Genomic DNA, 54226 nt, shown 5'->3' on the forward strand with positions numbered 1-54226 from the left:
GGTGGCGCCTGCGCCCCAGAACAGCGTGGTCACGGCCAGCGAAATCTGCCCGAGTTTATCGCGCCAGAGGAGGACCAGGCAGTGGTTGAATTCGTGCAGCAGGTAGAGCGGGTTCTTTTTCAGCGGCTTGTGATCGACCCCGGTGTCCGGGACGTACAAGTTGAAAATGGCAGCCAGCAGGTAGAGCAGGCCGATTACGGTCAGGGCCATTTCACCGATGCTGTCGATCGGAGTGTCGAAAAGCGGGAAATCAAAGCTCAGGATCGAACCGCCGATGTCGGGCCGGATCAGGAGTCCGCCGATGACCACCCCGAGAATGATCGCGCCGACGGTGAGACCCTCGATCCAGCCATTGGCGACAACCAGCAGGCGGTGCGGCAGGTATTCGGTGAGGATTCCGTACTTGGCCGGGGAGTAGGCTGCCGCGCCGAGGCCGACGACGGCGTAGGCCAGCAGCGGGTGAACGCCGAAGAACATCAGGCTGCAGCCAAAAATCTTGATCCCGTTGCTGATGAACATCACCCTGCCTTTCGGCATCGAGTCGGCAAAGGCTCCGACAAAGGCAGCGAGAGCGACGTAGGAGACAGTGAAGAAGGTCTTCAGCAGTGGCTCGTATTCGGGCGGCGCCTGCATTTCGCGCAGCGCCGCAATCGCGGCAATCAACAAGGCGTTGTCGGCCAGCGCGGAAAAGAACTGCGCAGCCATGATGATGTAAAAGCCAAAGGGCACTTGATAGATTCTCGCGGAAGTGTTGTGTCTTATAGAACTCCAGACTCCGGGCTGGGTTTATACCCGCGCTTGCAGTCGGGCGCAAGGCTTGCGGCAAAGGCTGAATTGTGCCCGGTTTGCCTGCGGATATGATTGAATAATGCCGGTTCCGGGAATCGGTGAGAAAAGTAATGGCGGATCGGCGTTTGCAGGTATTTCATGCGGTGGCAAGGCATCTCAGCTTTACCCGCGCGGCCGAAGCGTTGTTCATGACCCAGCCGGCAGTCACCTTCCAGATCCGGCAGCTTGAGGAGCAGTACCGGGCTCGCCTGTTCGAGCGTCGCCATGGCGGTATTTCTCTGACCCCGGCGGGGGAACTCGTGCTTTCGTACGCTGAAAGGATTCTAGCCCTTGGCGACGAACTGGAAGTTCGCCTGGCCGAAATGACTGACGAGATGCAGGGACCCTTGCTGCTCGGCGCCAGTGCAAGCATTGGCGAATACATGCTGCCGCGCCTGCTGGGTGAGTTCAATGCCCTTTATCCCCGGGTACGGGTGACCCTGATGGTCGCCAATTCCGAAAACCTCGAACAACGCGTGGCTGAGCGCAGCGTCGATCTTGCTCTGGTCGAGCTGGCTCCCCGGCTCCCCGGGGTGGCCGGGCGCAGTTGCCGTGCCGATGAACTGGCGATGGTTTGTGCGCCGGATCATCCGCTGGCCGGGCTGGCGACGGTCCGTGCCCGCGAACTGGTGGATTATGAGTATGTCGGGCGTGAAACCGGCTCGGCGACGCGGCAGCTGATCGAACATTATTTCAGTGAGCAAGGCATCGCTGCCCGGGGGCTCAAGACACTGATGGAGCTGGGCAGTCCCGAGGCACTGAAGGCGGCGGTTGCAGGAGGGCTGGGTTTTGCCATTCTTTCCCGCTTGGCGGTTGAACGGGAATGCCGGTTGGGAGAATTGCGGGCAATTGCACTGCAGCCGCCACTCCGCCGCGAACTCTACCTGATTCATCCGCAGGAGCGTTTCCAGTCGCGGGTGGTGAGTTCATTCATTGATTTTGTCGTTCGGCAATTGCACGAGGCGGGGTGATCGCGGAGAAAGCGAGCCGGTTTGCCAGGGAGGGCGATTTGCTGCTGCAATCTCGCGCCTGGGCCGATGGAGCGAATACAATCCGCACTCCGGGTTTTCTCCGTCGGTGCCCGGCATCGAGTTGCCCGACCTTTATTTTTTGCTGATTCATGAATACTTCCCGTCCGATCCGTGCCCGCATCCTACCCGCCGCCATTCTTCACAATTACCGTCTGGCCAAGGCGCGAGCGCCGCGCAGCAAGGCCTGGGCAGTAATCAAGGCGAATGCCTACGGACATGGCCAATGGCGAACGGTGGAGGCCCTGCGGGCTGAGGCCGATGGCTTTGCGCTGCTCGAATGCGAAAATGCGCTTGCCTTGCGCGAGGCCGGCATTGCCCAACCGCTGCTGTTGCTCGAAGGGGTTTTCAGTAGCCGCGATGCGCGGGCGGTGGTTGCGCATGACATCGTTTCCACGGTCCACTGCCGCGAACAGCTGGAAATGCTGCTGGCTTCCCTGCCAGCAGGGAAACCCCTGGCAATCTGTCTCAAATTGAATACCGGAATGAACCGGCTGGGCCTGGTGTCCACCGATTTGCCGGCGGTCTGGGCCAGCCTTGCTGCGCGGCCGGAGGTCAGGGTGACGCTGATGACCCACTTTGCCGAGGCCGACGGCGAGCGTGGGGTGGCCGGACAACTGCAACGTCTGCACGAGTTGGTGCCGAATTGGATGGGGCCGCTGACCCTGGCCAATTCGGCGGCGCTGCTCGACCATCCGCAGACGCATGGGGACTGGGTACGGCCGGGGATCATGCTTTACGGCGGTAGTCCGTTTGCCGGGCGCAGCGCCGAACAACTCGGGCTGCAGCCGGCAATGGCGCTGGAAAGCGCAATCATCGGCGTACAGCAGTTGCAGCCGGGCGACCGGGTCGGCTATGGCGGAACTTTCGTGGCCGAGCGGCCGATGCGGATCGGTATCGTCGCCTGTGGCTATGCCGACGGTTATCCCCGGCATGCGCCAAGCGGCACGCCGATTGCGGTGGCCGGACGGCGGACGCGTACAGTCGGGCGGGTATCGATGGACATGCTAGCCTGTGACCTGAGTGAAATTCCCGAGGCCGGTCTTGATGCCCCTGTGACCCTGTGGGGGCCGGGGCAGGGGGGGCTGGTGCCGGCCGACGAGGTGGCGGCGGCAGCCGGCACGATTTCCTATGAACTGTTTTGTGCCTTGGCTCCGCGCGTGCCACTGGCGCTCGGCTGAGCCGGCGCCGGTCGTTTCAGTCGCCGTAACGACCGACGACGAAAGCCTCATCCATCGTCCGCAGGCGGCGGCTCAAGGTACGGGCGATGTTGTGAAAGATTTTGGCGCTGGCGACCGGTTCGTTCCAGCAGGCCTTTTCGTTGATCCGGATCAGCACGCAGGGCGATAGCGCAATCACCGAGGCCGAGCGGCTGTCACGGTCGACCAGTGACATTTCGCCAAAACAGTCGCCGGCATTCAGGCGCGCCAGTTCTTTCGGAGGGTGCTTGCCGTCAGCCGGGCTGGGGGCCTTGAGCACGGCGACAGAGCCCTCGATCAGAACATAGAGGAAGGCGCCGGTGCTGCCTTGGCGAACGATCGCCTCGCCTGCTTCGAAGGTGCATTTTTCGGCGCTTTCGAGCAGTTTCTGGACTTCCTTGTGGGTCAGTCCTTGCAAAAAGCTGACCTTTTCAATCAGCCGCGACATCAGCCGCTGAATATCGTTGAAATCGAGTTTTTCCTTGGTCCAGTGATTCATTTTCAGTATGGCGACGTCGATGATGGCGGGGCCCCAAGGGCTCTGCGGATGTCCGGCGATGCTTGCCGGGAACGGCTGCTAGTGTATCCTCCCGCCGATCATGGCTAAAAGCAAAACCGTTTATTACTGCGGCGAATGTGGTGCCAGCAGTCCCAAGTGGCAGGGCCAGTGTCCGGCCTGCAGCGCCTGGAATACCCTGGTCGAAGGCGTGGCCGAAAAGGCTGCCGGCAACCATCGTTTCGATTCGCTGGCTCCTTCCGCGCGCCTGCAGAACCTGTCCGAAATTGAAGCCCGCGAGGCCGAGCGGATTCCTACCGGGATCGGCGAGTTCGACCGCGCCCTCGGCGGCGGTCTGGTGGCCGGCGGCGTGGTGCTGATCGGCGGCGACCCGGGGATCGGCAAAAGTACCTTGCTGTTGCAGGCGCTGGCCAGGCTGTCGCAGGCGCACCCGGTGCTTTACGTCAGCGGCGAGGAGTCGGGCGAGCAGGTTGCGCTGCGGGCGCGGCGGCTGACGCTGGATGCCGAGCGGGTGCGCTTGATGGCCGAGATCAACCTTGAACGCATCGTTTCCGCCTTGCAAAGCGAAAAGCCGCAGGTAGCGGTGATCGACTCGATCCAGACCCTGTGGTCGGATCAGTTGTCGAGTGCCCCCGGCTCGGTGGCGCAGGTGCGCGAATGCGCGGCGCAGTTGACGCGGCTGGCCAAACAGTCGGGGACGACGGTGATCCTGGTCGGGCACGTGACCAAGGAAGGTGCGCTGGCCGGCCCGCGCGTGCTTGAGCACATTGTCGATACCGTGCTCTATTTTGAGGGCGATACGCATTCGAGCTTTCGCCTGATCCGCGCTTTCAAGAACCGTTTTGGCGCGGTCAATGAGCTCGGTGTGTTTGCGATGACCGAAACCGGGCTCAAGGGGGTGAACAACCCGTCGGCGCTGTTTTTGTCGCAGCACGGCCAGGAAGTTGCAGGGTCCTGCGTGATGGTGACGCAGGAAGGGACGCGGCCGTTGCTGGTCGAAATCCAGGCGCTGGTCGATACCGCGCACGGCAATCCCCGCCGGCTGACCGTCGGCCTCGATGCGCAGCGGCTGGCGATGTTGCTGGCGGTGCTGCACCGCCATGCCGGGATCGGCTGCTTTGACCAGGATGTGTTCGTCAATGCGGTGGGCGGGGTCAAGATCAGCGAGCCGGCCGCCGACCTGGCGGTCTTGATGTCGATTGCCTCGTCGCTCAAGAACAAGCCCTTGCCGAGCAAGCTGGTGGTGTTCGGCGAGGTCGGTCTGGCCGGCGAGATTCGCCCGGCGCCGCGCGGTCAGGAGCGCCTTAAGGAGGCGGCCAAGCTGGGCTTTACCCGGGCGCTGGTCCCCGAGGCCAATCTGCCGCGCCAGCCGATTCCCGGGATCGAGGTGATTGCGGTACGGCGGATCGACGAGGCCGTGATGCGCATCCGCGAACTGGACTGAACGATGCTGCGGCTGGCCTGGCGGTTTTTTTGCCGCGAATTGCGCGGTCGCGAATTGCGTCTGCTGTTGCTGGCATTGGCGCTGGCCGTGGCTGCGACCACCGCAGTCGGTCTGCTCGATCAGCGGGTGCGTCACGCCTTGGCGACGGAAGGCAGCCGCCTGCTCGGCGCCGACCTGTTGCTGGTTGGCGACCAGGCCTGGTCGGCTGAGTACCATGCTGCCGTTGCCTCGCATGGTTTGCGCAGCGCAACGACCCAGATTTTTCCCAGCATGGTGCTGGCTGGCGACCGTAGCCAGTTGGCCGAGATCAAGGCGGTCAGTGCCGCTTATCCTCTGCGCGGCGAGTTGACAGTTGCCGGGCAGCCAGCAGGCGCGCCTCCGGCCGGCTCGGTCTGGCTTGACGAGCGACTGGCCGCTGCGTTGCAGGTGGTGGCCGGGAATCAGATTCAGGTGGGACGCTTGGCTTTGCGAGTGGGGGGGGTACTGACCGGCGAGCCGGACCGCGGTTTCGGTTTTTTCAGTCTCGCACCACGCCTGATGTTGGCGCAGGAAGATCTGGCTGCGACCGGTCTGACTGGTTTCGGTGCCCGGATTCGCCACCGTCTGCTGGTGGCTGGCGAGGCGTCCGCCGTTGCGGCCTTCGCTGCCTGGGCCAAACCGCGCCTGGGGCGCGGGCAGCGCCTGGAAAGTCTGGATAATGCCCGGCCCGAAATGCGTAGCGCACTCGATCGGATCGAGCGCTTTTTGGGGTTGGCAGCGATGTTGACCGTGGTTCTGGCGGCCGTCGCTGTGGCGCTGGCAGCGCGCCGCTACACCCAGCGTCACCTGGATGCCTGTGCCTTGTTGCGCTGCCTCGGTCTGACCCAGCAGCAACTGTTGTCCCTGCATGCCTTGCAGTTTCTGGTGGTGGTCGGGGCTGCGAGCGGCCTTGGGGTGTTGCTTGGCTATCTTGGCTATCGTCTCCTGCTCGACGGCGTCGGGCAGGCACTGGCGCTGGCCTTGCCGCCGCTGCCGGACTTGCTGTGGCAGTTGCCGTCGGTGCTGCTCAAGGGCGGGCTGCTCGCTGCGGTATTGCTGTTCGGATTTGCCTGGCCGCCGCTGGTCCAGTTGGCTCGGGTGCCCAGCTTGCGTGTACTGCGGCGCGAACTCGGCAGCCTTTCGCACGCGACCTGGTTCAGTGTCTTGGTCGGGGCACTCGCGCTGGCTGGCCTGGTGCTGTATTTTGCCGGTGACCTTAGGCTGGGGGGACTGGTTCTGGGTGGCTTCACTCTGGCCGTGGCGCTGTTCTGGCTGCTGGCGCAGGCAGGGATTGCCCTGGCCGCCGGTCTGCGCGGTGCTGCGGGCGTCCTGCTCGGTGCGGCTGGCTGGCGCCAGGGGCTGGCCAATCTGGTCCGCCACCGGCACAGCAACAGCGTGCAGATTGTTGCTTTGGCGCTGGGGATGATGGCCTTGCTATTGCTCAGCGTGACCAGCCTGCAGCTACTGCAGGCCTGGCAGCAAGCCACTCCGGCGGACGCACCCAACCATTTCCTGATCAACATCCAGCCCGAGCAGCGCGGTGCCGTGCAGGCGGCTCTGGCCAAGCAGGGGGTGGTTGCCGAACTGGCGCCGATGGTAAGGGCCAGGCTGCTGCAGATTGCCGGGCGACCGGTGAGTGCGGCAGCCTATCCTGACGACGAGCGGGCGCAACGGCTGGTCGAACGTGAGTTCAACCTCTCCTGGCGGGCCGAGCTGCCGACGGGCAACCGGATAACCGCCGGCCGCTGGTTTGCTCCGGCAGATGTTGGCCAGCCGGTAGCTTCAGTCGAAGCCGGATTGGCCCAAACCCTGGGAATCAAGCTGGGTGACGAGCTTTGTTTCAGCATTGACGGGCAGGACCGTTGTTTTCGGGTGGTCGCTCTGCGCCAATTGGCCTGGGATTCGTTACGGGTGAATTTCTTCGTGCTGACCCCGCCCGGGGTGCTCGAATCGGCGCCGGCCAGCGATATCACCAGCTTTCATCTGCAGCCGCAGCAGTTTGCTACGGTCAACGCGCTGCTGGCGGAATTTCCCAATCTGACCCTGATTGACGTCGAGGCCATGCTGGGCCAGTTCGAGCGGCTGATGACTCAGCTGGCGGTGACGATTCGGGTGGTGTTCATCTTTGCCCTGCTGGCCGGGGTGCTGGTCTTGCATGCGGCCCTGCTTGCAGCATTTGCCGAGCGTCAGCAGGAATTAGCCTTGTTGCGTGCCCTGGGGGCGACCCGGCGTCAGTTGCGTCTGGCGCTGCTGGTTGAACTGGCCGCAGTGGGTGGGCTGGCTGGCACGCTGGCCGGCGGTGCCGCCTCCTTGCTGGGGATGCTGGTGGCCGAGCAGGTGCTGCGGATTGCCGGCGGCGGATCCTGGTTCTTGGTCCCGCTGGCCGCACTGGCTGGGATGCTATTGACCTTGCTGAGTGCGGCCGGGAGCATTCGCCACCTGCTACGAACTCCACCGGGGCGGGTATTGCGCGAGATGGTCTGATTTTTTCGGGATGGGTCCCAGGAGTCCTGGAACCCGGTGCACGGTCCTGGTCATGCAGATCCATGCAGGTTGCTCAGGCGCCCGTGGCTTGCTTGATCACCTCTCGATGGGTATTTCCCGGTCAAACTGGCTGCAAGCGAAACCGCCACTTTCCGAGTGTCCGCCGAAGGACAGTCGCTTTCAGGGGGGGGGCGCGTGTCGGCAGGCTTGTCGTTGATGAGAATCCTCCACGGTTGCACTCTGTCGCCGGAAAAAATACTCCTGGCAGCCTTCCTTGCAAAGTGAGGGCAAAACGGCGGAGAAAAAACAATGGGCAGCCGAAGCTGCCCATTGGTTGTGGCATTTGCTGCCGAGGGCTTACTTGGTGCGGCCCTTGTACTCGTCGGTACGGGTGTCGATTTCGATCTTGTCACCGATTTCAACGAAAGCCGGCACCGGCAGTTCGAAACCGGTCGGCTTGATGCGGGCCGGCTTCATCACCTTGCCCGAGGTATCGCCCTTGACGGCCGGCTCGGTGTATTCGACTTCGCGGACCAGGGTGGTCGGCAGTTCAACCGAGATGGCCTTGCCGTTGTAGAACACCACTTCGCAAGCCATGCCGTCGTCGAGGTACTTGAGCGCATCGGTCATGTTCTCGGCTTCGACTTCGTACTGGTTGTACTCGGCGTCCATGAACACGTACATCGGATCGGCGAAGTAGGAGTAGGTCACTTCCTTCTTGTCGAGGATGACGACTTCGAATTTGTCGTCGGCCTTGTAGACCGCTTCCGACGGGTTGCCGGAGAGCAGGTTCTTCATCTTCATCTTGACGACGGCGGCGTTGCGGCCGGACTTGTTGTATTCAGTCTTCTGCACCACGAGCGGCTCGGTGCCGACCATGATCACGTTACCGGAGCGGAGTTCCTGTGCGGTCTTCATGAGGGAAATTCCAAAATGTCTTTAAAAGGAAAACGTTAGATTATACCTTGCCGGCCACGAATTTGACGAGGCGTGTCGCCAGATCGTCCTTTTGGCTGAGGTCGGCAGCCCACTTTCGGGCGTGTTCGCGCAATTCAGGCCAGTGCTGCAAATAGTCTGGCCAGATTTCGCACGGCAGTTGTTCGCCATTCCAGGCCAGATGCAGGGCGCGCGTTGCGGCAGCGGCGGCGGGCGACAGCCCGGCGGTATAGCGATCGAGAAAGGCGGTGAGCTTGTCGAGGTGGGCGTTCTCGGCCTGCGCGTAAATGTGCCAGAGCAGCGGCCGGGCGGCCCACTGGGCGCGGACAAAGGAGTCTTCGCCGCGAATGCAGTTGAGATCGCAGCGCCAGAGCAGCGCGTCGTAATCGGCCTGCGCCAGAAAAGGGAGAGGAATCAGTTCGAGCGGCCCCCACGACCAGGGGCCGGGATCGTCGGCAGCCTTGCCGAGCAGGGTGCGGAGGGCAGTTTGCGGCTTGCCGGCGGCAACGTGGATGCGGGTCGGTTGCCCGGCAGCGGCGAGGGCCTGCAGCCAGTCGGAGAGCGGTGCGTGTTCGTAGCAGAAAAGGCTGATTTCCAGCGGTCGACCGTGTGCGTCCTCGCTCAAGCCGGCTTGCATCGCGTCACGCCGCGCCAGCAGGTTGCCTTCGCGTAGCAGCCCGCCGCTGCGTTCGCCAAAGCCGGGGAAGAAAAAGTGCTTGGTCAGGGCCAGGCTGGGGTGTGGCGAAGCCAGGCCGTGGCAGTCTTCGGTCCAGCTTTCGGCGCTCAGGTATTCGAGGTTGATCCAGGCCGGTGGCCGTGAACGTTTGGCCATCGCGGCGACGAAGGCAGGTGGCAGTTCGCAGGCGAAGGCTTCGATCACCACGTCGCCAACCGCATCTGGCGCCGCTGCGTCCCAATGGGAGGTGAACTCGTCGGCCCACTGGCGAATTTCGACTCCATGCAGCAATTGCGCGCGGCTGGCGGGGTCGCTGGCCGGCAGCAGCGGCTGCAGGCTGCGCAGGTCGTCCACCCACAGGCGCACCGGAGTGCGATGTTCCTCGGCGAGCTGGCGGGCAAGGCGCCAGCAGACGCCAATGTCGCCGTAGTTGTCGATGACGCGGCAGAATAGGTCGAAACGCATGGAGGCTTGCTTGGAGTGGGGGAGGGCGGGCGCATGCTAACATTCCACTGATGTCTACGCTGCAAACTTCCCCCGCTTTTGCCGACCCCGCGCTGGCCGGGCCGGTCGGTTGTACCGATTGTCCGCGCCTCGCCGAACATCTGGCCATGATCCGCGCCCGCGACCCGCACTGGCACGCCCGGCCGGTGCCGGCTTTCGGTCCTCTCGACGCACGCCTGCTGGTGCTTGGCCTGGGGCCGGGCGAGCGCGGTGCCAACCGCACTGGGCGACCGTTTACCGGCGACGTCGCCGGCGAACTGCTCTACCCGGCGCTGCACCGTTTCGGCTTTGCCAGTGCTGCCGAGCCGCTCGGCCCGGATCAATGGGCCAACCCCGCAATGCAGCTGCACGATTGCCGGATCACCAACGCGGTGCGCTGCCTGCCGCCGGCCAACAAGCCGACCCCGGCCGAAATCCGTCAGTGCAACGGCCATCTCCGTGTCGAACTGGCCGCGATGCCGCAGTTGCGGGTGATCGTTGCCCTCGGTCTGGTTGCGCATCAAGCCCTGCTGCGGGCCTATGGCGAAAAGCCGACGCATTACACCTTTGGCCACCATGTTCGTCATGCCTTGCCGGACGGGCGCATTTTGCTCGATAGCTACCATTGCAGCGGCTACAACTGGCGCACCGGGCGGCTCAGCCGCGAGAGTTTCGAGGCGGTGTTTGCCGAGGTGCGGACGCTGCTCGACGCCCCCCTGGCTGGATAAAAACTCCTTTTTCCACGGTTGACCGTGACATTTGACGCAAAAGCCTTTCTCGCGACGCTGACCGAACTCCCTGGCGTCTATCGCATGCTCGCCGCCGATGGCGAAGTGCTTTACGTCGGTAAGGCCAAAAACCTGAAGCGCCGGGTTGCGTCTTACTTTCGCGACCATCTGCCGAGTCCGCGCATTGCGCACATGGTTACGCGCATTGCCAGCATCGAAACCACGGTGACCCGGACCGAGGCCGAGGCGCTGCTGCTTGAAAACAACCTGATCAAGTCGCTGGCGCCGCGCTACAACATCCTCTTTCGCGACGACAAGTCTTATCCCTACATTGTCCTGACCCGTGGAGACTATCCCAAGCTGGGTTTCTTTCGTGGCAACCCGGACCGCAAAGCCGATTATTTCGGCCCCTATCCGTCGGCCTGGGCGGTGCGCGACACGACGCACCTGCTGCAGAAAATGTTCCGCCTGCGCACTTGCGAGGACAGCGTCTTCGCCAATCGCTCGCGGCCCTGTTTGCTGGCGCAGATCAAGCGCTGCAGTGGTCCCTGCGTCGGCTTGATTTCGCCCGAGGATTACGCCGCCGATGTGCAGATGGCGTCGATGTTCCTGCTCGGCAAGCAGCAGGAGGTGATCCGCCGGCTCAGCGAGGCGATGGAAAAGGCGGCCGAAAATCTAGCCTTCGAGCAGGCGGCGGTCTATCGCGACCAGATCCAGTCGCTGCATCAGGTGCAGGAAAAGCAGTTCATCTCCAGCAGCAAGGGCGAGGACGTCGATATCGTCGTCGCCGTGCATGAGGCAGGACAACTCTGTGTCAATCTGGCGATGGTGCGCGGCGGTCGTCACCTCGGAGACCGGCCGCTGTTTCCCAATCACGGCGGTGGTTTTGCCGAAGGTGGCGCCAGCAGCGAGGCCGAGGCGCTGGCCGCCTTCATTCGCCAGCACTATGCCGCGCATCCGGCGCCGGCCAGATTGCTGCTGGCGCCGCTGCCGGCTGAGGTTGAACCCGTCGAGGCGGCTGAAGAGGGCGGTGGCGAGGCTGCGGGCGGCGAATCGGCAGTGCGCAATCCGCAGGCCGAACTGGCTGAGGAGCTGGCGGCGCTGGCCGGCCGGCCGGTGCCGATCTTTGCCGCGCGCACGTTGGCGCACAAGGCCTGGGTCGAAATGGCGCGGCAGAACGCGCAGCTGGCGATCCTCGCCCGCAACCAGGCGACGCAGCAGCAGGAAGTGCGGCAGCAGGCGCTGCAGGAGGTCTTGCAGCTGGCCGAACTGCCGCAGCGGATCGAGTGCTTCGACATCAGCCACACCCAGGGCGAGGCGACGGTGGCTTCCTGCGTCGTCTATGACGGCAATGGGATGAAAAAATCCGACTATCGCCGCTTCAATATCCGCGACATCCAGCCCGGCGATGACTACGCCGCGATGCGTCAGGCGGTGTTCCGCCGTTACGACGCGCTCGCCGGCGGCGAGGGCAAGGCGCCCGACCTGATCCTGATCGACGGCGGTAAAGGTCAGGTCGGGTCGGCGTTTGCCGCGTTGAGCGACCTCGGGCTGGCGCATCTGCCGATGATCGGCGTGGCCAAGGGCGAAGAACGCAAGCCCGGTCTGGAAACACTGATCTTTGCCGATGGCCGCGAACCGCTCAATCTGGCGACCACGCACCCGGCATTGCATCTGATCCAGGAGGTACGCGACGAGGCGCATCGCTTTGCGATCACCGGCCACCGTGCGCGGCGCGCCAAGCCGCGCAAGACGTCAACTTTGGAAAGCCTGCCTGGCGTTGGTCCGGCCCGGCGCAAGGCGCTGGTCGCGCGTTTTGGCGGCTTGCCCGGGGTCAAGGCGGCAAGCGTCGAACAACTGGCTTCGGTGTCCGGGATCGGCCCGGAGCTAGCCCAGAAAATCCACGATGCTTTACACTGACGCATGCCTTTCAATTTACCGATTTTCCTGACCTGGCTGCGCATCGTCGCGATTCCGCTGCTGATTACTGTCTATTTTCTGCCTGCGGCGTGGTTGACCGTGGAAGAGCGCAACCTGGCCGCGACGGTGATCTTCATTGCCGCCGCGATCACCGATTGGGCTGACGGCTACCTGGCGCGGCGCCTGAACCAGACCTCGGCCTTCGGGGCCTTCCTCGATCCGGTGGCTGACAAACTGATGGTGGCGGCGGCCTTGATTGTGCTGGTCCAGCTCGGGCGTACCGATGCAATCATTGCCAGCATCATCATTGGCCGCGAAATCACCATTTCGGCATTGCGCGAATGGATGGCCAAGATCGGTGCCTCCAAGAGCGTTGCCGTGTCGATGCTGGGCAAGATCAAGACCACGGCCCAGATGGTGGCAATCCCGATGCTGCTGTTCCAGTCGCCGCTGGCCGGGGTCGATATGCAGCAGGCTGGCAGTCTGCTGATGTGGGTTGCAGCACTGTTGACCTTGTGGTCGATGGGCTATTACCTGCGCATGGCCTGGCCCGAAATTGCCCGCAGGAGCAAGAAAATCGACGAAGGGTATTGACACGGCCATCTGGTCGTCTATAATGCGCGCTCAGTTCAGCGCGGCAGTAGCTCAGTTGGTAGAGCGATACCTTGCCAAGGTATAGGTCGAGAGTTCGAGACTCTTCTGCCGCTCCAGAATTTTTCCGAGAAGTCGCTGACTTCTTCTGTAGTAAAAGCAGGTTTGAGGCATGGCGCGATAGCAAAGCGGTTATGCACCGGATTGCAAATCCGTGTAGGTCGGTTCGACTCCGGCTCGCGCCTCCAAAAAACATGCGGCAGTAGCTCAGTTGGTAGAGCGATACCTTGCCAAGGTATAGGTCGAGAGTTCGAGACTCTTCTGCCGCTCCAGTTGGAAGAGGGAAAGTGCCTGGCGCTTTCCCTCTTTTGCTTTGGGCTGTATCTCGCCAGAGTTGCAACCCTGCCCGGGTGGTGAAATCGGTAGACACAAGAGACTTAAAATCTCTCGCTCTTTGAGTGTACGGGTTCAAGTCCCGTCCCGGGCACCACAACTACTTTGTCGCATGATCATCTACGACCTTTGCTGCGCTCAGGATCACCGCTTTGAGGGCTGGTTCCGCGATGCGGCCGACTTTGATCGGCAATTGCAGGAAGGTTTGCTGCTTTGTCCGCATTGTGCCGAGCGCAGTGTGCGGCGGGTTCCTTCGGCGGTTGCCATCGGTTCGTCACCGCGTGCCGTTGTTCCGCCGGCTGACCGTGCAGATCAGCGGACTACCACCCACTCCTCGATCCCGCCAAGTCTCAGTGAGTTGAAAGCAGCCTACCGTCAGGTCATGCAGCAAATGCTGGCTGGCAGCGAAGATCTGGGACGCGGTTTTGCCGCTGAAGCACGGCGGATTCATTATCACGAGGCTCCGGAACGTCCGATTCATGGGCAGGCGAGTGCCGATGAGTGTGCTGCTTTGCACGACGAAGGGATTGCGGTTCTGCCGTTGCCTGCGCTTGATCCGAACGAGCTGAACTGAACCGCGACTGGCGCCGGTAGGAAATTTTCCGGGTCGACGGCGATGCCGGCAGGTCGGGTGCTTGCCTTTGATGGGCGAGATATATTACTTTGGTGATAAATATCCTGCTGCAGCAGTAGCGGGCTCATCCCTTCCCATTTCTTGCTCCCTCGTTCGATGATCCGTCTTGCTGCTTTTCCCGTGTTGCCGAGCCTGTTTGCCTTCGTTCTTGGTGCGATGGCGAGCGTGGCGGTGGGGCAGTTGGATGCCGAGCGTCTGGCTTCTGAGGCACGCAACAAGGTGATTGTCGAGTTGGCGCTGGTACGAGCCCGGATTGAAGGGAGTCTCAAGGCAACCTTCAATTCTACCGACGGGCTGGTGCATCTGATCTCGCTGCAGGGGGGGATCGACGGGCCGCTGTTCAATGAGATGGCGCGTCTGGCAATAGGCAAGAATCCTCATGTGCGCAACATCACCGTGGCACCTGACGATGTCGTCCATCATGTCTATCCGCTGGCTGGCAATGAACGGGTTCTGGGCTTTGCTTTTGCCACGCGTCCGGAGCAAATGCGCACGGTGCAATTGGCCCGTGAGCGGCGCGAGCCGTTGCTGGCCGGGCCGGTCGAGTTGGTTCAGGGGGGGCGTGCCTTGATTCAGCGGACCCCGGTCTTTGTCCGCCGGCCCGCAGGCGAAGCCTACTGGGGCGCCGTGTCGATCGTGGCCTATATCGATGGCCTGCTGCAGCCCGAGGGCGAGGCTTTGCCAACCTCGTTGCAGGTTGCAATTCGCGGTCGCGACGGGCTCGGTGCGGCCGGTGCGATGGTCGATGGCGACCCGGAGGTTTTTGCCCGGCAGCCGGTCCTGATGGATGTGGCGGTCCCCGGCGGCAGCTGGCAGGTGGCGGCAGTGCCGGTAGGTGGCTGGGAGTCTCGTCGTTTTTACGCTTCGCCCTATTTCCAGGGGGGAATTCTGATCAGTTTGCTGCTAGCGCTGATCATTGGCTTGCGTTCCCGTCATCTGCGACTGTTTGCCGAGCGCAATGCCATTCTCGAACAGCAGGTACGTGAGCGAGAACGGGCTGAGGCCAGCCTGCGCGATGAGGAAGAGCGTTTCCGGGTGCTGTTCGAACTGTCGCCCGATCCTGCCTGGATCGTCGAGGGGAATGAGTGCGTGGCTTGGAATGAGGTGGCACGCCAGGTTTTCGGAATTTCCTCCGCCACCAAAACTCTGCATCCGGCGCAGATTTCGCCGGAATTTCAGCCCGACGGCGAATCTTCCCTGCTCAAGTCGGAGCGGATGATTGCCGAGGCCAGGCGATGCGGTGTTATGCGTTTCGAATGGATGCACTTGCGTGCCGACGGCCAGCCGTTTACTGCCGAGGTTACGCTGCTTGCCGTGAATATGCGCGAACAGCAGATCGTCTATGCCGAGGTGCGCGATATTTCCGAGCGCAAGCGTGCCGAGCAGGAACTGCAAGCCAGTCGCAATTTGTTGCAGGCGTTGGTTGAAAGTGCCGGCGCGGTGATTTATGTCTTCGATCCGCAGGCGCGTTTGTTGTTGTGCAACCAGCAGTTCGAGGAAGTGCTCGGGCAGCCGCGGCAGCAGATGCTGGGCAAAAGCCGGCACGAGTTCATGCCGGCGGAAGTCGCGGCACAGCATGAAGGCAACGATCTGGCGGTGATCGCCTCGCGCAAGCGGACCAGTTTTGAGGAAATCAACCTCGAAGCCGATGGTTTGCATCATTACCTGACCATCAAGTGTCCGGTTTTTGCCGATGGGGAGATTCGCGGTGTGGTCGGAATTTCGACTGACATCACCGAGCGCAAGCGGGACGAGGAGCAGTTGAAGCTGGCCGCAGCCATTCTGGCGTCAACCTCCGAAGGGGTGATCATTACCGACGTCAGCGGGGTCATTGTCGCGGTCAACCGGGCTTTTAGCGAAATTACCGGCTATAGCGAGGCCGAGGCTTTGGGCCAGAAGCCGAGCATGCTGCGTTCGGAGCGCCAGCCGCCGGATTTTTATCGGGCGATGTGGGCTGCGATCAACGAAAACGGAACCTGGCAGGGGGAAATCTGGAACCGCCGCAAATCCGGGGAGGCCTACCCCGAGTGGCTGTCGATCAGTACCATCCGCGACCGCCAGCAGCAAGTGACGCACTACGTCGGGGTGTTTTCCGATATATCCTCGTTGAAGCTTTCGCAGGAGCGTCTTGAGCATCTTGCCCACTTTGACCCGCTGACCGATCTTCCCAACCGGGTCTTGTTCCAGGATCGTCTGGCGCATGCGATCGATCGTGCTGCCCGCTACCAGCACGGGATTGCCGTTCTGCTGCTTGACCTGGATGGGTTCAAGCACATCAACGACAGCTTGGGCCACCCGGTCGGCGACCAGTTGCTGACGCAGGTGGCAGGCCGTCTCAGCCATTGTGTGCGGGTCGAGGATACCGTCGCACGTCTTGGGGGGGACGAGTTTGCGGTGATCCTGGCCAATATGCGGGATGCCAGCGATGCGATCGAGGTGGTGCGCAAGATTTTGCTCAGTATCGAGCGGCCGTTCGATCTCGATGGGACCGGTGCCATGGTCAGCGCCAGCATCGGCATTGCGGTTTATCCCGCCGATGGCAGCAGCGCGATCGAACTGGTGCGCAATGCCGATGCCGCGATGTACGGTGCCAAGGAGGCCGGGCGCAATACCTATTGTTTTTACCAGAGCGGGATGACGGAGAAGGCGCAGGAGCGTTTGCGCCTCGAAGCGGCATTGAAGCGAGCAATCGAACGCAATGAATTCGAAGTCTGGTTCCAGCCGCAAATCAGCCTGCACAGCGGCCGCTTGACCGGGGCCGAAGCCTTGTTGCGCTGGCGCGATCCGGAGCGCGGGCTGGTGCCTCCGGCCGAGTTCATTCCGCTGGCTGAACGCACGGGCCTGATCTTGCCGATTGGCGAACTGGTGGTTGCCGAGGTGGTCGAGCGAGCCCGGGCATGGCGTGATGGCGGCCTCGAGTTCGGTCGCCTGGCGATCAACGTGGCAACGCCGCAACTTGAGCGTAGCGATTTTCCGGGGCTTTTGCAGCGGACCCTTGCGGCCGTTGGTGTGCCACCCGAGGTGCTCGAAATCGAGATTACCGAAAGCTTCATCATGAGCAACGCGGCCACTGCTCGCGAGTCCTTGCTGGCCATCCAGGCGCTGGGCGTGACCACGGCCGTTGACGATTTCGGGACGGGTTACTCATCGCTCGCCTACCTCAAGGATCTGCCGATCGACAGCCTCAAGATCGACCGTGCTTTCGTGCGCGATCTGCCCGATAGCTGCCACGATGCGGCAATCAACCGGGCGATCATCGCGATGGCCCATAGCCTGGGGTTCAAGGTCATTGCGGAAGGCATCGAAAATCCGGAGCAGCAGGCCTGGCTGGCGGCAGAAGGCTGCGATGAGGCGCAGGGGTATGCGATTGCCCGGCCGATGCCGGCCACTGAGTTTGCTGCCTGGCTGCGCAGCCGCTGAGCCAGGCCAGGGCTCAGGTGCCCATGTAGCGCCCGGATTTGTGATTCACCGCCAGGACCAGATTCAGTGCCAGCGCGCCGACCACCGAGAGCAGCACGCTCCACGGGTCGCGCATCAGCAGGCCGCCGACCAGGATCAGCAGGTCGGCCGCCATCTGGACCTTGCCCGCCGGCCAGCCGCGGGTGTTTTGCCAGTACAGCGCCAGCACTCCGATGCCGCCAAGGCTGGCCTTGTGCCGGACAATCATCAGCAGGCCGACGCCGACCATGAAGCCGCCCATGATGGCGGCAAACAGGCGATCGACCCGGGTGAACTCGATCCACTGCGGTAGCCAGGCTGCATATAGTGAGAGCAGGGCGACGGTGCAGAAAGTCTTGATCGTGAAGGTCCAGCCCATCGCCCGCAGGGCAAAGAGGTAAAAAGGCAGGTTGACCGAGAACAGCAGCCAGGGCAGCGGCCAGTCAAGCAGGTAGTGCAACAGGAAGGCAAGGCCGACCGCGCCGCCGGAGAGCAGGCCGGCCTGCTGGAACAGGGCAACGCCAAGGGCAACGAACAATGGTGCCACCAGCAGGGCCTGGGCATCCTCGAACAGGGTGTGGGGTAGGTGTACGGATTTAGGCATGCCGTATTTTGCCGTTTTGCTGCGCTGATGTGCTCACAGGCAGGGTTTTCCCTGATCCGGGTGAGAGAAAATGGCTTTTTCACGGTCGACCGTGAGAAAGGCATTTTTTTTCATTTCTGGCATTTTCCGGATGATAAAAATCAACGATTGCAGTAGGCTGGCGGCCTTAAACTTGCGTTCACCATGACCATGGGGCGCGAACGGGCCATGAGTCCGGGTCAGGGTGTTTCTGAGGAGGGGGTTTTCGTGAAATTGCGTCACAAACTATTGCTGCTGGTGCTGATTCCGCTGATTTGCATGCTCGCTTTTGCGTTAACCGCAGCCAGCGCACGCCTCAAGCAGACCCGCGAAATGTCCGCGCTGGTCGAGTTGTCCCGGATTTCGGTCGGGATTGGCGCGGTGGTTCATGAAATGCAGAAGGAGCGGGGGATGAGTTCCGGCTTCATTGGCAGCAAAGGAGCCAAGTTTGCGGCGGAACTGACAGCGCAGCGGCAGGAGGTCGATAAGCGGCAGGCTGAACTGAACGCGCTGCTTGCCGGATTCGATACCACAGCCTATGGCGATGAATTCCGCAGCAAGCTCAACGACTTCACGCTGCGCAGCCAGCAACTGGCAAGCAAGCGCCAGGAGGTCAGCGGGCTGAAGATTACCGCCGGGGAGGCGGTAGCTTATTACACCGGCAGCATTACCAACCTGCTGGCCTTGGTTGGCCAGTCGGCAGTGCTTTCAAGCGATGCCGGGATCACCCGGCTGGCGACCGCCTACGGTGCCTTCCTGCAGAGCAAGGAATTCGCTGGTATCGAACGGGCAACCTTGTCCAATATCATCGGTGCCGACCGGTTCACGCCGGACACCCTGGGCCGCCTGCTGGCAATTTCCTCGGCGCAGGATACCTGGCAAAAGGTTTTCCTGACTTACGCCTTACCGGCACAGCGCGAGATGCTGCAGCAAAAGCTGACGGCTCCGGTGGTCGCCGAGGTGGCGGCAATCAAGCAGGCTGCCCTGGATAAAATGCAGGCGCCGTCGCTGGAGATGGATGCCGTCCAGTGGTTTGCCAAGTCTACCCAGCGTATTGAACTACTCAAGCAGGTTGAGGACCGCCTGGCCGGCGACCTGACCGAAGCAGCCGTCCAAGGCCGCGATGAGGCCCAGCGCTGGCTGCTGATCAATGGCGTACTCAGCCTGGCTGCCTTCGTGCTGACTTTCTTTGTTGCTCAGCGCTTGATTGCCAATATTCTCGGGCAGATCGGCGGCGAGCCGGAAGAGGCTGTCCGGATTGCCCAGGCGATTGCCGAAGGCAAACTGGATAATTCGATTCCGGTACAGGCCGGCGATGAGACCAGCCTGTTTGCCGACATGCAGAAAATGCAGCGGCAATTGAAGGAGCGGATCGAGGCCGATCGGGTGATCGCCGAAACCAATCAGCGCATCCGCATCGCACTCGATAACGTCAGTACCGGGGTGATGATCGCCAATAGCGAACGCGAAATCATCTACGTCAACAAGTCGGTACAGCGCATCCTCAAGGGGGCAGAAGCCGGAATTCGCAAACAGTTGCCAAATTTCAATGCCGATCAGTTGCTGGGGACCAATATCGACAGCTTCCACCGGGTTCCGGCACATCAGGCCGGCTTGCTGGCCAATCTGCAGGGGTCACATGTTGCCCAGCTGGTGGTTGGCGACAGCCATCTCACCGTCACCGCCAATCCGGTGATCAGCGACCGGGGTGAGCGTCTGGGAACGATTGCCGAGTGGATCGACCGTACCGGTGAAGTGATGGTCGAGCGCGAAATCGAGGGCATTGTCGGGGCGGCGGCGCAAGGAGATTTGCTGGCACGGATCGACACCGCGAACAAGCAGGGCTTCTTTGCAACCTTGGGCACGAGTACCAATCAGTTGCTGGAAACCACCAGCGACGCGCTCGAAGCGACGCTGGGCGTGCTCGACAAGCTGGCGCACGGAGATCTGACCACGACCATCGACCGGGACTATGCTGGGGTTTTCGGACAGTTGCGTCACGACACCAACCTGACGGTTGAAAACCTGCGCGAGGTGGTCGGCCGGATCAAGGAGGCCAGCGACGCGATCAATACCGCCGCGCACGAAATTGCCGCCGGCAACCAGGATCTCTCCGGACGTACCGAGGAGCAGGCCAGCAGCCTGGAGGAAACGGCCAGCTCAATGGAAGAGTTGAGCGCCACGGTCAAACAGAATGCCGACAATGCGCAGAAGGCGGCGCAACTGGCCGAGCGCTCCAACCAGATTGCCACTCGTGGCGGCGAACTGGTGCGTCAGGTGGTGGACCGGATGAGTTCGATCGAGGCCAGCTCGCACAAGATTTCCGACATCATCGGGGTGATCGACAGCATCGCCTTCCAGACCAATATCCTGGCGCTCAACGCCGCCGTTGAGGCAGCGCGGGCCGGCGAACAGGGTCGTGGCTTCGCCGTGGTCGCCACCGAAGTGCGCAACCTGGCGCAACGCAGTGCGACTGCGGCCAAGGAAATCAAGGCGCTGATCGTAGACTCGGTGACCGAAATCGAACAGGGGAACCACCTGGTGACCCAGGCCGGTTCGACCATGGACGAAATTGTTTCGAGTTTTGAACAGGTGACCCGCCTGGTCTCCGGAATCAGCAGCGCCAGCAGCGAACAGAGTCGCGGCCTGGAGCAGGTGGCGCAGGCAGTGGGTCAGATGGACGAAGTGACGCAGCAGAACGCGGCCCTGGTCGAGCAGGCCGCCGCCGCTGCCGAGAGCCTGGAAGAGCAGGCGCGGGCCTTGATGGATGCGGTCGACGGCTTCCGTTTGCCGGGGCAGGCTTCCCGTCCGGTACTGGCAGCACCACGGCATTACTGAGCCACAGCCAAAAAAAACGCCCCGTTCGGGGCGTTTTTTTTCGATTGTTTGCCGGGCGCTCTGGTCAGGTCGTTTCGCTCTTGGGTAGCATGAAATTGAGCAGGACCGCGAGTACGCCACACAGGCTGATGCCCTGCAGCGAGAAGCTGCCGATATGCACGCCCAGACCGCCGATGCCGGTCACCAGCGTGACCGAGACAATGCACAGATTGCGCGGGTTGGCGAGGTCGACCTTGGCGTCCATCAGCGTTTTCAGGCCGATGCCGGCAATCGAGCCGAAGAGCAGGACCATGATGCCGCCCATTACCGGCAGCGGGATGGTTTGCAGCAGCGCGCCGAATTTGCCGACGAAGGCCATCAGGATGGCGAAGCCGGCGGCCCAGGTCATGATCGCCGGGTTGTAGTTTTTGGTTAGCATCACCGCGCCGGTAACTTCGCCGTAGGTGGTCACCGGCGGGCCGCCGAAGAGGCCGACGACGTTCACTGCCAGACCGTCGCCGAACAGCGTGCGGTGCAGGCCGGGGCTTTCGGTGTAGTCCTTGCCGGAGACCGAGCCGATGGCGAGAATGCCGCCGACGTGTTCGACAATCGGCGCAATCGCCACCGGGATCATGAACAGGATCGCGGCCAGGTTGAATTCCGGCTTGCCGAACTCGGGAACGGCAATCCAGGCTGCATCATGTACCTTGCTGAAATCGACGATGCCGGCAAACAGCGAGGCGATGTAACCCACCGCCACTCCGACCAGGATTGGCACCAGCTTGAGCAGGCCCTTGGCGCGAATCGCAGTGAGCATGGTTGCCAGTAGCGAGATTCCAGCAATCGCAATTGCGGTTTCGTAGGGTACGACCTGCGCCTCGCCCGCCTTGCCGGTGGCCATGCCGACTGCCACCTGGGCGAGGCCGAGGCCGATCACCATCACCACCGGGCCGATCACCACGGGCGGCAGCAGGCGGTGGATGAAGCCAACCCCGCGCCATTTCACCAGGCCGGCGGCGACGTAGTAAAAGAAACTGGCCGAGGCCAGCGCACCGAGCGTTGCCGGCATGCCCCAGGTCTGCACCGAGTAGATTACCGGGGCGATGAAGGCGAAGCTGGAGCCAAGGTAGATCGGCACCTGGCGCTTGGTGCACAGCTGGAAGAGCAGGGTGCCGACGCCGGCACCGAGCAGCGCCAGGCTGGGGTTGAGGCCGGTCAGCAACGGTACCAGTACGGTGGCGCCGAAGGCGACGAAGAGGATCTGGGCGCCGGACAGCGCGGTGCGCCAGGTCGGCTCGTGGGCGTAGGTACTCATTACGCCTCCTTGGTGCCGAAAATCTTGTCGCCGGCGTCGCCGAGGCCGGGAATGATGTAGCCGACTTCGTTGAGGTGGCTGTCGACGGCCGCAGTGTACAACTGCACGTCAGGGTGAGCGGCTTCCAGCGCCTTGATCCCTTCCGGCGCCGCGACCAGGACCAGCGCCTTGATTTGCTGGCAGCCGTTGCGCTTCAACATGTCGATGGTGGCAATCAGCGAGCCACCAGTCGCCAGCATCGGGTCGATGATCATCGCCAGGCGCTCTTCAAGCTGGCCGACGAAACGCTCGAAATAGGGTTCGGGCATCAGCGTGTCGTGGTTGCGGGCAATCCCGACGACGCTGACCTTGGCATTGGGGATCAGATCGAGCACGCCGTCGAGCATGCCGAGGCCGGCGCGCAGGATGGGCACGACGGTGACCTTCTTGCCCTTGATCTGGTCGATCTCGACCGGACCGGCCCAGCCGGCGATGGTGACTTTTTCCATTTCAAAGTCGGCGCAGGCTTCGTAAGTCAGCAGGCGGGCAACTTCGGCGGTCAGTTCGCGGAATTTCTTGGTGCTGATGTCGCCTTCGCGCATCAGTCCGATCTTGTGTTTGACGAGGGGGTGTTTGAGTTCGTGGACCGGCATAGCTGTTCCCGGGCAAAAAAATGACCGCCCGAGCTTAGCCGATCAGCCTCTTTCTTGCTATGCGGGAAATCCGCAATCCGTTGCGGGGCGCGGGTTTTTGCCCTGATTCACGGTCGACCGTGTATTTCGCCAAAAGGCTCCGGTGGCCGAGGCCCCGTCATTCGTCGGCCGGCAGTTGCTGCCAGCGCAACCAGTGGCCGCAAGCCGAGCGCGCCCGGCGCTCGCTGTTGTCCCACGGGCCGCCCCGGCACAGGCCGCAGCTCAATTCGGATTCGATTTCGACCTGGCGGCCATCGCTGCCGGCGCGGCGTTCCCCTTGCCAGCGGTCGCAACTGGCGCAACGTTTGCGGTCGACGGCCTGGCTCAGCACGTTTTGTCGGCGCGGCAGGCTGCCAGGGTGGGCTGCACCGGGATCACCGCACCGCCGTCGCGCTGCCAGCCCTTGATCCCGCTTTTAACGTTGTACACCTTGGCGTAACCCGCTTGTTGCGACAACATCTGGCCCACTATCCGGGTCCGGTTGCCGGTGCGGCAGATCAGGATCACCGCCTGGTCCGGACTGGCGGTCGTTTTAAGCTGCTGTAGCCAGTGCCGGGCATCGTAGCGGCCGCGTTCGTCAAAAAAAGTCAGCAAGCGGCTGCCGGCGACAATCCCGGTTTCTTCCCACTCCGGGGCGGTCCGGATATCGACCACCGGCACACCGGATTTCTGCAGGCGGGTCAGTTCCGCACTGTCGATGTCGATCATCTCGGCCTGAACCGAGCCGGCGAGCAAGATCGGCAGCAGAGAGAAAAGGCGGCGGAAGCGATAGGCAAGCATGGGAACAACCTCTGTATCAGCAAACCCTGATTGTACCTTGGCCTCAGCGGGTACCCTGCTGCCGCTTCATCATTTCCTTGACGCGCGGATCGTTCATCAGCTCCTGCAGATTGCCGCCGCCCTGGCCGGGCAGGACCATCTCGCCCGGCTTCTGGCCGCTCTGGCAGGGGCCGAGCCAGCGCGCCTCCTGGGTCATCCGCATCTCGCGCATTCCGCGTTGCGGCGGGTCGTAGCGCAGGTTCATCTCGTTACGATACTGTTTTTCAAGGTCGCCGCTGATCACCGAATCGCTGGTTACGGTCGTGCCCTCGTGCTGGCAGACGGCGTGGATCAACAGTTTTCCGCCGCTGCGGCTGACTTCCAGCTTGGGGCAGTTGCTTTGCCGCCGGCTGCGCTCCTGCAGCAGATTATCGCTGCCCTGATCGACGCAAATCTGCATCGGCATCGCTCCCGGCATGCCGGCCGGTGCATCCTGCATCCGGGTGGTGATTTCCCAGAGTCCTGACTTGCGTTTGGGCAGTTCGCTCGCGCCAGCGGGCAGCGAGGCCAGGACGAGCAGGGCACTGACGGTGAGGCTGGCAAGGCGGCAACGCATGGCATTTCTCCTTAGCGGCGGGAATTTCCTGATTGTAGTGGGATAATCGCCGCTTTTTGCGGAGTCGTGCGCATGGCGCTCAAATCCACCGTCTTCAAAGCTGAACTGCAGGTTGCGGACCTCGACCGCGGGCATTTTGCCGATTACGCGCTGACCCTGGCCCGCCATCCCTCCGAAACCGATCTGCGGATGATGGTACGGCTGCTGGCGTTTGCCCTTTATGCCAGCGAAGACCTGCGCTTTGGCAAGGGTTTGTCGACCGATGACGAACCGGCCCTGTGGGAGGTTGATCCGGCGGGCATCATCAAATGCTGGATCGAGGTCGGCCAGCCTGACGAGGACCGAGTGCGCAAGGCGGCAGCCAGATCCGAGCGGGTGGTGGTAATCGCCTACGGCGACAAGGCGGTCGATGTCTGGTGGCAGCAGAATCGCGATAAATTGGCCCGTTTTGGCAAGTTGACCGTGTTGCGGATCAGCAACGACGAGGGCGAGGCGCTGGCAGCGCTGGCCGAACGCTCGATGAAACTGGCTTGCACCGTGCAGGAAGGTACGGTCTATCTCGAAGGTTGCGAGTTGCGGCCGCAAGTCTTGCAGGCAGCAGCCTGAAGCCGCCGCAAGCGTTTTCCGGAGGAATGCGATGAAAGCTGAAGACCGCCTCGACGGCGAGCTGCGCCGCCTGTTTTTGCCAACGGCGGGCAAGCAGTTGTGTACGCCGGCCGGCGACTGCCGGCTGCTGACCCTGCGCCTGTTGCGCAGTGCCGACTGGGAGGCTTTGGCTGGTTTGCTCGCCGGGCTTGCCGATGAACTTGAATTGCCGCTGCCAGCGCTGTCGGTCGAGGCCCAGGGCGGCTACCGGTTGTGGTTCTCGCTGGCCGAGCCGGTTGCCCCGGCGGCTGGCCAGGCCTTCCTGCAAGGTTTGCTGCAACGTTACCTGCCGGCCTTGCCGGCTGGCCGGGTGGCCCTGGCGTTGCCCTCGGGTACCGAGGAATTGCCGGCGATACCGGCCGTCGATACTGCCGGCGAGCGCTGGAGCGCCTTCATCGACCCCGGGCTGGGCGCGATGTTTTGCGACGAAGCCGGGCTCGACATCGCCCCCGGACGCGACCGCCAGGCCGATTTGCTGGTGCCGGTCAGAAGCTGGAGCCGGGCCGACTTTACCCGTGCCTGCAGCGAACTGGCAGCCTTGGTCGGGACTGCGACAGCAAGCGTTGCCGGCACCCCGCCCCCGGTCGCCGGCGAAGCCGTGTCGCCCGTTGCGCTCGGTGGGGGCTGGCAGCAGGTCGGCACAGCCTACGATAATCCGCGCAGTTTCCTTCTGGCGGTGATGAATGACCCGGGCGCCAGCCCGGAGCAGCGCTTGCGCGCGGCCGAGGCCTTGCTGCCGCACTGGCCCGCCTAAGCGCACGCTCGGCGGCTTTTATCACCATTTGTTAATATGGTCGCTTCGCCTGTCTTTCAGTCTTTTCCGGAGCCTCGCATGCGTATTGCCGATCCCGCCCAGACCCGCCTGGTCAACGAAGTCAAACTGCTGCTCGAAAGCTTGCCGCTCGATGGGGCGCGGGTGCTTGAACTGGGCTGTGGCAAGGCGGAAAAAACCCGTCTGCTGGCCGAGAGCGGGCGGGTGCGCGAAATCGTCGCCCTCGAAGTCGATGCACGGCAGCATGCGAAAAATCTCGAAATTGGCGACCTGCCGCAGGTCCGTTTCGCGTCGGGCGGAGCCGAAGCCATCCCCCTGCCCGATGCCAGCGTCGATCTGGTGCTGATGTTCAAATCGCTGCACCATGTGCCGCTGGCGCTGATGGATCGGGCGCTTGGCGAAATTGCCCGGGTGCTCAAACCGGGCGGCCTGGCCTGGATTTCCGAGCCGGTTTACGCTGGCGACCTGAACGAAGTGTTCAAGCTCTTCCACGACGAAAAAATCGTCCGTGAAGCGGCTTTTGCCGCGCTTTGTCGCGCCGTCGAACAAGGCCCGCTGCAACTGCGCGAGCAACTCTTTTTCAACACCCGCAGCCATTTTGCCGACTTCGCGCAGTTCGACCAGCGGATGATCCAGGTCACCCACAGCGACCATCGGCTGTCGCCCGAACTGTATGCCCAGGTTAAGGCCAGGTTCGAGCAGCATCTCGGGCCGGAAGGGGCGACCTTTTTCAACCCGCAGCGGGTCGATCTGCTGTCCAAGCCGGCCTGAACGGTTTTTACGATCTTTGCCGGTCGACCGTGGAATTCCCGACCATGCCGCTGAGCGGTGTGCCTGAGCAGTTTGCGGCGGCTGCCGACCGGGCCGAATTCTGCGCCGGTCCGCGTCCGGGGGTTGAACTCTACCGGGCGCAGATCGTGCATCATGCTTTTGCGCCGCACAGCCACGAGGGCTATGGCTTCGGCGTGATCGAAGCAGGCGCCGAGCGCTTTCGTTATCGCGGCAGCGACTATCTTGCCGGCCCCGGCGCGCTGGTGACGATGAACCCGGATGTGTTGCATACCGGCGCTGCGGCGGGCGACGAGGGCTGGCGCTACCGGATGATTTATCTGACGCCGGCCGTGCTGGCGGAAATCAGCGGCGAACCTGGCTGGTGGTATGCCCAGCCATTGGCAACGGCGCCAAGCGCCCAGGTCCGCCAGATCGAATTATTGCTGCAGGCCCTTTGGCAATGTGCTGACGCCTTGACCGGCGACAGCCTGCTGGCCCTGTTGCTCGATGCGCTGCGCCCGGCGACACAAGGCCTGCGCCCGGTGGAGCCGCCGTTGCGGATGAGCCGGGTGCTCGACTACATGCATAGCCATCTGGCCTCGACCGTGCGGCTGGAGGATCTGGCCGCAGTGGCCGAGCTGAGTCCCTTTCATTTCCTCCGCCAGTTTCGTGCCTGCTACCACGTTACTCCGCAGCAGATGCTGATGGCGCTGCGCCTGCAGCAAGCCAAGCAACGGCTGGCGCTCGGGCAGCCGCTGGCAACGGTGGCGGCCGAGGTTGGCTTGAGCGACCAAGCGCACCTGACCCGTGCCTTTTACCAGCGCTACGGCACCACGCCGGCTGCCTACCGACGGCAGATTCAACGCGCCTGAGGTTTCGCCGGCCGACCTTGAGCGCCGCCGGCATGCCGCCAGCGGCAAGCGCAATCCGGTACAAGACAAGGGCGACGAGCGGCGGCACACTGCTGCGGTTCCGGCAGATTTGAGCGCCGGGTAAGGGTTGCGAGGAGTTTTATGTTTTTGGGCGTTTTGCTGGCCTTGGCCGCCGGGCTGATGTGGGGGCTGGTCTTTGTCGGGCCGGTCTGGCTGCCGGATTATCCGGCCGTGCTGCATACCGCCGGCCGTTATCTGGCATTTGGCGTGATCGCCTTGCCGCTGGCCTGGTTTGACCGGTGCGAACTGGCCGGTCTGCGGCGGGTGGACTGGTGGATGGCACTCAAACTGGCGGCGATCGGCAACCTGCTGTACTACTTTTGCCTGGCCAGCGCCATCCAGCTGGCCGGCGCGCCGCTGCCGACGATGATCATCGGCTGTCTGCCGCTGGTGATCGCGATTTGTGCCAACCTGCGCCAGCCGGCAACGGGCCGGCGCCTGCCCTGGGCGCGACTGGCTCCCCCATTGGTGCTGCTGGCCGCCGGGATCGCTTGCGTGCAGCAGGTCGAATGGCAGGCACTGCGCGCCGGGCCGGGAGGCTCCGGGCAGGTGGTCTACGGGATGTTGCTGGCGACGGCGGCATTGATTTGCTGGACCTGGTATCCATTACGCAACGCCGACTGGCTGCTCGCCCATCCCGAGCGCCGGGCGCGTGCCTGGGCTACGGCGCAAGGCCTGGCGACCTTGCCGCTGGCGATCCTCGCCTATCTGTTGATCCTGCTCTTTCCCGCTACCGTCGGGGCCGATTTTGCGCTGCCCTGGGGGCCGCGCCCGCTGGCTTTTTTCGGCTTGATGCTGGCCATCGGCCTGTTCGCCTCGTGGCTCGGAACCCTGTGCTGGAATGCCGCCAGCCGCCGCTTGCCGGCGGCGCTGGTCGGCCAGCTGATTGTCTTTGAAACCTTGGCTGCCTTGCTCTACGCTTATTTGCTGCGCGCCAGCTGGCCGCCGTTGCTGACCTGGATCGGGATCGCGCTGTTGTTGCTGGGGGTGAGCTGGGGCTTGCGGGTCAGTCGGGCGGCCGGAACGGTGGAGCCGGTTTAAGACTGGCTCAAGGCCGCCTCCCGCGCCCTAATCGAGCAGACGAAGCAGAAAGCCGGCACCGTCGACCAGCAGGTCGACCAGATCCACCCGTTCATTCCAGGCGCCCGCCTTTTCCCGGCGCAGCCGGCTGCGCTCGCGCTCGGTCGCGATGATCAGGTCGCCGAGAGCTTCCGGGCTGGGCGCCCGGGCTTGCCGTTGGTCGGCCTGATGGTAGCGGGCCAGCGCGGTTTCCACCGCCTGCGGGTCGAGCAGCGTGATCGGTGCGCGGCAGTGCGGGCAGGCCGGGTCGCGTTGCAGGTCGACCGGGGCGCCGCAGCCGTTGCAGCGGATTTGTTTGATCTCGACCGCCAGTCGGGCGATTTCACCCGGGGTGAGCTGGCGGATGAAACCCTTTTCGATCAGAAATTGCGAAAAGGCAACGAAACGGCCGTGTTGCTGCGGGCAGCGATGGTAGTTGAAGCGGCCGCCAGGCTGGGCCAGGTCCATCCCGTGCCGCAGTGCTTCGTCACAACGCGGGCAATGCAATGTGGCCGGTAGCGGCTGGCGCGGCGTATCCCGCCGTGCGTGGATTTCGCGGAACAGTTCGATGACACCGCCGGGCGTGAGCTGCAGGCTTTCGTACTGATCGAACCACAGTCCCTGGCAGCTGTAGCAGAGGTCGAGCGCCACTTCGCCGCCCTGCCTGCGCGGATAGCGCAGCTTGGCCATGGTCTGGCGGCAGGCCGGGCAGGCGAGGGGCAGCATCGGGCTGGAGAACTGCGCTCAGCCGCAGCCGTTGGGGCGGATGGTGCCGAGGTTGAGCGTGACGCCCTTTTTCATCTTGCCGATGACGTGCATTTCGCAGGCCTGGCAGTCGAATTTGAGCACCAGCTTTTCGTTGCCGTTGATCAGCGTCATCGGGTCCGGCTTGATGTACTTCACCTCCTTGGGGCAGAGGTTGAAGCTGTAGCGCAGGCAATGGCGGGTGATCATCAGCGAGACCATGCCCTTTTCGTTGCCCGCCTCGTAGGCCTCCTCGATCAGCTTGACCCCGTGCTTCTCGTAGAAGGCGCGGGCCTTGGCGTTGAAGACGTTGCCGAGGTAGGTCAGTTCATCTTGCGGGTAGGGCACCGGGTTGGCTGCCGGTTGGTCGCGTTGCGGGCGCGGATGGCTGGCGATGCGGGCGGCGAGCAGTTTTTCCGTTGCCTCGCGGCGCAGCGCATTGACCGCACCGACCGGCAGGAACCACGCTTGCTGCAAGGCCAATTCAACCTCGCGGCAAGTGAAGGGCGTATTGCCGAACTTGCCCAGGTTTTCCTTGAGCTTGGCCAATGCGGCCTCAGGGTTCTGCGCCAGTTCGCTGCCGATTTTTTCGCTTTTGGCCAGGTCGACCGTGACACTGAGCTGATCCTCATCGGTGAGCGTCAGCGCAAAGCCCTTTTCGTACTCGGCAAAGCGGGCGCTCAGGGCGATGCGGCGCTCGGCCGAGTCCTTTTCCAGCGCTCGCTCGAATTCCTGGTCGCGGTTGCGGAACAGGCTGACGCCTTCGGCCAGGTCGGCGGGCATCTCGGCCGGGTAGAGCTTGCCGCTCTCGACCTTGTTGATGCGCATCCCCTGCACGTCGCCGTGCGCGTCGTGGAAGCAGACGCCGTCGCCGTTGTGGAATTCCTGGTCGCTATTCACCGTGATCCAGCCGTCGCCGACCTCGCTCACCTCGCCGATCAGTTCGCCGACGAAGGCCGGCGAATCGAACGCACCGATGTCGTCCTGGCGGCCGCCGGCAAAGTAGTCGGTATAACCGCGATTGAAGGTCTTGTCCGGCTGCGGGGTGAAGGTGAAGGTCGAGCGGCCGCTGGACGCGCGCACGTACTGCGGGTTGGCGTCGATGATCTCGTCGAGCAGGCTGCGGTAATGCGCGGTGATGTTCTTGACGTAGGAGAGGTCCTTCAGCCGGCCCTCGATCTTGAAGGAGTTGACCCCGGCCTCGATCAGCGCCAGCAGGTTCTCGGACTGGTTGTTGTCCTTCATCGACAGCAGGTGCTGGTTTTCGGTGATCACCTTGCCCTTGTCGTCGACCAGCGTGTAGGGCAGGCGGCAGGCCTGAGAGCATTCGCCGCGATTGGCGCTGCGCCCGGTGTGCGCGTGGCTGATGTAGCACTGGCCGGAGTAGGCGACGCACAGCGCGCCATGCACGAAATATTCGAGCGACAGCGTGGTGGCGGCAGCGACCTTTTTGATTTCGTCGATGCTCATTTCGCGCGCCAGCACCAGCTGCGAGAAACCGGCGTCTTCGAGGAACCTGGCCTTGGCCGGGTTGCGGATGTCGGTCTGGGTCGAGGCGTGCAGCTGGATCGGCGGCAAGTCCATCTCCAGCAGGCCCATGTCCTGGATGATCAGCGCATCGACGCCGGCGTGGTAAAGGTCCCAGCACAGCTGGCGCCCGGCTTCGAGTTCCTCATCGTGGAGGATGGTATTGACCGCGACGAAGACCTTGGCCCGGTAGAGGTGGGCAAAGTCGCAGAGGCGGGCGATCTCGGCCAGCTCGTTGCCGGCGCCGTAGCGGGCGCCGAAGGCCGGGCCGCCGATATAGACGGCGTCGGCGCCGTGCTTGATCGCTTCGATGCCGAAATCGGCGTTCTTGGCCGGGGCGAGGAGTTCGATGGGGTGTTGGTAACGCATGTCTCGATTCAGGCGTGCCGGCCCCGGCGAGGGGCTGGCAACGCGAAGGGGGTCAGGGATGGCTGCTTAGTAGCAAAAACGCGGTGCGAGTTCGCACAAATTGAACTCGCGCAGGATGGCTTCAGCGCGTTCGCGGGCGTTTTTGCGCGGCTTGCCGCCGGGGCGCCTGGAGGCAATGATCAGCTCGTTCTTCATCGAATGCTCCCAGCCGACCAGTTCGGTCACGGTCACCTCGTAGCCGTGCGACTCCAGCAGCAGGCAGCGCAGCACGTTGGTCAGGTGGCTGCCGAGTTCGCGGGTGTGGATCGGGTGGCGCCACAGTTCGGACAGCGGGGTCTGTCCCAGCGCTTCATTCTTGCGGGCGCGCATCGCGGCCGCGACTTCGGCCTGACAGCAGGGCACCAGCACGAGGTGGCGGGCATTGCGGGTGAGGGCGAAGCGGATCGCGTCGTCGGTGGCGGTATTGCAGGCGTGCAGCGCGGTCACCACATCGACCGTCGCCGGTAGTTCTGCCGAAGTCAGTGAATCCTCGACCGTGCAGGCGAGAAAGCGCATGCGCGGGAAATTCAGGCGCTCCGCCAGTTCGCGCGACTTGTCGACCAGTTCCTTACGGGTTTCGATACCAACGATCTCGCCAGCGTCCAAAGCCTTGAAATACAGGTCGTAGAGGATGAAGCCGAGGTAGGACTTGCCGGCACCGTGGTCGACCAGGGTCTGCGCGTCGGCGAGCAGCGGCTCGATGAACTGGTACAGGTGATAGACCTGCTTGAGCTTTCGGCGGGTATCCTGGTTGAGCTTGCCGTCGCGCGTCAGGATATGCAATTCCTTCAGCAAATCAATGGATTGGCCGGGACGGATCTCGGGGATGTCGGCGGGGGTGTTCTGCTTTTTCATGGGGCGCGATTATCGCATTTCCACCGCCCCCGTTGCCCGTTTTCGCGACTTGAGAAATTACTTCAAGTTTTTGCATGATTTGTGTCAACCGGATGAAAAGAGCCGCGTTATTCGGCTCATGGTGATCCACACCGCTTGCTAAACCGGAGACAAAAATGGGCCGTCTGAGTAACGAATCCTTTGAACAATTTCTGGATTCCCTGAAGAAAGCTGGCATTACGATTTCCAACGAAGCCGAGTTGCGCGAACGTCTGGCCGAAGCCCAGCGCTGGCGCTTCGCCTTCCAGACCCTGGCTGCCAACGGCAAGTCGATCGGCATCAGCTTTGCCGAAACTGCCGAAGGCCGCAACGACGCCGAAATCGAGCGTGCGTTCAACGAATTCAGCCTGTCTGAACGGACCCGCGCGGTTTTCTCCGCCAGCCTCAAGCACTGATCCCGCTGCGTTCGCGCCAGTGCGCGATGCGATCAGCCAGGGCGCCCCAGCGGCGCCCTTTGTTTTATGAAAATCCTGCTCTACCTGCTGCTTTTGCTGGCCTGCGGCTGGCTCCTTGCCAGTTATCCCTTCCTCTTCGAAATCCCGCTGCTACTGGCCATTGGTGGCGCCTACTACCTGTTTTTCCGGGTGCCAACCCAGGGTGAATGAAGCCGCCGCCGCGCTTGGCCGGTGGTTTTTGTCCTTTTACGCGGTCGACCGTGGAAATCTGCCCGGTTGCGCCTGGCAGGCTCAGAGTCTGGGCAGCAACTCGATATCCGGCAGCTTGGCCAGTACCTGGTCGTAGGTCGGGTAGCGTGTCAGCGCCTCGACCACGACGGCCAGCGGCTCGGCCCAGATTTCCGGTAGGTCGCGCTCGGCGGCTTCGCGGATGGCAAAGGCCAGCGCTTCTTGCGGTGGCATGAACTGCGCCGCAACGCCCGGCTTGTTGCCGCGCGCATCGATCCGATACCAGCCGAAATCCTGCAAATACACCGCATTCAGTCCGTGCAGGCAATACGGCGCGCCGCTGTCGCCAACCGCCAGCCGCTGGTAGCACAAGCCGGCGGGAATCCCGTTGGCGCGCAACAGCGCCGCCAGCAGGTGACTCTTGGCGTAGCAATAGCCGGTCCGGTGCCGCAGCACGTCGGAGGCCTTGCAGGTCACCGGATTCAGCCGATAGTCTGAACTATGGCGGATTTGGTCGCGGACAAACTCGAAGCAGCGGCGGGCGCAGTCCAGTTTGCCCTCGCTCTCGCTGGCCAGACGGCGTGCGAGTTGCTGGATTTCGGGATGGTCGACGTCGATGTAGGAACTGGCGGCGAGATAGCGGTGCATGGGGCGGGTACTCGAAAAAATGGTGGGGAATGGCAGGCGAATCCGGCTTCAGGGGCTGTCAGTGGCAAGGCCCATGGTCGGCTGCGATGGCTCGGCGGCGGGTGGGTTTTCAGCCTCTTTTTTGCCATTTTTTGCGGTCGACCGTGACAGGGCCTTGGAGAGTGCGCTGCTGCTGCGGTAGCCGCTGCGCCGGGCGGCTTCCTTCAAGCCCCGGCCTTGCGCCACTGCCTGGCGGGCCAGCGCCAGGCGCAAGTCGGCAAGATACTGCCCCGGCGTTTGCTGCAGGCAGTCGCGAAAGCAATTGGCAAAGGCGGTGCGCGACATGCCGGCAGTGGCGGCCAGACTTTCCAGCGTCCAGGGGGCGGCCGGCGCTTCGTGCAGCGCGACCAGGACCCGCGCCAGGCGCGGCTCGGCCAGGCCGCGAAACAGCTGGCCGCTGCGGCCGGGGTGTTCGATCTGGTGGCGGAGCAGGGTGATGAAGAGGATTTCACAGGCCCGTTTGAGCAGGGCCGGCTGGCCGCAGCGCGGGGCCTGTGCCTCGTCGCAGATCAGGCCGACCACCTGGCGCAATGCCGGCGATTCGCTGCCGTCGCAGGCGATTACTTGCAATTCGGCAAACTGCGCCGCCAGCAAGGAGCCGGCCGGACCGTCGAAGCTGATCTGCAGGCGCAGCCAATCGGCACCGGCAGGGGCCGCCAGCAAGGTGGTTGGAACGTAGCCGCCAAGCCACAGGGCCGGTGCCTTCAGCTCGTGTTCGCTCGTTTCGGCCGAGAACCGGGCGTGGCCGCGCAGCAGCAGCCCAAGCCGCAAGCCGGCGCTGGCCGCCGGCCAGGGGCAGTCGCCGCCAAGCAGGTCGATCCTGGGTTGGGCGCCTTCAAGCAAGGCAGAGAGCCGGTCCAGGTGGCTGAGATTTGTACGAATAGACATGATTTCTGAACGATTTGTTTGTTCGGGTACAGGATACTGTATTCCATGGCACTCAGACCCGGTGCCTCAGCATCCCGTCTTTCTGGAGAAAATCATGTCCTTATCCCCATCCCCGCTCTTGCCCCGTCGTCCGGTTCCTGCCCTGCGTGTTCCTCTGGTTGGTGGCGGCGATTTCGTGCTCGGTGTCGCGCCGGGCCAGCATTTTGATCTGGTGGTCGTCTATCGCGGCCTGCATTGCCCGCTGTGCGCCAAGTATCTGCTCGAACTCTCGCGGCTGCAGGACGAGTTTGCCCAGCGCGGCGTGAGTATCATTGCCGTCAGCAGCGACGACGCCGAGCGCGCCGCCGCGATGGCGGAAAAGGTGCCCGGCCTGCGCTTCGGCTACGGCCTCAACCTGCACAGCGCCCGCCAATGGGGTCTGTACATCAGCGCCGGGCGCGGCAAGACCTCGATCAATATCGAAGAGCCGGCACTCTTTGCCGAGCCTGGCGTTTTTCTGGTCCGTCCCGACGGTACGCTCTACTACGGCGCGGTTCAGACCATGCCCTTCGCCCGCCCGAATTTCTCTGACCTGCTGCTCGCCGTCGATTTCGCGATCAGCAAGGACTACCCGGCGCGCGGGGAATATGCGGGGGCATTGCCGCTGTAAAACCGGGCCGGGCATCCGACCCGGCGGTCTTGGCCGGTTTTTGCCCATTGGCCACGGTCGACCGTGGAAAAGCCCGTTTTTTGTCGTCAATTTCCCTGGGGTTTGCGGCAGGACAAAGCGCTGCCAGTTGCCGGGGGTAGGATGGGGGTGTGGTTTCTGGGTCTCGGAGGTGCGAATGTCGGGGCGACGGTGGATGGCGGGGCTGGGGGTGTTGTGTGCCTTGTTGCTGGCCGATGGCGTGCTGGCGGCCGGGCCGTGGCGGGCGAACCGGGCGAATACGCCGGGCTGGCAGTGGCTGACGCCGGCCGAGCGGCTTGAGCATCAGGCGCGGATACGCACTTTCGGCGATTACGACGAGTGTGTGCGTTATCGTCTGGCGCATCGGCAGTTGGTCCGCGAGCGGGCGCGCGCCAGTGGCCAGCAGTTGGGGCGGGGGCGGGATGATTTTTGCGCCCATTTGCCCCGGCGGGAGGATGGCCGATGAGCGCTATTCCTGTTTCGCCCTGGGCCACGGGCGCCTGGCGCCTGCCTTTGCTCGTCGGTGTGTTGGCTGGCTTGCCGGCCGCATGGGCGTGGCCGTTAGAGGTGGGTGGCTGGCGGGCGGCCGGGATCATTGCCGGCTGGCTGGGGCTGGGCTTGTGGGCAGCATCCTTGCTGCTGGTGGTGCGCGGGGTCCGCTTGTCGGCCTGGCTGGGCGGCCTGGCGCGGATGTATCGCTGGCATCATGGCCTGGCGGGGCTGCTCTATCCGTTGCTGCTGTCGCATCCCTTGTTGCTGGCTGCCGACTTGCTGGACGAGGGAGCGCCGGTAGCCTGGTCCTTGTTGTCGCCGCTGGAACAGGGATGGGCGGTGTGGTCGGGCTGGCTGGCCTTGGCGACTTTGGCACTGGGACTGGCGCTGGCCTTGCAGCCGGGGCTGGCTTATCGTCGCTGGCGGGCTTGGCATGCTGGACTGGTCGTGCCGCTGTTGCTGGCGGTACTGCATTTGCAGGCGCTGGGTTTGCGCCAGTTGCTGCTGGGGCTGCCGGTATTGGCAGCGGGCCTGCTGCTGTGGCGCTATCTGGGCAGCGATTGCGGCTGGGGTGCCCATCCGGCCGAGGTGGTCGCGGTCGAGCATCCGCAAGCGGCGATGATCGAAGCGACGCTACGGCCGATGGTCGGGGCGGCACCGTTTCCAATGGCCCGTCCGGGGCAGTTTGTGTTGCTGGCCTTTGGCCACGGCGCCGGGTTTGCCGGCTGCGGGGAGTTTCATCCTTTTACCCTGAGCGAGGTTGCTGCAGGCGGTGACTGGCGAGTGGCGATCAAGGCTATGGGGCCGTGTTCAGCGCACTTGCAAGGGCTGCAAGCGGGTGTGCCGCTGCGAATTCAGGGGCCGTTTGGCGAGTTTCTCGGCCATGCCGGCACGGCGCCGGCATGGTGGTTTGCCGGTGGTGTCGGGATTACGCCGTTTCTGGCGCGCTTGCGGGCGCCGCAAGCGCTGGCGGCGACCCGTCTGGTGTATTTTTCCCGCTCTGCCGATGCGGTGGCCTATCGCGACGAATTGTCGGTCCTGGTCGAGGGACATCCCGGGTTTTCCTGGCAGTTGGTGGTCGCCCAGCCTGGCGATGATCTGGCGGAGCATTTGCCGACGGCCGATGCGCTGGCCGGCCAGGATTGCTATCTGTGCGGGCCGCCGGCCTGGATGGCGCAGGTGCGTGCAGAGTTGCGGGAGCGTGGTGTGCCAAAGCACCGGATTTTCTTTGAACGTTTCGAGTTTCGCTGATGCGACGCTGGTTCCATCTTTCCAATCTGCTGTTTGTTGCGGCACTGGCCGGCTTGTACGTGGCCGCCAAGCTGCAGTTGCCGGTCGAGCCGGTGGCGGCACCAGCCGAGGTATCGGTCAACGCGCTTGAGCTGGCCCGCCATGCCGAGGCAGGGGATTGCTGGATGGCAATCAACGGCGAGGTCTACGATGTCACCGATTATTTGCCGGAGCATCCATCGCGGCCGGCGGTGATTCTGGCCTGGTGTGGCCGTGAGGCGTCGGAGGCCTATCGGACCAAGGGCAAGGGCAAGCCGCATTCGGCCGCTGCCGGCCAGTTGCTGCCGGCTTACCGGATCGGCCGCTATCAGGCAGATTGACCGCGGGCGCCGGGGTCTGGGTAAAAATGTTCGGTGACCACGGTCGACCGTAAAAACCGCCCATTTTCCCATCACCAAACAAAAATCGCGGCCGGGGCCGCGATTTGCTGAGTGAGCAGCCGTTTAGCGGCTGATCGGCTTGTAGCGGATGCGCTTGGGCTTGGCGCCTTCTTCGCCCAGGCGGGCCTTCTTGTCGGCTTCGTATTCCTGGTAGTTACCGGGGAAGAAGGTCCATTGCGATTCGCCTTCGGCGGCCAGGATGTGGGTGCAGATGCGGTCGAGGAACCAGCGGTCGTGCGAGATGACCAGCGCGCAGCCGGGGAATTCGAGCAGGGCGTCTTCGAGCGCGCGCAGGGTTTCGACGTCGAGGTCGTTCGACGGTTCGTCGAGCAGCAGCACGTTGCCGCCGGTCATCAGGGTCTTGGCCAGGTGCAGGCGGCCGCGTTCGCCGCCGGAGAGGTTGCCGACCTGCTTGCCCTGATCGCCGCCCTTGAAGTTGAAGCGGCCGATGTAGGCGCGGCTGGGCATTTCGAACTTGCCGATCTGCAGGATGTCGCTGCCCTGAGCCAGTTCTTCGAACACCGTCTTGCTGCCGTCGAGGCAGTCGCGTGACTGGTCAACATAGGCCAGCTTGACCGTCTGGCCGATCTTGACTTCGCCGGCGTCGGGTTGCTGCTGGCCGGTGATCATCTTGAACAGGGTCGATTTACCGGCACCGTTGGGGCCGATGATGCCGACGATGGCGCCGGGCGGGATGGCGAAGCTGACGTTGTCCATCAGCAGCTTGTCGCCAAAGGACTTGGTGACGCCGTTGAACTCGATGACCTGGTCGCCCAGGCGCTCGCCGACCGGAATGAAGATTTCCTGGGTCTCGTTGCGCTTCTGGTATTCGTAGGAGGACATTTCCTCGAAGCGGGCCAGACGGGCCTTGGACTTGGCCTGACGCGCCTTGGGGTTGGAGCGGACCCATTCGAGTTCCTGCTTCATCGCCTTCATGCGCGCGGCTTCCTGCTTCTGTTCCTGCTCCAGGCGTTCTTCCTTCTGTTCCAGCCACGAAGAGTAGTTGCCCTTCCAGGGAATGCCCTCGCCACGGTCGAGTTCGAGAATCCACTCGGCGGCGTTGTCGAGGAAGTAGCGGTCGTGGGTGACGGCGACGACGGTGCCGGGGAAGCGGACGAGGAACTGCTCCAGCCATTCGACCGATTCGGCGTCGAGGTGGTTGGTCGGTTCGTCGAGCAGCAGCATGTCGGGCTTGGAGAGCAGCAGCTTGGCCAGGGCGACGCGGCGCTTTTCACCGCCGGAGAGAACGCCGATCTTGGCGTCCCAGGGCGGCAGGCGCAGCGCGTCGGCGGCGATTTCCATCTGGTGTTCAACATCGGCGCCGGAGGTGGCGATGATCGCCTCAAGGCGGGCCTGTTCTTCGGCCAGCTTGTCGAAATCGGCGTTTTCGTCGGCGTAGGCGGCGTACACCTCTTCCAGCTTGGCCTGGGCCGACATCACTTCGCCGAGCGCCGATTCAACTTCTTCGCGCACGGTCTTGTCGGCGTCGAGCTGCGGCTCCTGCGGCAGGTAGCCGATTGAAATCTTCGGCTGCCACTGCACTTCGCCGTCGTATTCCTTTTCAACGCCGGCCATGATCTTCAACACGGTCGACTTGCCGGCGCCGTTCAAACCCAGCAGGCCGATCTTGGCGCCGGGGAAGAAGGAGAGGGAAATATCCTTGATGATCTGCCGCTTGGGCGGCACCACCTTGCTCACGCGGAGCATCGACATTACGTATTGAGCCATTGAAAAATGCCTTTTTCGTCAGTTGACCGTAAATAAGAAAGCGAAGGCCCGGAAAACGGGCCGCAAAGGACGAAGTTTAGCCTGAAAGGGCGAGCCGGGCGAATGCCGGGCGTGCCTTGGTCGGGTTCGTTCCGGCCGCAGGCTACGTCATTCCCGGAAGCTGCCGGTTTCAGTCGCTTTCCAGCGTCAGCAGCGGGGCCCCTTCGGCAACCCGGTCCCCCGGTGTAATGTGCAGCGCGGTAATCCGCCCGGCGCGCGGTGAGGGAATGTCGAGTGCGACCTTGCCGGTTTCCAGCGTCAGGATGGTCTGGTCGAAGTCCAGCCAGTCACCCACCGCAACCGCAATATCGAGGATGAACACCTCGCCCTGGGCGCAGGCGCCACAACTCTCCCAGCATTCCGGAGTGCGCGGCATGGGGATGATGTGGGTGGGCATGGGAGGCAGAATGCAGAGATTTTGAAAAAGCCCTTGCATTCTACGCTGAACTGTCTATAATGCGCCGCTCTGACAGCGCGCCCGTAGCTCAGTTGGATAGAGTACTTGGCTACGAACCAAGGGGTCGGGCGTTCGAATCGCTCCGGGCGCGCCATTCAGAAACAGATCAGGCACTTCGCAAGAAGTGCCTTTTTTGTTTCTGTTTTACCTGTTTCCCTTGCGATTGCAGGTTTTGTGCCTGTCTATGCCCCGGATATAATCACATTTTCATTGACGGGCAGGCGCCTTGACCGGGCGGAAATGATGCGACGGCATTCCGGGTTTACGTTGATCGAACTGGTGACGGTGATTGTCATTCTCGGCATTCTGGCGGCGACGGCGTTGCCCAGGGCGGTCGATCTTTCTTCCGATGCGCGGCGGGCAACTTTGCAGAGTGGGGCCGGGGCGATCATGAGTACCGTATCGCTGGTCAGCGCCAAGGCCCGGGCTTCCGGGTTGTCGGCGGATGGCCTGGTGCATCTGGTCGATCTTGGCGGCGGCCGGATGGTCGAGGTGGTCGGGGTCAATCCGTCGTGCTCTCCTGACGGGATCTGGAAGGCGATGACTTTGTCGAGCACGCAATACACCTGGACCGAAGGGGGAAGCGGCAGCTTGTATTGCACCTTGTATGCGGCGAATAACGGCGCCAAGCATTCCGACAGTTGTGGCGTGGTATATAGCGCCGAATTTGGCAATTTGTGGGCGCCGCTGACTTCAGGTTGTTGAGCTTCTCTTGTTGCGATGCAGCAACTTTTTTTCTATCTGTCTCCGGGGACTTTCTTTTAAAGCTTGGAAATAAGGGTTTCACGTCGGTTAAATTTTTGTTGCGCTGCACAAAATCAGTTGACAGCTACGCCGCTGTGGCTACAATCGAGTTGTGCTGCAGTGCAACATAACGTGTTCGGCGATATGTGGCGAGTGGCTTCTTGAGTCCAACCCCCAGGAGAAAACATCATGATCAAGCCCGAAGAGTTTGCCAAGACCGGCGTCGATTTCACCTTCTTTTTTGCCAATACCGCTTTTGACGCTTTCGAAAGCCTGATCCTGTTGAACATGGCGACTGCCCGTTCCGCTTTCGAACTGTCCCTGTCCAACCTCAACGCCATCCTTGGTGCGAAGGATCTGAACGCGCTGGTCGCCGTGCAGAAGGAACTGGCTGGCCCGTCGCTGGAAAAGAGCATCGATTACTCGCGCAAAGTGATCGACATCGCTGCCGATACCAAGGGCAAGCTGGCCAAGGAAGTCGAAGCCAAGGTCGCTACCGCCAATGCTCAGGTGTCGCAGATCGTCGAGAAGGCCCTGGCTGCCGCTCCGGCCGGCTCTGAAGCTGCTGTTGCCGCCGTCAAGTCGGCGATCAAGACCGCTGGCGATACCCTCGAAGGTATCAACAAGGCTGCCAAGCAGGTTGCACAGGTTGCTGAGGCCAGCGTTTCTGCTGCCACCGAAGCCACCCTGAAGGCAGCCACCGCTGCGCAAAAAGCTGCCTGATCGGACTTTCCGTTCAGTCCATCGGCCGGGGCCTGACCCCGGCTTTTTTGCGTCGGTTGTCGGCGGCTGGCGGCTGGTTTTGGCCGGTTTCCACGGTCGACCGTGGCAATCGCCAAAAACTACGGGCAGTTGGCAGGGAGTGCGAGCAGAGGGAGTGGCATTTGCTGGCGTAGGGTTTCCGGTGGAGCCTGCAGGCAGTAGCGGCGACCGTCGGGTAGGGTGACGCGAACCAGTTCGCCATTCAGGCGTTCAACCTCGGGGCCGTTGTGGATTTGGCCAGAGGTGGCGAGCGGTTCGAGTGCGAGGCGCGGCTGGCGTTCGGCACGGGCGCGGGCCTGGCGGATTTCTTCGCGCCAGGCGGCGGTTCCGCGCTCGATCAGCATCGCTGCGTCGACTGCGGGGGGTGCTTGCGATGGTTTGCTTGCTGTCGTCCAGTGCGGGCCTGGTGCGCTTGCCGCTGCGGTGGAAGTGCGCGGCTCGCGTGTCCGGGGCGACGCCGGGGCGGTGCGTGCCGCCGCCGCTGGCGGCAGGTTGTTGGCGGGGGGCTTCAACGAGATTTCCGCGGGTAGCCGGATGCTGACCCGCAGCGGGAGCGTGGCTGGAGCCGGGTGAGGCTGGCTGAGGTCAGGCAGGCCATAGCCGGCGCCAAGATGGAGCAGGCCGGACAGCAGTAGCGGTCCGGCCAGTTTGCGCGCAGCCGGTTCAGGCATGCCGGCTGCGCAGCGCCGGCAGGCTTTCGCTGTGCGGGTCGGCCAGCGGCAGCAACTGCTGCAGGGCGTGAATGTACGCTGCCAACGCTGCCTGGCCGCTTTCGGTCAAGGCGTAGAACGATTGCGGGCGACTGCCGCCTTGCTCTTTGCGAACGCTGAGGTAGCCTGCGGCAAGCAGCTTTTTGAGGTGGGCGTCGAGGTTGCCGTCGGAAACCGCCAGCTGACGCTTCAACTCGCCAAAGGTCTGTTCGCCGGCAGCGGCGAGAAAAGCCACCAGTTGCGTACGCAGCGGCTGGTGCAGCAAGGGATCAAGTTCTTCCATGCGGGTTATTTCAGGTTGAATTCAGCCGACATTTCGCCGGGGCTGAGGGCATCCGGACGATTATCCTTGAAGCCGGGCAGGCTGATCACAAAACGCCCGCCGACCCGGTCGCTGTCGCGGCTCCAGGTTTTGCCGTCAAAGCTGAGCTGGCCGCGATAGAGATAGACATCCTGCTTCAGCTGTACCTGCAGTTCGCCCCGGTCGCTTTGCGCCAGCAGGCTGCCTTGTACGCTGACCTGAATCGGCAACTTGCTGGCGGCCGGGTAGCGGAGGACGAAGTTGCCGTCTTCCGGCCCTTTCTGGCCGTAGGTGACGACTGGCAGGCGCGCGATTTCTTCCGGGCTCGGGGTGTTGAGGCTGGCGCAGCCGGGCAGTAGCGCCGCACAGGCAAGGCTCAGGGGCAGAAGGTGGCGGGTCGGACGGGACATGATGAATTCCTGATTCAAGGAGGGAAGAAGGTGGCAGGGATATGCCGGGGAGAAATCGCAGGCAGGTGCGTACAGCGTCAGCGTTCTTCAGGGCGCAAGCGAACGATCAGCGAACTGCGGATGCGTGGGCCGTGTTCGGCGCTCAGTTCGGCGCGGATCCACGGAATCGTCAGCCAGCGGGTACGGTGGGCGTTCTGCCAGCTTTCGCCGGGAAAGCGCATGTCGCCGCTCAGCTTGCCGTTGAGCATGAGCAATTCGATCGGTTCTTGCAGGGTTAGCGGCATTTGGGTGTGGGTTTCGCGGCCGGCAAAGAGGTCGCCCACCAGCTCGACTTCGACCGGAATCGGCGTTCCGGCCGGCAACGTGATGATCGCGGTACCGTCGGCCGGCGGCCGGGTGCGGAATTCTTCCAGGCTCAGCAGGGGGCCGTCGGGCAGGGTGCGCAAACGGCTTTGCTGCTCGATCAGCAAGGGCAGCACGACCACCACCGCGAGCCAGCCGCAGATTTGCAGCAGGCGGACGTAGGCTGGGCGGTGGCGGCCCCGGTCGAGTTGCAGCGCAAATAGCGGCAGGCCGATGGCAAACACCGAGGCCGCCAGCCAGCGCAGGCTTTGGTAAGGCAGGCCGGCGATCAGGCTGACGATGCCGATGGCGATCATCAGGCCGCCGCCCCATTCGAGCAATTCTTCCGAAAACAGGCCGTGTACGTAGAGGCCGAGACCGGCAAAGATCAGCCAGAGCGAGCAGACCATGTAGCCACCGCCGTAGAAAAACATGGCGAAGGTAGTCAGGGTGGCGAGCGCCAGCAGCAGCCACATCACTTTGAGCACCTGGCGATGGATGAAGCCCCAGGTTTCGTCGCGGGTGGCCTTGATTTTTCGTGTCCAGTGCCAGTCGACCGTGACAATCGTACCGATCACCGCGACGAGCAGCGCCAGCCAGGAGAGGGCGCGTTGCTGCAGATCGGGAATCTGCTCCGGTGTGAAAATTGACTCGGACAGGGCAAACAGCAGCCCGGCGGGGAGGCCGAGCAGCAACAGGGTGTGCCGTTCCATGCGCAGATTGCGCTGGCCGGAGGCAAGCATGGCGTGAATTGCCTGAAGTTGTTTTTGCGGAGAGTTCATGCGGATCGGGTTTTACTCTGTTTTGCAGAGTTTATTACTCTGTAAAGCAGAGTGTCAACCGGAATGCATGCGTAAAACGGCTGGCGTGACGATGCGGTCCGGGTGCGTCCAGCCGTCCGGTGCCGCTGCAGCGTTCAGGTCGTGGCCGGCGTGCGCTGCGGCCAGGTCAGCAACAGGGCGGCACTGAGAATGCCGGCAGCGCCGAGCGCCTGCGCCAGGGTCAGGCGCTCGTCAAGAAAAAGGAGGCCGAGCAGCAGTGTGATCAGCGGTTCGACCGTCGAGAGCAGGGCGGCACGGGTTGGACCGATGCGGGCCAAGCCGGCAAGGAAGGCGGCAATTGCCAGCACGCCGCCAAATACGCCAATCGCGAGACAGGCCAGCCAGCCGGCCAGCCCCTGCGGCCAGGCAAAGCCTTCCAGCCCGGCGGCCAGGCCATTGCCGGTGGCGGCGGCGAGCAGCACCACACAGGTGGCCGCCAGCGGCGACGAGTGATCGGCCTGGCGCAAAAAGCCGCTGCCGACAACATAGGCGGCATAGATCAGGGCTGCGCTCAGGGCGTAGGCGGTGCCGCTCAGGCTGAAGTTGTCGTGCTCGCCGCCCAGCGCAAGAAGCAGGCCGCCGGCGGCAAGCAGCAGGGCGAGCAGTTCGCGGCGGCCGAAGCGGTCGATGCCCAGCGCACCGGCAAACAGCGCGACAAAAATCGGGTAGGTGTACAGCAGTAAGGCGGCAAGTCCGCTGCTGGTATGGCGCAGGGCGCTGAAAAAACACCAGGCGGTGAGCGCATAAAGTCCGCCCAGGTACAGATAGCCACGCCGCACCCGGCCAGCGGGCAGGGCAATCCGGCGCAGCCCGAGCCAGCCACCGAGCAGCAGCGTACCGATGGCAAAGCGGAGAAAAACCACGGTCGCCGGGCTGGCGCCGTCGGCGTAGGCCCAGTGGGCAAACAGCGCCATGCTGCCGAAGCCGGCAGTGGAAAGCAGAATCATCAGGGAGCCAAGACCGGGCATGAGGTGGTACGCGCAAAAAGGACTGAGCGAACGATAAGGTATTGATTGATCGTGGGCAAATTGATTGTTTTTCGCTGCAAGGCGCTAAAATTTTGCGTCTATGCGGCTTTCCACGGTCGACCCGGTGTTCGGGTGAAAAAGCCCGGGCCGCTGTTGAATGGAGCTCCCCGCATGCGTCTGCCGCCCTTATCCGCCTTGCACGTTTTTCGCGAAGCCGTTCGCTGCGGTGGCTTCGCACGCGCCGCCGAAGGGCTGGCGCTGACGCCGAACGCCGTCGCGCATCAGGTTCGCCAGCTGGAGGAGTGGCTGGGGTTGGCCTTGTTCGAGCGGCATCCACGCGGGGTGACGGTGACCCCGGCCGGGCGCGATTACGCGCAGGCGCTAGGCGAGGTATTCGACCGGTTGGCCGAGGCAACGCAGGAAGTGCTGGTGCGCGGCGACCGGCAAACCGTGACCTTGACGGCGATGCCGTCGCTGATCAGCCGCTGGCTGATGCCACGCCTGGAGCGGCTGGCGGTGCAGCACCCGGAAATCGAGTTGCGGGTGCAGGCGACGATCCGGCCGCTCGACCTGATTCGGGGCGAGGCCGATATTGCGCTGCGCCTGGGCGCCGGTCCCTATCCCGGCCTGACCGCCACGCCCTTGCTGGTTGAGGATTTTATCGCCGTCGCCAGCCCGGCCTTTGTCGCTGCCCACCCGGAATTGCAGACGCCGGCCGATCTGTTGCGATTGCCGCTGCTGCACGACGAAATCGTTGCCGGTATTCCCGAGCAGATCGACTGGTGGCGCTGGCTGCGGGCGCAAGGCGTTGCCGCGCCGCGGCGGCTGCCCGGACACCTGTTTTCCCACACTTACCTGACGCTGGAGGCCGCGCAGGCCAGCCAGGGCGTGGCGCTGGCGAGTGCTCCGATGCTTGGCGACGCCCTCGCCAGCGGTCGCCTGCAAGCCCTGTTTGCCGGTGGTGCGGTACGTGGGCCGTATGCCTACCATCTGCTGCATCTGCCCGATCTGGCCGCACGTCCGGCCGTGGCGACGGTATGTCAATGGATTCGTGTCGAGGCGAGCCTGCCCGCTTGAGCCAGCGGGGAAATAGCAGTTTTTCACGGTCGACCGTTGCCAAGGCAAAAAAAGCCCGCCGGGCATGTGCCGGGCGGGCAGTAACTCTGTCTTCCGCTACGCACGAAATACAGAACAGGGATTCAAGGCTGGGAAGCGCTCAGGCTTCACGTTGCGGCTGGTGGCCGGGTTGGATCGCGTGTGCCTGGCGCGAGATCGTCCCGGCCTGGCCGGAAATCAGGCGGGCATGACCGTGCATGCGTTCGGCGGCATGGCGCAATTCGTGGGTCGAGCGGGCGTAGCGTTCCAGGGCGCGGGAAAAGTTGAGCATTGCGGTATGCATGCTGGGCTTGCTTGGTTTCATCGAGACCTCCGTTAGCGGATGGGCACTATCTTGGTGCTCGAAGATGAAAGCCTGATGACCGGGAAATGGCAGTTTGGTGGTCGTTCGCCGTCTGGCCGGGTCGGTCCTGGCAGGGGGCTGCTTCCTTCAGTTCGGGGCCTTGCTTGCTCCAGCCTGGGAGCAGGCGTCCTGGCTGGCCGCCCGAGGGGCAGCTTTAGCAGGTTTCCAGGAGATGCGGGCCGCCGGTCGCGAAAGCCTCGCGGATTGCCGTGGTCAGGGCTTGTGGCGTCTCGATGCGGCGGTAGGCCAGGCCGAAGGTTGCCGCAGCGGCGGCGAAATCGATCTGCTGCGGAGTGCGCCAGCCGGCGACGAACTCGGGCAGGCTGGCTTGCGGCAGATAATCAAAAATTCCGCCGCCGCCGTTGTTGACCGTGACAATCACCAGATTGCGCCCCTGCGCCAGCGCCAGTCCGCCCAGGTCATGCTGGGTCGTGAGGTCACCCAGCAGGGCCAGCGCGCGGCCGCGTATTGCGGCGATTCCGGCGGCGCTCGAGATATTCCCGTCGATACCGCTGGCGCCGCGATTGCCGAAAAAATCGAGCGCGGCGGGGCCGCAGCCGGAGTGACTGTCGAGTTCGCGGATGGCCAGCGAGTTGCCGATGAAGCAGGCCGTATCGTCCGGCACGCCGGCGAGGATGGCGGCGATGCGCCGGGCTGCGCAGCGACCGGACCCCGGTCGGTTGTCCAGCGTGGCTGCGGCGGAGGCCGGGTGGAGGCTCGGGGGGACGGCAGTTGGCTCTGTTTCGACCTCGGCAGCTGCGGCTGCCTCCCAGGCAGCAAAAGCAGCGCTCCAGGCAGGCGTGGCCGGCTGCAGGTCTTGCTGTAGCAAGGCTTCGCAAGCCGCCAGCGGGCTGGCGTGCAGCAACAGGTCGAGCCGCTGCTGCGGGTCGCGCCAGGCCGGCGCCGGGTCGATCAAGGCCTGCCAGCGGGCGCTGGCGACGAAATTTTGCAAGGGCCGGGTGACCGGCCAGGGGCCGATACGCAGTACCCATTCCGGCGGCGTCGCGTCCAGCGCGGCTTGCACCTGTGGTTGTTTGAGCCAGTCGGCATAGCGGACGCAGGTTCGGGCACCGGCTGCTGCCGGCGTTTGCCAATGCCGGCCAAAGCGCAGGCCGGAGAGCGGTTCGAGCAGCAGCGGGCAGCCCAGGCGGGCGGCTAACACGGTCAACGCGGCAAACAGGGCATTTTTCTCGGCGGCGCTGCGGGCCGGCAATTCGCCGCAGACAATGGCGCCGGGGCGGCCGGAAATCTGCGTGGCCAGCCGGCGGATCGCTTCCGTTTGCGGCAGTGCCGGTGGCTGGCTGAGCGACAGCACGGGGGCGGGGAGCCATGCAGGCGTCGCTCCGGCGGGGATCAGCGGCTCGTGGAACGGGAGGTTGAGATGGACCGGCCCGGCTTGTGGCCAGCTGCTTTCTTCGACTGCCCGGGCGGCGACACGCCACAGCCCCTCGGGGGAAAAGGCCTGGTCCAGAGCCAGCCGGGGGGCCGGCAAGGCGTGGCGGGCGCGGACAAAATCGCTGAACAGCGCGCTTTGTGCAACCGTCTGATTGGCACCCCAGCCCTGGATTTCCGGCGGCCGGTCGGCCGAGAGCAGGAGCAGCGGGATGTCGGCCTGGCTGGCTTCGATCACGGCCGGTAGCCAGTTGGCCGGGGCGGTGCCCGAGGTGGCGACGAGCAGCGCTGGCCGGCGGCTGGCCTTGCCCAGGCCCAGGGCAAAAAAAGCGGCACTGCGCTCGTCGATTGCCAGCGTGCAGCGGATGCCGGGGGTGCGCAGCAGGGCAAGGGTCAGCGGGGTCGAGCGCGAACCGGGGGAAATCACCGCTTCGTCGATTCCGGCGGCGACAAAGCCGGCGATCAGGGCTTGCGCCGACAGGTAGTTCAGGGTGCCGATATCCATGGGCAGGTTTATTCGCTGGGTTTGGCGGCGGCGAAGGCCGGCAGGGTGATGTGGTAGCGCATTGCCAGCAGGCGCAGCCCCAGGGTTACCGCCATGCCGCCCCAGGCGGCGCTCATTGGCGTCAGTCCGAGCTGGCCGAGGCCAATCACGGTGAGCGCGCCGAGCCAGGCCGCCGAGGCGTACAACTCGCCCTTGCGGAAAATCAGCGGCACGTCGTTACAGAGAATGTCGCGCAGCACGCCGCCAACCACGCCGGTCGTCATGCCCATCAGGCTGGCAACCAGCCAGGGGGCGTGCCATTGCAGCGCGACCTGGGTGCCGAGCGCGGTAAACAGGGCCAGACCGACCGCGTCGGGAATCAGGAACAGCCGTTCCGGGAGGCTGAAGCGGCGGGCGATGAAGAAGGTCAGCGCGCCAGTCGCGAAGCTGGTCAGCAGGTAGGTCTGGTCGACTACCCAGAAGACGTTGCGGTCGAGCAGCAGGTCGCGCACGGTACCGCCGCCGAGTGCAGTGGCGGTGGCTACCAGCAGCGCGCCGACCAGATCCATCTCCTTGCGTTGCGCATCGAGCACGCCGGTTAGCGCATTGACTGCGACGGCGGCGATGCCCAGCCAGTACAGGAAGAGGTCGAGGCTGAGGTGGGGCGGCATCGACGGCGGGCCGCGCGGTTTAGCGCTGGCGTTCCTTCATCGCCCGTTGGGCTTCGCGCTTGGCGTCCTTTTCGGCGGCATCGTGGCGCTTGTCGTGCTGCTTCTTGCCCTTGGCCAGACCGACTTCGAGCTTGATCCGGCCGCGCGTGTAATGCAGGTCGATCGGCAGCAGAGCATAGCCGGAGCGTTCAACCTTGCCGATCAGCTTGTTGATTTCGGCCGCGTGCAGCAACAGTTTACGGGTCCTGGTCGGGTCCGGGTTGACGTGGGTCGAGGCGGTCGGCAGCGGCGTGATGTGCATGCCGATCAGGAAAATTTCGCCATTCTTGATGACGACGTACGATTCCTTGATGTTCATCCGGCCGGCGCGGATCGCCTTGACTTCCCACCCCTGCAAGGCAATGCCTGCCTCGTACTTCTCTTCGATGAAGTAGTCGTGAAAGGCTTTCTTGTTGACGGTGATGCTCATGCTGCCGGTCGTCCGATAAAACGCCCAATCTTACAGGATTCGCCTCGGCTGCGGGAGCAGCCTCAATCAAGTGTCGCGTCGAAGCTGCGGATCAACGCCTGCGAACAGTCGCGCAGTTTTTCGATTGCCGCAGCAACCTGCCCCGGATCGGCGTCGCCGAGGCAGCGACAGAGATGACGGGTCTGCTCGTGCAGTTGCTGCATCTGATTGGCGCAGACTGCCGGCGCCTGGGCCAGCAGCGGCGAATCGCTGATCCCGTCCGGGTCGCGCTGGCGGCCGAGGGCTTGCAGCCAGTCGTGATGCTGCCGGCGCAGGGTCAGGTGGCGCAGCAGGACCGGTTGCCACGGTCGCCCCGCCCATTCCTGCCATTCCGGGAAAACCCGGAAACGCTGGCGCCAGGCCATGACCTCGCCGGCCGGCATCGGGCGGCCGATACCGTAGCCTTGGGCCACTCCGCAACCGAGGCTGGCCAGCAGCATCCCGTGTTCCAGGGTTTCGACGCCTTCGGCGACTACCCGGCGTCCGAGGGCGTCGGCAATGCCGACGACTGCCTGCACAATGGCGGCATCGCCTTCGCGTTCGAACAGGTTGCGCACGAAGGTCTGGTCGATCTTGACCGTGGCCACCGGCAACTCGCGCAGATAGGCCAGCGACGAATAGCCAGTACCGAAATCGTCGAGCGAGAAACCGAAACCGGCCTGCTGGGCCGAGGCAACCAGCGAATTGACGTGATGCAGGTTGGCCATGGCCCCGGATTCGAGAATCTCGATGTCCAGGTGTTGTGGGCTGGCACCCGGGAGATCGGCAACGGCCGTATGCAGGCGATGCAGGAAATCCGGCTGCTGCAGGTGCAGAGCCGCGATATTGACCGAAATTTGCGTGCGCAGCCCGCCGGCCTGCCAGGCGAGCGCCTGGCGCAAGGCTTCGCGCATCACCCATTCGCCAATGTCGACAATGATCTCGTGTTGTTCGGCTTCCGGCAGAAAGTCGCCGGGCGGGATCAAGCCCAGCTCGGGGTCGATCCAGCGCAGCAGGGCTTCGAAACCTTCGAGCCGGCCGCTGGCAATCGCTACCTTGGGTTGGTAGTAGAGAACGAACTGATTTTGCCGCAAGGCCTTTTCGATGCGCGACAACAAGGTGCGCCGCTGCCGCGCAGCCTGGTTCTGGTTGGCATCGAAATAGCGGCAGCGACCGCGCGCTTCGTCCTTAGCTCGGTACATCGAGACTTGCGCATGGCGCAGCAGTTCGCCGGCATCGGCATCGTCATCGGGAAAAATAGTGACGCCGAAACTGGCGGCAACGCGAATCGGGCAATCCAGCCCATCGACCGTGAACGCTTCGGCAAACAGTTCGATCAGGCGGTTGACCTGGGTTTCGGCGGCTTGCCAGTCGCGCAGGTCGGAGAGCAGCAGTGCGAATTCATCGCCGCCGACCCGGGCCAGCAGCGCCCCGCCCGGAGCGCGTCGGGATAGACGCTGGGCGACGGCGAGGATCAGGTGGTCGCCATGATGTTCGCCGTGTGTTGCGTTGATCTCGCCGAAATTGTCGATGTCGATGTAAACCACGGCCAGCGCCGAGCCGAGGCGGCGGGCGCGATGAATCGCAGTTTCGAGCTGGCGGGTGAAGTAGGTGACATTGGGGAGGTCGGTCAGTGCATCGTAATGCGCCATGCGTTCCAGACGCTTCTGGAAACTCTTCAGCTCGTGGATGTCGGTATAGATCGCGAAATAATTGCTGATCAGGCCGTCTCCGTCGCGGACCGCGCCGATCCGTACCAGGTCCAGTTCGACTTCGCCGCTCTTGCGGCGATTCCAGATTTCGCCCTGCCATTCGCCGGTGCGGGAAATGTCTTCCCACATTGTTTCGTAGAAGCGCTGGTCGTGCAGTCCGGAGGGCGAGACCGGCACCTTGCGACCGACCACCTCGGCCCGGGTGAAGCCGGTGATGGTGGTGAAGGCATCGGTGCAGTCGAGTACCTGCAGGGCCGGATCGGTAATCAATACGCCATCGCGGGTGTTGGCCAGTACCTGGGCGTAGAGTTTCTGCCGGTTGAGCGAGTCCGAATAAGAGTCGACCACATGCTGGTAGGCTTGTTCGTAGTTACGGCAGAAAACGACGGCGCGGGCCAGGTTTTCCAGCACCGGAGCGAACAGTTCGGTATAGGGCAGCGGCGCCGGACCGGCCGGATTGCCGAACAGCAGGATCACCCCCTGGTCGCCAACCGGCAGGCGGATGGCCTGCCGGCGCGGGGTGCGCAGCTCAAGCGCGGCCCATCTCGCGGGCTGGTCGAGCAAGGCAGGGCCGCCGCAAAGCAGGTCAGCGGGCAGCGATAGCGTCGTTCCCTGGCGACGGCCGAGGGCAAAGTCGCCAATTGCCAGGCGCAGGTCGGCGAGGCAATGCTCCGGCTCACCTTCCGGGGGGCCAATCCGCTCGAAAAACAGTCCGACCGGATAGCCGGTGTGGTACAGCAGCCGTTGCAGAAAGTGCGTCAGCATCGGCGTCAGCGACATCTGGCCGCTGATCGTCAGTGCCAGGTCGTAAAGAATTGCCAGCGCCGGGGCGCCGGCACCGTGCGGGCTGCCAGGTTGGGTACTCAACGCCCCGGCCATGGCACGTCGACCAGAGTAGCGTTGTGGAACAGCGGGTAGCCACCGGAGCGGGAGCCCCCGATTTCTCCCAGCGACAAGGCACCGCAGAGGCTGCCTGTGCTGGCGGCAAAAGCCTGCAATTCTTCTTCGGCCAGGGGGCCGGCGTGCATGCGGCGACCTGCGCAGTAGAACAGCAGTTGTCCGCTGCCCGGCACGGGCGCGGCAGTCTGCAGCGCAGTGACGGCCCGGCCGATGCCGTCGCGGGCGTCGAGCAGGGTCAGGACCGAGTTTTCCGGAATCTCGCCGACGCAGACGATGGCGTCGGTCACATCGAGGGCTACCGGGATGCGAACCAGAATTTCGCCGTCGGCACGCAGAATGCCGAAGGGGAAATGCACCGCATATTGATAAAAATTCTCGCGGTTGACGACCACTCCGTAAGCTTCGGCAAGAATCCGCTGGTATACCTGCAGCGCCGGTTGCCAGTCGATCTGGACAATCCGGTTGCCGCGGGCCGAGGTTGCCGAAATGACCTGTTCGGGAACGCCATAGGCGTGTTCCAGGCGGCCGCCGGGATGCCCTGGCAGTAGTTGTACGAGCAGGGCATCGCCGACAAAGCGCTGATTGTCGAACAGGCACGGTGCCGGCTCGAAGCGTTCATTTCCGGCGTTGACGCCGAGGTAGCGAACCCGGTCGGCGAGTTTCAGGTACCACTGGTCGAGATGCGTGGCGATATTCGGCGTCAGGGCATCAAAAATGCAGAACAGGGTGGCGTCCTCGTCGTCGCTGAGGCGGCTGAGAACATGCTCGAGCAGTTCCTCAGCGACGGCGGCAGGCGCCGAGCCGGCACCAACGCCGGTCAGCAGCAAGGCTTGCGGTGCATCGACAACGCGCAGCAGCTGGACGCCTTGAGTAACGAACCGGTCTTTTTCGATCAGGGCTGGAAATACCCCGCCGGCCAGAGTAATCCCGCGTTCGTTGCAGGCAGTCTGCAGCAACGGCACCGCAGCACGCTCGGCATCCGGCAGCAAGGCCAGCAGGTGGAAGGGGTGGTCATCGCGCAGCCAATCGTCGAGCAAGGCAGAAAGTGCCGCGTGGCTGACTTCGGGCAGGTGGCGGCAGCAATTTCCGGGGCAGGACGGGGAACTGGTCATGGCAATTGGGAGGGTGGGGGAAAGAGTGTCCGGCAGGCCGAAACCCCTAATGGCAACAAGGATAGCTTTGGCCGTTGCGGTTGTGAACTGGCGGCCTGCTGCGTTGTGCCGATGGGTAGCCGGATCGGGCGCTTGCGCATAGAATGCGCCCCTGACTTTTGTTGCAGGAAATCGCTGACCCATGGCCCTCGTCGAAAAATCCGTATTGATCGAACGCTCGGCCGAGCAGATGTTCGAACTGGTGGATCGTTGCGAGGACTATCCGGCCTTTCTGCCCTGGTGCGGCAAGACCGAGCTGAAGTTTCGCGATCCGGCTAAAACGGTGGCCACGCTGCATATCAATTACCACGCGGTGAAGTCGAGTTTTACCACCGAAAATGACAAGCTGTTCCCGCAGTCGATGCATATCCGTCTGGTCGATGGACCTTTCCGTCGTCTGGAGGGCTCCTGGCAGTTCAGGGCGCTGACCGAGAACGCCTGCAAGATCGAGTTTCGCCTGCATTACGAATTTTCCAGCAAGCTGTTCGAGAAGGTGATCGGCCCGGTATTCAGCCATATTGCCAATACCTTCGTGGATGCTTTTGTGCGGCGGGCGGCGCAAATTTACGGAAACTGAAGAAAATGGCCGAAAGCGAAAAGATTTCTGTTGATGTCTGTTATGCGCTGGCGAGCAAGCAGGAGGTCGTGACCGTCTCCCTGCCGGCTGGCAGTACGCTGGGTGATGCACTGGAGGCCAGCGGCCTGCTGGAAAAATATCCCGAGATCGATCTCAAGAAAAACAAGTTCGGGATTTGGAACAAGCTGGCCAAGGTCGATGCTGCGCTGCGGCAGCGCGACCGCGTCGAAATCTATCGGCCGTTGATTGCCGATCCCAAGGAGGTCCGCAAGCAGCGGGCGGCCGAAGGCAAGGTCATGAAGAAGGGGGCTGGCGAAGGCGAGGGTGCCGAGGCCTGAGCCAGGCAGGCGCTATTTGCAGCTTTCGCCAACCATTTCGCGTAAGCGGATAATTTCCTGCTGCCGCTCGGTGTCGTTCATCAGCGCTCCCTCGCCGCGATCGTCAAGACTGCTGACTTCGCGCCCCGACTCCAGTGTTGCCAGAGCCTGGCGTGCCCGTTCGCAAGTTTCGCGGCGCTGCCGCCTCTGGGTGCTTTCGCGCTCGGCACGGGCTGTGCTGTCTTCGGCTTCACGGCGGCGCTTGCGGAACTCCATTTCACGTTCGGCGAGGTCGCCCGGAGGCGCGCTGGGGGCGGCGATGCTGCGACTGGCAGTGCCTTTCGGTGGCGGCGCATCTGAAATCACGGTCCGTCCGCCAGCATCTTTCCATTGGTAGGTCTGCGCTGTGAGCGGGGCTGACAGCGCGAGCAGGATGCAAAAAAGCGGCTTGACAGGCTTCATGGCTATCGGGAATTCGGCTTAATCTCTGTATAATACGATTTTGTGACCTTGGATTAAAGGCCATGCGACTGCTGCAAAAAGCCCTCACTTTCGACGACGTCCTGCTCGTCCCTGCACATTCCCAAGTCCTGCCGCGCGATGTCAGTCTTGCTACCAAGCTGACCCGCAACATCACCCTGAACATGCCGCTGCTGTCTGCCGCGATGGATACCGTCACGGAAGGCCGTCTCGCCATTGCGCTGGCTCAGGAAGGCGGTATCGGTATCATCCACAAGAACCTCTCCGCCAAGGCTCAAGCGGCCGAAGTGGCCAAGGTGAAGCGTTTCGAGTCCGGCATCCTGAAGGATCCGTACACGGTCCAGCCGAACATGACGGTTCGCGACGTGCTCGAAATCACCCGCCAGCACCGGATTTCCGGTCTGCCGGTGGTGGACAA

At 63.3% G+C, this 54226-nt stretch carries 57 protein-coding genes and 5 tRNA genes (2 of these 62 running past the window's edge); 32 read left to right on the forward strand and 30 right to left on the reverse strand.

Annotated features, from left to right (window positions below):
- A protein-coding gene (gene lplT / locus VX159_RS07560) for a lysophospholipid transporter LplT (protein WP_371325364.1) crosses the window boundary here: on the reverse strand, positions 1-729 show its 5' portion. The gene continues 537 nt to the left of window position 1, outside the view; the window shows 729 of its 1266 coding nt (coding positions 1-729); it begins with the start codon at positions 727-729; the stop codon falls past the left edge of the window.
- Between the two features lie 170 nt (positions 730-899).
- Between lplT and VX159_RS07565 the strand changes: the two genes are divergently transcribed.
- Entirely contained in the window at positions 900-1799 is a 900-nt protein-coding gene (locus VX159_RS07565; protein WP_371325365.1) for a LysR substrate-binding domain-containing protein, read from the forward strand.
- Positions 1800-1948: 149 nt separating this feature from the next.
- Positions 1949-3037, forward strand: a complete 1089-nt coding sequence (alr, locus tag VX159_RS07570; RefSeq protein WP_371325366.1) for an alanine racemase — start codon at positions 1949-1951, stop codon at positions 3035-3037.
- Positions 3038-3053: 16 nt separating this feature from the next.
- Here the strand turns inward: alr and VX159_RS07575 are convergent, their stop codons facing one another.
- The gene (locus VX159_RS07575) at positions 3054-3554 is read right to left on the reverse strand and encodes a Crp/Fnr family transcriptional regulator (RefSeq protein WP_371325367.1); all 501 of its coding nucleotides are present in this window, start codon (positions 3552-3554) and stop codon (positions 3054-3056) included.
- 100 nt (positions 3555-3654) lie between these two features.
- Here VX159_RS07575 and radA point away from each other — a divergent pair, with 100 nt between their 5' ends.
- A complete protein-coding gene (radA, locus tag VX159_RS07580; protein WP_371325368.1) occupies positions 3655-5016 on the forward strand; it encodes a DNA repair protein RadA in 1362 nt (453 codons plus the stop codon).
- A 3-nt stretch (positions 5017-5019) separates the two neighbouring features.
- Positions 5020-7518 (forward strand): ABC transporter permease, encoded by a 2499-nt coding sequence (locus VX159_RS07585; protein WP_371325369.1) that lies wholly within the window; start codon positions 5020-5022, stop codon positions 7516-7518.
- Positions 7519-7875: 357 nt separating this feature from the next.
- On the opposite strand, the gene efp is transcribed toward VX159_RS07585, so the two are convergent.
- On the reverse strand, positions 7876-8436 hold the full coding sequence (efp, locus tag VX159_RS07590; RefSeq protein WP_371325370.1) for an elongation factor P: 561 nt from the start codon (positions 8434-8436) through the stop codon (positions 7876-7878).
- 40 nt (positions 8437-8476) lie between these two features.
- Positions 8477-9595: an elongation factor P maturation arginine rhamnosyltransferase EarP gene (earP, locus tag VX159_RS07595; protein ID WP_371325371.1), complete on the reverse strand. Its 1119-nt coding sequence runs from the start codon at positions 9593-9595 to the stop codon at positions 8477-8479.
- A gap of 50 nt (positions 9596-9645) precedes the next feature.
- Between earP and VX159_RS07600 the strand changes: the two genes are divergently transcribed.
- The 9 genes from VX159_RS07600 to VX159_RS07640 all read left to right on the forward strand — a co-directional run bounded on the left by VX159_RS07600 (position 9646) and on the right by VX159_RS07640 (position 17299).
- A complete protein-coding gene (locus VX159_RS07600) occupies positions 9646-10341 on the forward strand; it encodes a uracil-DNA glycosylase (RefSeq protein WP_371325372.1) in 696 nt (231 codons plus the stop codon).
- A 24-nt stretch (positions 10342-10365) separates the two neighbouring features.
- Positions 10366-12261, forward strand: a complete 1896-nt coding sequence (gene uvrC / locus VX159_RS07605) for an excinuclease ABC subunit UvrC (protein WP_371325373.1) — start codon at positions 10366-10368, stop codon at positions 12259-12261.
- 3 nt (positions 12262-12264) lie between these two features.
- Positions 12265-12855 carry a CDP-diacylglycerol--glycerol-3-phosphate 3-phosphatidyltransferase gene (pgsA, locus tag VX159_RS07610; protein WP_371325374.1) on the forward strand — a complete coding sequence of 197 codons (591 nt, stop codon included), beginning with the start codon at positions 12265-12267 and terminating at the stop codon, positions 12853-12855.
- A gap of 40 nt (positions 12856-12895) precedes the next feature.
- Positions 12896-12971 (forward strand) — tRNA-Gly (locus tag VX159_RS07615).
- A 55-nt stretch (positions 12972-13026) separates the two neighbouring features.
- Positions 13027-13100 (forward strand) — tRNA-Cys (locus VX159_RS07620).
- Between the two features lie 8 nt (positions 13101-13108).
- A tRNA-Gly gene (locus VX159_RS07625) sits at positions 13109-13184 on the forward strand.
- 72 nt (positions 13185-13256) lie between these two features.
- Positions 13257-13342 (forward strand) — tRNA-Leu (locus VX159_RS07630).
- Positions 13343-13357: 15 nt separating this feature from the next.
- Positions 13358-13819, forward strand: coding sequence for a DUF1178 family protein (locus VX159_RS07635; RefSeq protein ID WP_371325375.1), 462 nt, complete (start codon positions 13358-13360; stop codon positions 13817-13819).
- 180 nt (positions 13820-13999) lie between these two features.
- On the forward strand, positions 14000-17299 hold the full coding sequence (locus VX159_RS07640) for an EAL domain-containing protein (protein ID WP_371325376.1): 3300 nt from the start codon (positions 14000-14002) through the stop codon (positions 17297-17299).
- Positions 17300-17312: 13 nt separating this feature from the next.
- Here the strand turns inward: VX159_RS07640 and VX159_RS07645 are convergent, their stop codons facing one another.
- Entirely contained in the window at positions 17313-17921 is a 609-nt protein-coding gene (locus tag VX159_RS07645; protein WP_371325377.1) for a YitT family protein, read from the reverse strand.
- Positions 17922-17954: 33 nt separating this feature from the next.
- Positions 17955-18182 carry a hypothetical protein gene (locus VX159_RS07650; protein WP_371325378.1) on the reverse strand — a complete coding sequence of 76 codons (228 nt, stop codon included), beginning with the start codon at positions 18180-18182 and terminating at the stop codon, positions 17955-17957.
- Here VX159_RS07650 and VX159_RS07655 point away from each other — a divergent pair.
- A complete protein-coding gene (locus VX159_RS07655; protein ID WP_371325379.1) occupies positions 18168-20777 on the forward strand; it encodes a nitrate- and nitrite sensing domain-containing protein in 2610 nt (869 codons plus the stop codon). The genes VX159_RS07650 and VX159_RS07655 overlap by 15 nt on opposite strands.
- A gap of 64 nt (positions 20778-20841) precedes the next feature.
- Here VX159_RS07655 and VX159_RS07660 read toward each other — a convergent pair whose 3' ends face one another.
- From VX159_RS07660 to VX159_RS07680, 5 genes are all read right to left on the reverse strand, one after another.
- A complete protein-coding gene (locus tag VX159_RS07660; protein WP_371325380.1) occupies positions 20842-22071 on the reverse strand; it encodes a uracil-xanthine permease family protein in 1230 nt (409 codons plus the stop codon).
- Positions 22071-22703, reverse strand: a complete 633-nt coding sequence (gene upp / locus VX159_RS07665) for a uracil phosphoribosyltransferase (protein WP_371325381.1) — start codon at positions 22701-22703, stop codon at positions 22071-22073. The genes VX159_RS07660 and upp overlap by 1 nt, the downstream gene beginning before the upstream one ends.
- A gap of 157 nt (positions 22704-22860) precedes the next feature.
- Complete coding sequence (locus VX159_RS07670) at positions 22861-23073, reverse strand: hypothetical protein (protein WP_371325382.1); 213 nt, start codon at positions 23071-23073, stop codon at positions 22861-22863.
- Positions 23067-23522, reverse strand: a complete 456-nt coding sequence (locus VX159_RS07675) for a rhodanese-like domain-containing protein (RefSeq protein WP_371325383.1) — start codon at positions 23520-23522, stop codon at positions 23067-23069. Before VX159_RS07675 ends, VX159_RS07670 begins: the two co-directional genes overlap by 7 nt.
- 43 nt (positions 23523-23565) lie before the next feature.
- Positions 23566-24117 carry a DUF3617 domain-containing protein gene (locus tag VX159_RS07680; RefSeq protein ID WP_371325384.1) on the reverse strand — a complete coding sequence of 184 codons (552 nt, stop codon included), beginning with the start codon at positions 24115-24117 and terminating at the stop codon, positions 23566-23568.
- Positions 24118-24189: 72 nt separating this feature from the next.
- Here VX159_RS07680 and VX159_RS07685 point away from each other — a divergent pair, with 72 nt between their 5' ends.
- The 5 genes from VX159_RS07685 (at position 24190) to VX159_RS07705 (ending at position 28278) form a co-directional block, all read left to right on the forward strand.
- On the forward strand, positions 24190-24723 hold the full coding sequence (locus VX159_RS07685) for a YaeQ family protein (protein WP_371325385.1): 534 nt from the start codon (positions 24190-24192) through the stop codon (positions 24721-24723).
- Between the two features lie 31 nt (positions 24724-24754).
- Positions 24755-25516 carry a hypothetical protein gene (locus tag VX159_RS07690; protein WP_371325386.1) on the forward strand — a complete coding sequence of 254 codons (762 nt, stop codon included), beginning with the start codon at positions 24755-24757 and terminating at the stop codon, positions 25514-25516.
- Positions 25517-25594: 78 nt separating this feature from the next.
- A complete protein-coding gene (locus tag VX159_RS07695) occupies positions 25595-26305 on the forward strand; it encodes a class I SAM-dependent methyltransferase (RefSeq protein ID WP_371325387.1) in 711 nt (236 codons plus the stop codon).
- A 44-nt stretch (positions 26306-26349) separates the two neighbouring features.
- The gene (locus tag VX159_RS07700; RefSeq protein WP_371325388.1) at positions 26350-27177 is read left to right on the forward strand and encodes an AraC family ligand binding domain-containing protein; all 828 of its coding nucleotides are present in this window, start codon (positions 26350-26352) and stop codon (positions 27175-27177) included.
- A gap of 141 nt (positions 27178-27318) precedes the next feature.
- A complete protein-coding gene (locus VX159_RS07705; protein WP_371325389.1) occupies positions 27319-28278 on the forward strand; it encodes a DMT family transporter in 960 nt (319 codons plus the stop codon).
- Positions 28279-28305: 27 nt separating this feature from the next.
- On the opposite strand, the gene VX159_RS07710 is transcribed toward VX159_RS07705, so the two are convergent.
- The 3 genes from VX159_RS07710 to VX159_RS07720 all read right to left on the reverse strand — a co-directional run bounded on the left by VX159_RS07710 (position 28306) and on the right by VX159_RS07720 (position 31830).
- A complete protein-coding gene (locus VX159_RS07710) occupies positions 28306-29022 on the reverse strand; it encodes a zf-TFIIB domain-containing protein (protein WP_371325390.1) in 717 nt (238 codons plus the stop codon).
- Positions 29023-29040: 18 nt separating this feature from the next.
- Positions 29041-30936, reverse strand: coding sequence for a U32 family peptidase (locus VX159_RS07715; RefSeq protein WP_371325391.1), 1896 nt, complete (start codon positions 30934-30936; stop codon positions 29041-29043).
- A gap of 66 nt (positions 30937-31002) precedes the next feature.
- A complete protein-coding gene (locus VX159_RS07720) occupies positions 31003-31830 on the reverse strand; it encodes an SAM-dependent methyltransferase (protein WP_371325392.1) in 828 nt (275 codons plus the stop codon).
- Positions 31831-31985: 155 nt separating this feature from the next.
- Between VX159_RS07720 and VX159_RS07725 the strand changes: the two genes are divergently transcribed.
- Positions 31986-32264 (forward strand): hypothetical protein, encoded by a 279-nt coding sequence (locus VX159_RS07725; RefSeq protein ID WP_371325393.1) that lies wholly within the window; start codon positions 31986-31988, stop codon positions 32262-32264.
- A 66-nt stretch (positions 32265-32330) separates the two neighbouring features.
- Positions 32331-32474 carry a hypothetical protein gene (locus VX159_RS07730; RefSeq protein WP_371325394.1) on the forward strand — a complete coding sequence of 48 codons (144 nt, stop codon included), beginning with the start codon at positions 32331-32333 and terminating at the stop codon, positions 32472-32474.
- An 81-nt stretch (positions 32475-32555) separates the two neighbouring features.
- Here VX159_RS07730 and VX159_RS07735 read toward each other — a convergent pair whose 3' ends face one another.
- Both VX159_RS07735 and VX159_RS07740 read right to left on the reverse strand, forming a co-directional pair.
- On the reverse strand, positions 32556-33140 hold the full coding sequence (locus VX159_RS07735; RefSeq protein WP_371325395.1) for a transglutaminase family protein: 585 nt from the start codon (positions 33138-33140) through the stop codon (positions 32556-32558).
- Positions 33141-33188: 48 nt separating this feature from the next.
- Positions 33189-34067 (reverse strand): helix-turn-helix domain-containing protein, encoded by an 879-nt coding sequence (locus tag VX159_RS07740; protein ID WP_371325396.1) that lies wholly within the window; start codon positions 34065-34067, stop codon positions 33189-33191.
- Between the two features lie 94 nt (positions 34068-34161).
- On the opposite strand from VX159_RS07740, the gene VX159_RS07745 reads away from it, so the two are divergent.
- The 4 genes from VX159_RS07745 to VX159_RS07760 all read left to right on the forward strand — a co-directional run bounded on the left by VX159_RS07745 (position 34162) and on the right by VX159_RS07760 (position 36836).
- Positions 34162-34716: a peroxiredoxin-like family protein gene (locus VX159_RS07745; protein WP_371325397.1), complete on the forward strand. Its 555-nt coding sequence runs from the start codon at positions 34162-34164 to the stop codon at positions 34714-34716.
- A gap of 175 nt (positions 34717-34891) precedes the next feature.
- The gene (locus VX159_RS07750) at positions 34892-35200 is read left to right on the forward strand and encodes a hypothetical protein (protein ID WP_371325398.1); all 309 of its coding nucleotides are present in this window, start codon (positions 34892-34894) and stop codon (positions 35198-35200) included.
- A complete protein-coding gene (locus VX159_RS07755; protein WP_371325399.1) occupies positions 35197-36477 on the forward strand; it encodes a hypothetical protein in 1281 nt (426 codons plus the stop codon). Before VX159_RS07750 ends, VX159_RS07755 begins: the two co-directional genes overlap by 4 nt.
- Positions 36477-36836: a cytochrome b5 domain-containing protein gene (locus VX159_RS07760; protein WP_371325400.1), complete on the forward strand. Its 360-nt coding sequence runs from the start codon at positions 36477-36479 to the stop codon at positions 36834-36836. The genes VX159_RS07755 and VX159_RS07760 overlap by 1 nt, the downstream gene beginning before the upstream one ends.
- 123 nt (positions 36837-36959) lie before the next feature.
- Here VX159_RS07760 and ettA read toward each other — a convergent pair whose 3' ends face one another.
- Complete coding sequence (gene ettA, locus VX159_RS07765; protein WP_371325401.1) at positions 36960-38624, reverse strand: energy-dependent translational throttle protein EttA; 1665 nt, start codon at positions 38622-38624, stop codon at positions 36960-36962.
- A gap of 169 nt (positions 38625-38793) precedes the next feature.
- Complete coding sequence (locus VX159_RS07770; protein WP_371325402.1) at positions 38794-39060, reverse strand: biotin/lipoyl-containing protein; 267 nt, start codon at positions 39058-39060, stop codon at positions 38794-38796.
- A gap of 77 nt (positions 39061-39137) precedes the next feature.
- Here VX159_RS07770 and VX159_RS07775 point away from each other — a divergent pair.
- From VX159_RS07775 to VX159_RS07785, 3 genes are all read left to right on the forward strand, one after another.
- A tRNA-Arg gene (locus tag VX159_RS07775) sits at positions 39138-39214 on the forward strand.
- Between the two features lie 146 nt (positions 39215-39360).
- On the forward strand, positions 39361-39825 hold the full coding sequence (locus VX159_RS07780) for a type II secretion system protein (RefSeq protein WP_371325403.1): 465 nt from the start codon (positions 39361-39363) through the stop codon (positions 39823-39825).
- A gap of 228 nt (positions 39826-40053) precedes the next feature.
- A complete protein-coding gene (locus tag VX159_RS07785; RefSeq protein WP_371325404.1) occupies positions 40054-40587 on the forward strand; it encodes a phasin family protein in 534 nt (177 codons plus the stop codon).
- A 119-nt stretch (positions 40588-40706) separates the two neighbouring features.
- On the opposite strand, the gene VX159_RS07790 is transcribed toward VX159_RS07785, so the two are convergent.
- The 5 genes from VX159_RS07790 to VX159_RS07810 all read right to left on the reverse strand — a co-directional run bounded on the left by VX159_RS07790 (position 40707) and on the right by VX159_RS07810 (position 44157).
- Complete coding sequence (locus tag VX159_RS07790) at positions 40707-41297, reverse strand: hypothetical protein (protein WP_371325405.1); 591 nt, start codon at positions 41295-41297, stop codon at positions 40707-40709.
- Positions 41290-41619 (reverse strand): transcriptional regulator, encoded by a 330-nt coding sequence (locus tag VX159_RS07795; protein ID WP_371325406.1) that lies wholly within the window; start codon positions 41617-41619, stop codon positions 41290-41292. Before VX159_RS07795 ends, VX159_RS07790 begins: the two co-directional genes overlap by 8 nt.
- 5 nt (positions 41620-41624) lie before the next feature.
- A complete protein-coding gene (locus VX159_RS07800) occupies positions 41625-42047 on the reverse strand; it encodes a hypothetical protein (protein WP_371325407.1) in 423 nt (140 codons plus the stop codon).
- Between the two features lie 77 nt (positions 42048-42124).
- The gene (locus VX159_RS07805) at positions 42125-43171 is read right to left on the reverse strand and encodes a hypothetical protein (protein WP_371325408.1); all 1047 of its coding nucleotides are present in this window, start codon (positions 43169-43171) and stop codon (positions 42125-42127) included.
- 134 nt (positions 43172-43305) lie between these two features.
- Complete coding sequence (locus VX159_RS07810) at positions 43306-44157, reverse strand: DMT family transporter (RefSeq protein WP_371325409.1); 852 nt, start codon at positions 44155-44157, stop codon at positions 43306-43308.
- Between the two features lie 192 nt (positions 44158-44349).
- Here VX159_RS07810 and VX159_RS07815 point away from each other — a divergent pair, with 192 nt between their 5' ends.
- A complete protein-coding gene (locus VX159_RS07815) occupies positions 44350-45255 on the forward strand; it encodes a LysR substrate-binding domain-containing protein (RefSeq protein ID WP_371325410.1) in 906 nt (301 codons plus the stop codon).
- A gap of 139 nt (positions 45256-45394) precedes the next feature.
- On the opposite strand, the gene VX159_RS07820 is transcribed toward VX159_RS07815, so the two are convergent.
- The 6 genes from VX159_RS07820 to VX159_RS07845 all read right to left on the reverse strand — a co-directional run bounded on the left by VX159_RS07820 (position 45395) and on the right by VX159_RS07845 (position 52395).
- Positions 45395-45598, reverse strand: coding sequence for a hypothetical protein (locus VX159_RS07820; protein ID WP_371325411.1), 204 nt, complete (start codon positions 45596-45598; stop codon positions 45395-45397).
- A gap of 193 nt (positions 45599-45791) precedes the next feature.
- On the reverse strand, positions 45792-47534 hold the full coding sequence (menD, locus tag VX159_RS07825) for a 2-succinyl-5-enolpyruvyl-6-hydroxy-3-cyclohexene-1-carboxylic-acid synthase (protein WP_371325412.1): 1743 nt from the start codon (positions 47532-47534) through the stop codon (positions 45792-45794).
- An 8-nt stretch (positions 47535-47542) separates the two neighbouring features.
- Positions 47543-48184, reverse strand: a complete 642-nt coding sequence (locus tag VX159_RS07830; RefSeq protein ID WP_371325413.1) for a trimeric intracellular cation channel family protein — start codon at positions 48182-48184, stop codon at positions 47543-47545.
- Positions 48185-48203: 19 nt separating this feature from the next.
- The gene (smpB, locus tag VX159_RS07835; protein ID WP_371325414.1) at positions 48204-48653 is read right to left on the reverse strand and encodes an SsrA-binding protein SmpB; all 450 of its coding nucleotides are present in this window, start codon (positions 48651-48653) and stop codon (positions 48204-48206) included.
- Between the two features lie 62 nt (positions 48654-48715).
- The gene (locus VX159_RS07840; protein ID WP_371325415.1) at positions 48716-51250 is read right to left on the reverse strand and encodes a putative bifunctional diguanylate cyclase/phosphodiesterase; all 2535 of its coding nucleotides are present in this window, start codon (positions 51248-51250) and stop codon (positions 48716-48718) included.
- A complete protein-coding gene (locus VX159_RS07845) occupies positions 51247-52395 on the reverse strand; it encodes an FIST signal transduction protein (protein WP_371325416.1) in 1149 nt (382 codons plus the stop codon). Before VX159_RS07845 ends, VX159_RS07840 begins: the two co-directional genes overlap by 4 nt.
- Positions 52396-52576: 181 nt before the next feature.
- On the opposite strand from VX159_RS07845, the gene VX159_RS07850 reads away from it, so the two are divergent.
- Positions 52577-53011, forward strand: coding sequence for a type II toxin-antitoxin system RatA family toxin (locus tag VX159_RS07850; RefSeq protein ID WP_371325417.1), 435 nt, complete (start codon positions 52577-52579; stop codon positions 53009-53011).
- 5 nt (positions 53012-53016) lie between these two features.
- Positions 53017-53349 (forward strand): RnfH family protein, encoded by a 333-nt coding sequence (locus tag VX159_RS07855; protein ID WP_371325418.1) that lies wholly within the window; start codon positions 53017-53019, stop codon positions 53347-53349.
- 12 nt (positions 53350-53361) lie between these two features.
- Here VX159_RS07855 and VX159_RS07860 read toward each other — a convergent pair whose 3' ends face one another.
- Positions 53362-53790: a DUF4124 domain-containing protein gene (locus VX159_RS07860; RefSeq protein ID WP_371325419.1), complete on the reverse strand. Its 429-nt coding sequence runs from the start codon at positions 53788-53790 to the stop codon at positions 53362-53364.
- 62 nt (positions 53791-53852) lie between these two features.
- On the opposite strand from VX159_RS07860, the gene guaB reads away from it, so the two are divergent.
- On the forward strand, positions 53853-54226 hold the 5' portion of the coding sequence (gene guaB / locus VX159_RS07865; RefSeq protein WP_371325420.1) for an IMP dehydrogenase. 1090 nt of this gene lie beyond the right edge of the window; the window shows 374 of its 1464 coding nt (coding positions 1-374); its start codon is at positions 53853-53855; the stop codon falls past the right edge of the window.

The sequence above is a fragment of the Dechloromonas sp. ZY10 genome (assembly GCF_041378895.1).
Lineage (GTDB): Bacteria > Pseudomonadota > Gammaproteobacteria > Burkholderiales > Rhodocyclaceae > Azonexus > Azonexus aquae.

Excerpts from the sequence above, each read along its gene's own strand:
- efp (WP_371325370.1), bottom strand. The coding sequence starts at position 8,436 with ATGAAGACCGCACAGGAACTCCGCTCCGGTAACGTGATCATGGTCGGC.
- VX159_RS07850 (WP_371325417.1), top strand. The coding sequence starts at position 52,577 with ATGGCCCTCGTCGAAAAATCCGTATTGATCGAACGCTCGGCCGAGCAG.
- VX159_RS07810 (WP_371325409.1), bottom strand. The coding sequence starts at position 44,157 with ATGATTCTGCTTTCCACTGCCGGCTTCGGCAGCATGGCGCTGTTTGCC.
- VX159_RS07750 (WP_371325398.1), top strand. The coding sequence starts at position 34,892 with ATGTCGGGGCGACGGTGGATGGCGGGGCTGGGGGTGTTGTGTGCCTTG.
- VX159_RS07860 (WP_371325419.1), bottom strand. The coding sequence starts at position 53,790 with ATGAAGCCTGTCAAGCCGCTTTTTTGCATCCTGCTCGCGCTGTCAGCC.
- alr (WP_371325366.1), top strand. The coding sequence starts at position 1,949 with ATGAATACTTCCCGTCCGATCCGTGCCCGCATCCTACCCGCCGCCATT.
- VX159_RS07685 (WP_371325385.1), top strand. The coding sequence starts at position 24,190 with ATGGCGCTCAAATCCACCGTCTTCAAAGCTGAACTGCAGGTTGCGGAC.
- VX159_RS07700 (WP_371325388.1), top strand. The coding sequence starts at position 26,350 with ATGCCGCTGAGCGGTGTGCCTGAGCAGTTTGCGGCGGCTGCCGACCGG.
- VX159_RS07715 (WP_371325391.1), bottom strand. The coding sequence starts at position 30,936 with ATGCGTTACCAACACCCCATCGAACTCCTCGCCCCGGCCAAGAACGCC.
- VX159_RS07800 (WP_371325407.1), bottom strand. The coding sequence starts at position 42,047 with ATGTCCCGTCCGACCCGCCACCTTCTGCCCCTGAGCCTTGCCTGTGCG.
- VX159_RS07690 (WP_371325386.1), top strand. The coding sequence starts at position 24,755 with ATGAAAGCTGAAGACCGCCTCGACGGCGAGCTGCGCCGCCTGTTTTTG.
- VX159_RS07705 (WP_371325389.1), top strand. The coding sequence starts at position 27,319 with ATGTTTTTGGGCGTTTTGCTGGCCTTGGCCGCCGGGCTGATGTGGGGG.
- VX159_RS07780 (WP_371325403.1), top strand. The coding sequence starts at position 39,361 with ATGATGCGACGGCATTCCGGGTTTACGTTGATCGAACTGGTGACGGTG.
- VX159_RS07745 (WP_371325397.1), top strand. The coding sequence starts at position 34,162 with ATGTCCTTATCCCCATCCCCGCTCTTGCCCCGTCGTCCGGTTCCTGCC.
- VX159_RS07815 (WP_371325410.1), top strand. The coding sequence starts at position 44,350 with ATGCGTCTGCCGCCCTTATCCGCCTTGCACGTTTTTCGCGAAGCCGTT.
- VX159_RS07675 (WP_371325383.1), bottom strand. The coding sequence starts at position 23,522 with ATGCTTGCCTATCGCTTCCGCCGCCTTTTCTCTCTGCTGCCGATCTTG.
- VX159_RS07635 (WP_371325375.1), top strand. The coding sequence starts at position 13,358 with ATGATCATCTACGACCTTTGCTGCGCTCAGGATCACCGCTTTGAGGGC.
- VX159_RS07820 (WP_371325411.1), bottom strand. The coding sequence starts at position 45,598 with ATGAAACCAAGCAAGCCCAGCATGCATACCGCAATGCTCAACTTTTCC.
- VX159_RS07740 (WP_371325396.1), bottom strand. The coding sequence starts at position 34,067 with ATGTCTATTCGTACAAATCTCAGCCACCTGGACCGGCTCTCTGCCTTG.
- VX159_RS07790 (WP_371325405.1), bottom strand. The coding sequence starts at position 41,297 with ATGCCTGAACCGGCTGCGCGCAAACTGGCCGGACCGCTACTGCTGTCC.
- VX159_RS07710 (WP_371325390.1), bottom strand. The coding sequence starts at position 29,022 with ATGCTGCCCCTCGCCTGCCCGGCCTGCCGCCAGACCATGGCCAAGCTG.
- VX159_RS07720 (WP_371325392.1), bottom strand. The coding sequence starts at position 31,830 with ATGAAAAAGCAGAACACCCCCGCCGACATCCCCGAGATCCGTCCCGGC.
- VX159_RS07755 (WP_371325399.1), top strand. The coding sequence starts at position 35,197 with ATGAGCGCTATTCCTGTTTCGCCCTGGGCCACGGGCGCCTGGCGCCTG.
- VX159_RS07805 (WP_371325408.1), bottom strand. The coding sequence starts at position 43,171 with ATGAACTCTCCGCAAAAACAACTTCAGGCAATTCACGCCATGCTTGCC.
- VX159_RS07600 (WP_371325372.1), top strand. The coding sequence starts at position 9,646 with ATGTCTACGCTGCAAACTTCCCCCGCTTTTGCCGACCCCGCGCTGGCC.
- VX159_RS07645 (WP_371325377.1), bottom strand. The coding sequence starts at position 17,921 with ATGCCTAAATCCGTACACCTACCCCACACCCTGTTCGAGGATGCCCAG.
- VX159_RS07795 (WP_371325406.1), bottom strand. The coding sequence starts at position 41,619 with ATGGAAGAACTTGATCCCTTGCTGCACCAGCCGCTGCGTACGCAACTG.
- smpB (WP_371325414.1), bottom strand. The coding sequence starts at position 48,653 with ATGAGCATCACCGTCAACAAGAAAGCCTTTCACGACTACTTCATCGAA.
- VX159_RS07855 (WP_371325418.1), top strand. The coding sequence starts at position 53,017 with ATGGCCGAAAGCGAAAAGATTTCTGTTGATGTCTGTTATGCGCTGGCG.
- VX159_RS07730 (WP_371325394.1), top strand. The coding sequence starts at position 32,331 with ATGAAAATCCTGCTCTACCTGCTGCTTTTGCTGGCCTGCGGCTGGCTC.
- upp (WP_371325381.1), bottom strand. The coding sequence starts at position 22,703 with ATGCCGGTCCACGAACTCAAACACCCCCTCGTCAAACACAAGATCGGA.
- pgsA (WP_371325374.1), top strand. The coding sequence starts at position 12,265 with ATGCCTTTCAATTTACCGATTTTCCTGACCTGGCTGCGCATCGTCGCG.
- earP (WP_371325371.1), bottom strand. The coding sequence starts at position 9,595 with ATGCGTTTCGACCTATTCTGCCGCGTCATCGACAACTACGGCGACATT.
- VX159_RS07565 (WP_371325365.1), top strand. The coding sequence starts at position 900 with ATGGCGGATCGGCGTTTGCAGGTATTTCATGCGGTGGCAAGGCATCTC.
- VX159_RS07660 (WP_371325380.1), bottom strand. The coding sequence starts at position 22,071 with ATGAGTACCTACGCCCACGAGCCGACCTGGCGCACCGCGCTGTCCGGC.
- VX159_RS07695 (WP_371325387.1), top strand. The coding sequence starts at position 25,595 with ATGCGTATTGCCGATCCCGCCCAGACCCGCCTGGTCAACGAAGTCAAA.
- VX159_RS07785 (WP_371325404.1), top strand. The coding sequence starts at position 40,054 with ATGATCAAGCCCGAAGAGTTTGCCAAGACCGGCGTCGATTTCACCTTC.
- VX159_RS07830 (WP_371325413.1), bottom strand. The coding sequence starts at position 48,184 with ATGCCGCCCCACCTCAGCCTCGACCTCTTCCTGTACTGGCTGGGCATC.
- VX159_RS07585 (WP_371325369.1), top strand. The coding sequence starts at position 5,020 with ATGCTGCGGCTGGCCTGGCGGTTTTTTTGCCGCGAATTGCGCGGTCGC.
- VX159_RS07735 (WP_371325395.1), bottom strand. The coding sequence starts at position 33,140 with ATGCACCGCTATCTCGCCGCCAGTTCCTACATCGACGTCGACCATCCC.
- menD (WP_371325412.1), bottom strand. The coding sequence starts at position 47,534 with ATGGATATCGGCACCCTGAACTACCTGTCGGCGCAAGCCCTGATCGCC.
- VX159_RS07845 (WP_371325416.1), bottom strand. The coding sequence starts at position 52,395 with ATGACCAGTTCCCCGTCCTGCCCCGGAAATTGCTGCCGCCACCTGCCC.
- VX159_RS07575 (WP_371325367.1), bottom strand. The coding sequence starts at position 3,554 with ATGAATCACTGGACCAAGGAAAAACTCGATTTCAACGATATTCAGCGG.
- VX159_RS07725 (WP_371325393.1), top strand. The coding sequence starts at position 31,986 with ATGGGCCGTCTGAGTAACGAATCCTTTGAACAATTTCTGGATTCCCTG.
- ettA (WP_371325401.1), bottom strand. The coding sequence starts at position 38,624 with ATGGCTCAATACGTAATGTCGATGCTCCGCGTGAGCAAGGTGGTGCCG.
- VX159_RS07770 (WP_371325402.1), bottom strand. The coding sequence starts at position 39,060 with ATGCCCACCCACATCATCCCCATGCCGCGCACTCCGGAATGCTGGGAG.
- VX159_RS07760 (WP_371325400.1), top strand. The coding sequence starts at position 36,477 with ATGCGACGCTGGTTCCATCTTTCCAATCTGCTGTTTGTTGCGGCACTG.
- radA (WP_371325368.1), top strand. The coding sequence starts at position 3,655 with ATGGCTAAAAGCAAAACCGTTTATTACTGCGGCGAATGTGGTGCCAGC.
- VX159_RS07680 (WP_371325384.1), bottom strand. The coding sequence starts at position 24,117 with ATGCGTTGCCGCCTTGCCAGCCTCACCGTCAGTGCCCTGCTCGTCCTG.